The organism is Nostoc sp., assembly GCF_036917555.1.
Lineage (GTDB): Bacteria > Cyanobacteriota > Cyanobacteriia > Cyanobacteriales > Nostocaceae > Nostoc.
On record NZ_JBALDD010000064.1, the window covers coordinates 57672 to 110826 of the forward strand.

The window sequence follows — 53155 nt, forward strand, 5'->3', positions numbered from 1 at the left end:
AGCTAGAAGAAAATTATCGTTCTTGTGAAAACATTCTGCAAGCAGCTAATGAATTAATTGAAAATAACACCCAACGGATAGATAAAGTCCTGAAAGCGACGCGGGGGACGGGTGAACAGATTACTTGTCACAAAGCCGATGAAGAACTTGCAGAAGCGGCATTTGTAATTAATCAAATTAGCACTTTAAAAAACCAAAATCCAGAGTTGAACTGGGGTTGTTTTGCCATACTTTATCGAACGAATGCTCAATCTCGACCATTTGAAGAATTGTTGGTGAAATATCAAATTCCTTACACAGTTGTGGGAGGAATGAGATTTTACGATCGCAAAGAAATTAAAGATGTTGTTGCTTATTTAAGAGCGATAAATAATCCAGCTGATACAGTCAGTTTATTAAGAGTTATCAATACTCCCCGCCGGGGAGTTGGCAAAACTACTATTGATGCTTTGGTGAACGCCTCCCAGCAATTAGGGACAACTTTGTGGGAAATACTCAGCGATGAAACATCAGTTAATACATTAGCTGGACGGGCGACAAAAGCTGTAAATAACTTTGCCGCAATGATTAGCCGTTGGCAAGGACAAGTTGCTACGCTTCCGGTAACTGAGGTTTTACAAGGAATATTAGAAGACTCTGGTTACGTTCAAGACTTGATGAATCAAGGCACAGATGAAGCTACAGATCGGGTACAAAACGTCCAAGAACTTTACAACGCTGCACTGCAATTTCAAGAAGAAAACGAAGAGATTTCCCTGCGAGACTTTTTGAGTAGTGCCGCCCTTAGTTCCGATTTGGATAACTTAAAAGAAGGACAAACAGCCGTTTCTTTGATGACTTTGCACGCTTCTAAAGGGCTAGAATTTCCCGTAGTATTTTTGGTGGGATTAGAACAAGGGCTATTTCCTGGCTACCGCTCACTGAGCGATCCGGCATCTTTGGAAGAAGAACGCCGCTTGTGTTATGTGGGAATTACTCGCGCCCAAGAGCGGTTATATTTATCACACGCGCGTGAACGCCGTTTGTATGGTTCTCGTGAACCTGCTGTGCGATCGCAATTTCTCGACGAATTGCCAGAAGAATTATTAACTACTCAACGCCTAAGTCGTCAAAGTTATATTAAAAGTGCCTATACTCCGAATGGAAAACAAGATACGAAGCAGAATTGGCAAGTAGGCGATAGAGTATTACATAAAACTTTTGGGCTTGGTGAAATTACTCATGTTTTCGGAACGGGTAGTAAGATGTCTGTGGCAATTAAATTTTCTAGCTTGGGACAAAAAATTGTTGATCCAAGAGTAGCGCAGTTGCAACGAGTAGAGTGAGTATAATCGCAGAACCCCGTTTTATTTGATAAATCGGGGTTCTTGTTTTTTATATTTCAATTTCTTTAAAGTGTTCAACAATGGGAAAAGGCTCATAAAAATGATGCAGAAGTTCTTTCCACTCTTGAAACTCAGCAGAATTTCTAAATCCTACAGTATGAGATTCTAAAGTTTCCCATCTGACAAGTAATAAGTATTTACCTTTGACTTCTATACATTTATGCAATTCATGGGATAAATATCCGTCCATTGAGGAAATAATTTTAGAAGCTTTTGTGAAAGTAGCTTCAAAATCGGATTCCAAACTAGGTTTGACATGAAGCATAACTGCTTCAAGAATCATAAACGTTTTGCGATGAGTATTAATGTAATGTTATTTAGTATAAAGTAAATGCGATATCTACGACGGGCTACGCCTACGCACACACTTTACTAAATCAAAAATAATTTTTGAGTAAATAGTTAATTGCGGTACAAAACGGAGTATGTTGTCCATCAACATCCAGTTTTTCATAACCTTCAGCAAGCAGTTTTATTTCTATTTCAGTCAAACCTTCAGTAGCCAGCAATGCAGCATCAATTGCTACTCTACGCATCTTTTGCAGTTTGTCAATATCAAGTGCTAGCTTTTTAATTGTTGTTTCAGCAACAGCTTTTTTACCTGGATTATCTGTCGGTTGAATTTCACCAGAAGCAGGATATTTAAAAAAATCAGCACAGTTTATTTCCAAGGGTGAAACCATCAAATTTTCATCGTACCAATACTTTTTCTTATGTCCGCAATGCACCGGAACAGTAGGAGGTTCTTCACTTTCTCCTTGACATGAAGCGATAAGATTTGTGTACTCCAGCGCCAGATTTGGATAAGCACTACGAGGCTTGAGGTGTTCTATATGGCTAGTTTCTCTGGTGATACGCATTCCACAATAGCAACAGATATATCCCTGTTCCTTTAGTAAAGCATCATGTACAATAGGTTTTTCTGGTGTTTGAAAATTATCATCCCAGCTAGGTTTCCACTCATCATTTTCCAAAGCCTTCCATTTGGTAAATTTTTCTGGTTCCTGACTCTTTTTGATGTGCTTCATCGATTGAGAATTTCCTTCCGCCGAATGAGTACATCCGCTTTAACAAACTCTGGCTCATCTGCTCCAATTTCAATAGCCAATTGTTGACGTAATTGCCTAGCACCTTCAATATTTCCAGCATCAATTAGTCGAAAAAGCTCTAAAAGACTTTCCTTAATTTCCTGGGGACGTTCTGGAACACCCATGAGGTCTTCTAAAATGCGATTGCTGTCTCTCCCAAAGGAACTTTCTGGTCTTTTTGCAACAACACCTTCGTCTGTTTTTTCTAAAATGTAAATTCCTTCTGGTTTGACTTGGCTAATTACTTGAGGTGAATGGGTAGTGACAATAAATTGACAATTAGGGAATGTTCTTGTCAAAGCTGGAATAATTTCTCGTTGCCATTTGGGATGTAGATGGAGTTCAATTTCATCAATTAAAACAACACCTTCACCTTCGAGCGGATCTGATAAACCTGGGTTGGCGATCGCTAATCGTCTTGCTAAGTCTCCCACCATTGCCAGCAAGCATTTCTCACCATCAGATAGCTGATTAATTGTGAACTCCTGATCTTGTTTTTCTACAGTCATTCGCAGAGGAGAACGCCGCACACGTAAATTTGAAAAATAAGGGATTAATGAAGAAATAGCTTGTCTTACTGCTTCTAGTTGGTGGCTTCTATAACTTGAAGTGTCTCGCCTTTTTTCATTTTCTAAATCTTCTAACGTTCTAAACCATTGAAAGAAGGTACTGAAGCTGATTTGTATACCATTTAATGCCTGTTCATAAGCATCTGTCTGTTCAAATGAATAATCTTTTGAAATATCGAGAGATATATCAATAACTGCACGATTTACTCGATAATAAACTGCTAGAGGCAAACTAGTTTCAGGATTTTTTTGCCATTGATGATGAATTTCTTCAACAACTGTTTTTAATTCGTCCTGATAGTTATTTAAATTTTTACTGTTTCCTTTAAAATCATTTTTTAGAAACCAATTTACTGATAAAGAGTCGAGTAAAACTTGAATTTCGTTGTATGTTTCATCGCATCCATTCGTAATATCTTGTTCGCTGAAATTACGAATTTTACTGTTTTGCTCTCCGAATAACTTTGATTGACTACTATTATCAGAGTATAAATTAAGGCTCCCGTAAATATGCCCTTGAATATTTATTTGACTGCCCAAAACATTTATACTCTGGTTGGCAGATGTAAACATGTCCTCATTCGATGCAATCCTACCTATAAACTGTGACAGAAGAATAGCCAGACAATCAAGAATACTTGATTTACCAACGCCATTGATACCAATAAGTACTGTTGGTTCAGCCTCATGAAAATCAAGCGTCAAATCGCCGATTCCACGGAATGATTGCATTTTCAAGCGCTTGACTTTCATAATAATTACGCTGATTTTAGTTTAATAATACCTTTATCAAAAACGCGATTATTAGTAGCGATCGCACTTATTTCTATTCTATCTTTATACACTTCATAAGAGGCAAAACTTAAGTCGCTGGTAGAATACCCTGTCCACTCAGAACGCCCTACAGGACGATTACCAGCACCTGCACCACAAATTAAGTAAGTTGTACCATCAATAGCACGAGTGCGTTCATAATTATGTTCATGACCATTGATGTAAAGTTGAACACCGTATTTTTGAAATAGAGGAGTGAAAGTTTTAATAAAATCTGGATTATTCCCATATTGACCCGATGAATAAATCGGATGATGACCAAACACCACTTTCCAAGGAGCATTACTAAGACTTAATTCTTTTTCTAACCAACTTAGCTGGTTTTTCCAATCAGCATTACTGTTAGTATCTAAAGCGAAAAATTGCACAGTTCCCCGGCGAAATGTATAGTAACGTCCCTTCATGTTAAAGCCAGCATACTTGACTTGTGGATTGCCATTGTCAGTACGAATATCGTGATTACCTAAACAAGCCTGAAATTTCACACCAAGCTTTAGCAAACCTTGATAGGGACGCTCAAAAACTGCATTAATTTTTTCAATTTCGCCGTTATTGTAGATGTTGTCTCCAGCTAAAACGACTAAATCATAAGGATTTTTCTGATGATACGCATTCATCGCTCTAGCCACAGCATACTGTCCTTTAGCCCCAGTTCCCGTATCTGCTACAGACACAAAACGTAATAACAAGTCTTTTTTGGCTGGGTTAGCGGCTACAGCTGTTGTTGAATCACTAATATCAGTACTTTGATGATTTTGATGAGCAAACATCCAGCTTAAAAATCCTGTACTAATGGCGCTGAGGCTACTTAAAAATAAAAATTGACGGCGTTTCAGTTTCATAAGTCACCAAATTTAATAAATAGTCAGTTTAGCGAAAACAATGAGCAATGAAGTGATACATTAATGCAAAAGAAGGCAGCACCAGTAATAATGTACGTTGTTTGTCTTTGATTCGCTGCTTTTGGTGAAAGTTCCATGTCACAAGACAATCAGTCAAAACCGACGGATGAGCAGATAACTCAACCTCCCCAAAAACCTTACCAGAGAGTTCAGCCATTTTGGAAGGCTAAAATTATCCAACTTCTCCAAGGGACGATTGGGGTTTTAGAAGTAACGGTAGAAAAACTAGAGACAGCACCCCCACCTGGTACTGAGGACAAACCCAGTTTTTTCCAGCAGCTTCAGTTGTGGTGGGGTGGATTGTTAAGGACAATCCGCTTGTTTTTACCATCAAATTTGTCAACAAAGTTATCAGATACAGCTTTGACAGGAATTGTTACTGGAATTGCTGTAATTCTTGTTTGGACAACTACGACTATCTTTACTGGTAAACCTACGGAAGTAGCAACTGTTCCCCCGGTTGAAAAGGTTCTGATACCAACACCAACGGTAACTACTCCACTGGAGTCAGTCGCACCAGAACCACAGCCACCAGAGGAAATTACGCCGCCAGAAGTACAAACCACCCCACCAACGCCGGAACCAGAACCAATTCCTACACCAACACCAACGCCGACACCAATCATAGAATTGACACCTGAACAAGCCTTGATTGCGGCTATTGAAAATCAGGTAGCCGAAATTAGCGATCGCATTGCCTCTGGTTTGATAAAGTCAATTCAAGCTAACTTCCGTACAAGTAACTTGACTGTCAAAATTAGTGATGATTGGTACACTCTCAAAGAATCTCAGCAGGACAAGCTAGCTGCAAAGATATTACAACGCTCTCAAGAACTTGATTTTACTCATTTAGAAATTATCGACTCCCAAAATAGACTCATAGCTCGTAACCCGGTTGTTGGGACTGAGATAGTAATTTTTAAACGGCAAACAGCAAGTTAAAATAATTCGTAATTCCTAATTCCTAATTCGTAATTTAGACGTTTAACTTTAAGTATTTATGTTAGACAACGTTTCGCTATTGCTCAAAGCTTGTGAAAGCTTAAACATCAGCTATGAAATTTTTCATCCATCTGAAAATTTAATCAAAATAAAATTGAATAGTAAACAACATTATTTTTGTAACTATAGCACTCCGTTACTTAATCAAGCAGTAGCACATCTTATCAAAGACAAAGAATACACTTATCATGTTTTAAATAAAAAAGTTAAACTTCCTCGGACAGTAGGTTTTCTTTCGCCTTTTTGTGACAGCCGATATAAGATTTACTTAAAAATCCCAACTATTGAAGATATCGTATTGGAAATAAAAGAAAATTTTGAAACACCAGTGATTATTAAAAGAAATTCTGGTGCGAGCGGACATAATGTCTTTTTATGTGAGAATATAAATGAAATTGAAACTGCTTTAAAAGAAATTTTTAATATTAATAATAAGTATGATTACGTCGCTCTTGCCCAAGAATTTATTCACATAAAATCTGAATATAGAGCCGTTTTCTTAAATAAAGAGTTGGTTCTACTCTATGAAAAAGATATAACTGATGCCAAATTTGTCGGTAATCTCAGTCCTCTACACTGGGATGGTGCGAAAGCCAAGTATATCAACGATCCACAAATACTGTCAGAAATTGCTAATTTTGCTCAACCAGTTTTTCAAGAGTTAGACCTTGATTATGGTGGTTTTGATATCGTGTTAGATCGAGATAATCAATATTGGTTAATTGAAATCAACTCTCATCCAAATTTTAGCCTTTTTATTAGAGACAATGGAGAGGAGTATGTGTTGAAAATTTTTGAAAAAATGCTAATTAGCCTAGCCTCAAATTAAAGAAAGAGACAAGGGGAGAATTTTTGATTTTGGATTGAAGAAAGAAGCGTTCGACTGAGCGCTCACACCAAAGTCTAAAATCTCAAATCGAATAACTTCTAACTCACCAGTCTCACTGCCTAAGTTGGTATCCATACAGTAAAAATCGAGCCAATACTTACAGTTGATTCTACTTCAATTCGACCTCGATGGAGTTCTACAAGTTGTTTAGTTAAAGCCAGTCCCAGCCCAGTGCCTTCGTAGCGGCGGCGATAAGGTGTATCGAGTTGTTGAAATTTCTCAAACAGTAATGGTAATTGTTCTTCGGGAATGCCAATCCCGGTATCTTCCACTTGAAAAATAGCAGTATTATCTTCCACCCAAAGACGTAAAGTAACGTTACCACTTTCTGGGGTGAATTTAATCGCATTATTTAATAGATTCAAAAGGATTTGTTCTACTCGTTCGGCATCGGTGATAAAGCGATCGATTAATTTGTTCGCTCGTTGCTTTTTTTTGCAGTGACTTCATAGCATTTTCGGCAACATTCACCAAAGAAAATTCCGAAATATTTAAAGCTGTCTTACCAGCCTCGATTTGCGATAAATCGAGAATGTCATTAATCATTTCTAATAAATGTTCTCCACTGTCGTGGATGGTTTGCAGATAACCGCGTTGTCGTTGACTCAATTCACCCAAAGACCAGCGTAATAACGTCGAAGACATCCCAATCACATAAGTTAAAGGCGTGAGCAATTCATGACTGATGGTAGCGAGAAATTCACTTCTGATCCGGCTAGCAGCTTCGGCGGCGAGGAGAGCATCACGCAGAGCCATTGTGCGTTCAATAACTCGTTGTTCAAGAGTTTGTTTTTCTTGGGTGAGCGTTTGCATTAACTCAGCTTGGTGAATTGCGATCGCTAATTGTTTTGCGATCGCAACCAGCAAGTTTTTTTCGCTATCACTCCACTGGTACGGTTCATTGCACTGATGAGCAATCAGCAATCCCCACAGTTTTTCCTCAAACATAATCGGTGCAGCCAACTTAGCCCTAACTTGGCATTCCCTTAAAAAATTCAACAAACACTCTTCCAGAGCATAAGTTTTTTCGACATCATCCACAGCTAAAGTAAAGCCTTGGCGATACTTCTCCCAACACTGAGAGGTTCGGACAAAGCATTTTTTTCCGTGTAATTTAACACCGATGTAATAGCACCTGTAGCACGAGCTTCATAGACAATATAACCTCCATACTGTTGGTAGTCTTCTAATAGGATTTGATTATTAACTGATACAAAAGGCGAGTGTTCACCCTTGTTCTCATGTATAGAAAAATAGATTTCGGCAGGTTCCCTAACTGATAGTTCCATACCTGTTGTCAGTGCCGTTTCATTGAGGGGAATACTATCAGACTGGTATGGTTGAGTATTGACTTGGGAACCTGCAAATTTATAAATTACTAGTCTGTCTAATTCCAGAAACTCACGCACCTGTGTAATCGCTGTTGCCATAATGACAGGCAAATCTAAGCTTTTGCGGATCTGCGTTGTTACCTGATTTAATAGCCGCTCTTGGGAAATCTGTTTTTTTAAAGCATCTTCCACTGGCTGACAGATATAAACTGCTGGCCCAATTGGGCTTGGAGGTGCTATTATTTCTTGGTTTGGCTGAGTTAGGAGATATTCTAATAACAACAGCGTGAATTGACTTTGGAGTGTGGCATCATTGGGTCTAATAATTTGCTGATAGCGTTCAAGATTTTGGTGAGTATAAGAATCGCACTCAAACAAGTCTCTCAATTTGTAGACAAAAGAAGCGATCGCCTCAAAATTAAACGTCAACTGAGCATTGAGTACCGAGTAAATTCCTTGCTCCCCTGCTCCCCTACTCCCCTGGTTACTGAGCGCAGTCGTTGGCGCAGCCTCTTGTAGAGAAGTATGCTCCCCTGCTCCCCTATTCCCCTGGTTACTGAGCGCAGTCGAAGTATGCTCCTCTTCAAAGTTTCCTACCAAGAGCGCACTAAACTGCTCAGAAACCACTAGCATAAACCTTTGCCTTTGCCACTCCACAGGTATACCAATTCGTACTAACACAGCTTCTATCAACACCAGAGTGGCACTTCCTACCGTTTGAGCCATCTGTTCTAACAATTCCCCAAGCTGATTAAATACAACAATAGGCAAGGTTCGAGAAAAGCTCAAATCAGGAGAACTAAGCATTTTCAGTCGTTTTGGTAAGAGGGGGCTGAATCCAGGGAAAAAAGTTTGTTTTAATTATCTACTAACCAACAACTTAAAACGGTAATACAGGATTATGCATCGTATAAGTAGCACATCGGGTGGATGGAATCAGTCAGAGGGTTTAATTTTTTTAGAACAAACTCCCGCGCCTTTCGTGTTGATTACGGCTGCTGATACCGATATTCAAACTTTGGCAGCTGCGGTGACAAAATTACCTGGGAGCTTTCCTGCATTGAGAGTCGCTAATCTGTTGCAGTTGCAGCAACAATTAAGCATAGATAATTATGGAGAGCAAGTTTTAGAACATGCTCAAGTAATTATTTTGCGCCTGTTAGGAGGACGTTCTTACTGGGGTTATGGCTTAGAAGTAGTGCAGGAAATTGTGCAACGTAATGGTAGAACCCTGATTGTAATGCCAGGGGATGACGCTTTTGATCCCGATTTAATTTCCCAGTCTACCGTGCCCTTGGGTGTTGTTAACCAAGTATGGCAGTATTTTAGCGAAGGCGGCGTGGAAAATTTTGTTAATGCTCTGCAATTTATCTCCGATAGTTGCTTATTAACTGCATATAATCCGCCGTTACCCCGGCCAATTCCGCGTGTGGGATTGTATGAGTGGGGAGTGGGGGAGCATACTTCGACTGTGCTCAGTAACCGGGGGAGCAGAAGAGAGTTAGAACTCCGTTCATCCACCTCAGAACTGCGTTCATCCACCTTTGAACTGGATGAATCCACCTCAGAACTGCGTTCATCCACCTTTGAACTGGATGAATCCACCTCAGAACTGCGTTCATCCACCTTTGAACTGGATGAATCCACCTCAGAACTGCGTTCATCCACCTTTGAACCGGATGAATCCACCTCAGATACTCGTTCATCCACCTTTGAACCGGATGAATCCACCTCAGAACTCCGTTCATCCACCTTTGAAGCTCAAGGGTTGCAATACCCAATGCCCACTTGCCCTGAGCGAAGCCGTTCGCGTAGCGTCTCGCAGAGAAGGGATGCCCCATGCCTCATGCCCAAAATCGGCATCCTTTTCTACCGCGCTCATTATTTAGCAGGAAACACTAAAGTAATTGATGCTTTATGCGAAGCTTTGGTACAGAAAAATTTACAACCAGTGCCAGTATTTGTTTCTTCATTGCGTGAACCTGATGTGCAAGTTGAGTTGAGTGAATTTTTCCAACCCAAAGAAGCTGAATCAATCGCTGTGCTGCTAAATACCACCAGTTTTTCTCTAGCACGCTTGGAAAGCGAAACACCCCAAACCGACCTGTGGCAAAAATTAGATGTGCCTGTGTTGCAGGTAATCCTCAGTGGCGGGTCAATTGAGCAGTGGGAATCGCAGTTTCAAGGGCTTTCTCCCCGCGATATTGGGATGAATGTGGCGCTACCAGAAGTAGATGGGCGGATTATTACTCGTGCTGTGTCTTTTAAAGCATTGCAAACTCGTAATCCCCATTTAGAAACAGATGTGGTAATTTATGAACCAGTGAGCGATCGCATCGAGTTCGTTGCTAAACTAGCAGCAAATTGGGCGCGTCTACGTTCTAAACCACCCCAAGAACGTCGAATTGCCTTAATTCTGGCAAACTACCCCAACCGCAATGGCCGCCTCGCCAATGGTGTGGGACTCGACACCCCAGCAAGTTGTGTAGAAATCCTGCAAGCTCTACATCTGGCTGGTTATGAAGTAGAAAATCCACCTGCTCAAGGAGATGAGTTGATTCAACGGCTGACAGCTGGCGTAACTAACGATCCGGAAGGTCAAGAATGGCTTCCGGTACACCAAAGTGTTTCTTGGGAAGAATATCAAGAATATTTCGCTTCATTACCGCCAGCAGTGCAGCAGGGTATTAGTGAAAGGTGGGGTAATTTTGAGCAGGGGAGCAATCAAGAATTCTTCCCCTCTGCCTCTTTCCCCGTTCCCGGAATTCAACTCGGCAACATTTTCGTGGGAATTCAGCCAGCCAGGGGTTATGATAATGACCCCAGTTTGAATTATCATGCACCGGATTTAGAACCAACTCATGCTTATTTAGCTTTCTACTATTGGGTCAGAGAAACTTTTGGTGCTGATGCTGTAGTTCATGTAGGGAAACACGGAAATCTAGAATGGCTACCCGGTAAAAGTGTGGCTTTATCGAGTAATTGTTATCCAGAAGTGGCTTTTGGCGCACTTCCCCATCTGTACCCGTTTATTGTCAATGACCCTGGTGAAGGTTCCCAAGCCAAACGTCGCGCTCAAGCGGTGATTATAGATCACCTCACGCCGCCGATGACTCGTGCGGAACTCTACGGTTCTTTGCAACAATTAGAAAATTTAATTGATGAGTATTATGAGGCGGACAGTTTAGATCCTTCGCGTTTGCCAGTGATTCGCGATCGCATCCACGAACTGGTAATCAAAGAAAATCTCCATCTAGATTTAGGAATCCAAAATGAAACAGAAATTTTTAATTCTGTTAGCGCAGCGTTAGCGAGTCCGCGAGCGTCATCTTTAATTTTGAATTCTATCGGTGGCTATCTTTGTGAATTGAAAGAAGCCCAAATCCGCGATGGGTTGCACATTTTTGGGCAATGTCCTCAAGGACGGCAACTCCGAGACTTAATAGTAGCGATCGCTCGCATCCCCAATCGCCATTCTTCAGGTATTACCCGTGCCATAGCTCAAGATTGGGGTTTAGACTTCGATCCCCTCACAGCCGATTTGTCAATGCCTAGTGGTGAATACTCAATAGTCAATGGCACAGAATGCCGTACCCTCGGTGATATCGTCGAAGTCCTAGAAGAATACGCCGCCCTTCTAGTAGAACAACTAATAAATCAGGATTCAGAATTCAGAATTCAGAATTCAGAATTTAGAAATCAGGAATCTTGTACAGACGCGATGAATCGCGTCTGTACCTGGATACGCGATCGCCTCCTTCCCGCCTTACAAAAAACCGATCAAGAAATCACCCATTTATTACACGGACTCAATGGCGGATATGTCCCCAGCGCTGCATCTGGCGCACCTACGCGCGGCCGTCCAGAAGTTCTACCAACAGGGAAAAACTTTTATTCTGTCGATATTCGCGCCATTCCCACAGAGACAGCTTGGGATATCGGCAGAAAAGCTGCTGAAACCCTCGTAGAATATTACACGCAAGAGCATGGCGAGTATCCCAAAACACTAGGCTTATCAATGTGGGGAACAGCCACCATGAGAACAGGCGGTGATGATATAGCTGAAGCCTTGGCTTTACTCGGAGTTCAACCTGTGTGGGATGGTGCAGCACGGCGAGTAGTAGATTTTGAAATTTTGCCCTTAGCGATTTTGGGGCGTCCTCGTGTAGATGTCACCTTGCGAATTTCTGGATTCTTCCGGGATGCTTTTCCCAACTTAATTGACTTATTCGATCAAGCAGTATCAGCAGTGGCAGACTTGGATGAACCGCCAGAACAAAATCCCCTAGCCGATGCAGTTCGCCAAGAAACTGATTTGTGGACAAGCCAAGGATTAACTTTAGAAGCAGCCGTGGTGCGATCGCGCTATCGCATCTTTGGTTCTCGTCCAGGTGCTTACGGCGCCGGACTCCAAGGTTTAATCGAATCGCAAAACTGGACAGATGACGAAGATTTAGCCCGCGCCTACATTAACTGGAGTTCTTACGCCTACTCATCGGGAAACTTGGCAGGGGAGCAGACTTCGACTCCCTTCTCTACGAGAGGCTGCGCCAACGACTACGCTCAGGGCAAGTCGCTCAGTAACCAGGGGAGCAGGGGAGCAGAAATTCTTCCTAACTCCCAGTCCCCAATCCCCACTCCTAACTCCTCACTCCTAACTCCTAACTCCCCACTCCCCTCCCCCGAAGCCTTCGAGCAACGCTTGTCTCAAATGCAAATTGTCCTGCACAATCAAGACAACCGCGAACACGATCTACTCGATTCTGATGATTATTACCAATTTCAGGGTGGCTTAACAGCGGCGGTGCGTTCTCTACAGGGAAAAAATCCCCAAACTTATTTTGGAGATAATTCTATACCCGCCCAACCACGTGTTCGTCAACTGAAAGCAGAAATTGCACGAGTGTATCGTTCTCGCGTAGTTAATCCCAAGTGGATTGCAGGAGTTATGCGCCACGGTTACAAAGGAGCCTTTGAAATGGCGGCGACGGTAGATTACCTATTCGCCTACGATGCAACAGCTAAATGTGTCGAAGATTATATGTATCAAGGCATAGTAGATGCTTATTTACTCGATCCAGTTGTGTCAGAATTTATTCAGGAAAAGAACCCTTATGCACTGCGTGATATTGCTGAAAAATTATTAGAAGCACACAAGCGCAATTTGTGGGAGGATGTAAATATAGGAACATTAGAAGCTTTGAGGAACCTAGTACATCAAGCTGAAGCAGTTATCGAAGAAAAATCAATGGTGTAGGAAACAAATATGGAGAATCTTGCGTATTTGCACCTAGCTTTCGCCTACGAAGACAGCACACCCAGTGAATTGGTCTCCCTCAGTTCTTTGTTTAACAAAGCAGCTGCGCCAGACTGGAAAAGGCTTTCTGGTAGGGCTTGGAAGTATATGTTGCCCCTTGCTCTGTCTTTATCTATTCTTGGCGCCGTCAGTAGCGTCATGGCACTGGAAAAAGGCGATCAAGGCCCTTCTGTCAGGAATTTACAACAAAAGTTGAGAACAGCAGGTTTTTACCAATCTTCTGTTACCCAAGTATATGACGCATCCACACAAGAAGCTGTGCGGCGCTTCCAAAAGGCCGCTGGTTTACCAGTGGACGGCATTGTGGGAGCAAGCACCCTGCAAAAATTAGAAAGTTGGCAGGCCAAAAAGCCTACAACTACGGCTACACAAGTTAAAAGAAGCACTGCTGTAAGCGCACAAGCCAAAAAGCCCAGCACTACTAGTTCAGCCACCAGCAAGCGCCGCAATCCCAACTACCTTGCTAAGGGAGATGAAGGTGAAGATGTCAGAGCTTTGCAAGAACAGTTAAGAGTCGCAGGCTTTTATTACGGAAACGCTACAGGCATATTTGGTCCAATTACTGAAGAATCTGTCAAGCGGTTCCAAGATTCTTACAAATTAAGCGTTGATGGAATTGCAGGCCCAGCAACATTGAGTAAATTGCCGGGAGTTGGCATCGGTGATGGAGAAGAGGCTCCCAAAAAGGTAGTCAATCGAGACAAACTTCGTGTAGGCGATCGCGGTGAGCCAGTTAGAATTGTTCAAGAACAATTGATCCAGGCAGGATATTTAGAGGGAGAGCCAAATGGCTACTATGGCCCCTATACTGCTGATGCTGTACGCCGATTTCAGGCAGCTAATTTTTTGACAGCAAGTGGTGTTGCTGGTCCAACTACACGGGCTAAGTTATATAGCTCAGTTAATACTGTTAGCAAAAGCGAATTTAATACCTTAGAAATTCAAACCCGACTACGGGAGCGGGGTTTTTATAAAGGCAAGCTGAATGGTGTGATGGCAGATGACACCAAAAAAGCGATTAAACAAGCCCAAGAATTCTACGGCATTAGTCTCAAGGATCTTAAAAGCGGACGCTTTTAACATCCGCTTTGGTGTCGTTAGTATCAGTTCCCAACTGGTTGCTTGCCTCCAGTAACAGCAAATTACAAACTGCTCAGATTCCATTTATTTGGTTAATTTGAGTAGTTTCGTCTTATTTATCCACCCAAGTGCTAAAGCGGCATCAGCGCCCGTTGGCACTTGGGACACACTGCATGAATGGTCATTTGACAGTCCAGTAAGTGAAAACCTTCTTTTTGAGCGGTTTTTGACCCAATTTTTAAAATTGAATCATTTTTAAACTCAATAGTTGAGTTGCATCGAACACAAATTAAGTGATGGTGATGGTGGGGATAGGGCTGGTTGATCTCATAATGCTTATGTCCCTCGCCCAATTCTAGTTCCCGTAAAATTCCCATCCTTGCCATCAACTTCAAAGTCCGATAAATAGTTGACAGACTGATCCCTTCACCATCAGTTTCGAGCCGATGATAAAGATCCTCCGCACTCAGATGTTCACCTTGCGGAAGTTCTTGAAAAATGTGTAAAATTGTTTCGCGTTGGGGAGTTAAACGCCAGCCTCGGTCGTTCAATTCTGCCTTAAGTGAAGTAGTTGTGTAGACAGTCATACTAATATTTCTCAACAAATATCGTTAATTGAGAATATAACAAATCTTTTGAGCAATTTGCAACAATCATTGCTTATTGACAATATTTACTAAATACTTAAGAATAATTTATAAAATCTTGCTCAAAATCCAAGTAATAAGCTGTAGTGCATTTAATTTGCATACAGCTAATAGTTAGGATGTTTGTAACGATTACATCCCTTGACTTTGAATTTTGAATGAGTGAATTTTGAATTGCTGAGTTTATCCCCACCTTTAAGATATCTGAGCAAAGGTTTAGGGAAACTCTTGTACAATTAAATACAAATTATTTGCTACAAGCTTCTAAGAGGCTTTTGACCTGGGAATAAAATCAGCCTTTTGTCCTAGTCATTTGTCAAGTGTAGTTTTCTAATGACAAATGACTAATGACAAATGACTAACTTAGAGACTCCAAATAGTCGCGGATGAGGTTGCGGCGCTTGGGTTGACGCAGCTTTTGCAAAGCCTTGGATTCAATTTGGCGGACTCGTTCGCGCGATAAGTCAAGAGCGCGGCCAATTTCTGCTAAAGAATAAGGATGACCATCTGCCAAACCAAACCGCATCAAAATTACATCGCGCTCTCGACTAGTCAAATCTGACAGAAGATGATGCAAATCTCTTTGTAAAGATTCTCGCATTAACATCTCTTCTGGAGTTACACTGTCAGTTTCGAGTAATTCGCCTAACTCAGTGTCTTTATCTTTTCCTACTTTGGTTTCCAAAGAAACGGAGCGAGGAACCCGCAACAAAACTTCTCGGACTTGGGTCGGTGTCATCTCTAACTCAGTTGCTAAATCTTCTAGAGTTGGGGTGCGACCTTTTTCTTGAGCAATTTTGCGTTGAGCCTTTTTGATTTTGTTTAACTTTTCGGTAATATGAACCGGTAGGCGAATCGTGCGACTAGAAGTAGCGATCGCCCGTGTAATACCCTGACGAATCCACCAGTAAGCATAAGTACTGAAGCGATAACCCTTAGTTGGGTCAAATTTTTCTACAGCCCGCTCCAAACCTAATGTACCTTCTTGGACTAAATCCAACAATTCCAAACCACGATTTTGATACTTCTTAGCAACAGACACAACTAAGCGAAGATTCGCCTTAATCATGTGTTCTTTTGCTTGGAGTCCTTGGGACTGAACTTGCTCCAACTCTTCTACAGTCAACTTGGCGATTTCAGCCCAGCGACGTTTGCCATCTGCCAAAGTCGGCCTAAGATCGGATAAAACTATATCAGCAGTGGCAGCCCATCTTTCCAAAGACGGCCGATGTCCCAGTTCTGAGGTAAGACGTTCTTGAACTTCAATTAACCGAAGATAGGGCGTAATCACTTCATCCCCTTGTTTGGCGGCGTTAGCAAGTACTATCCGCATCCGCAAGTAGCGTTGGACTTTTTGAGCTTCTGAAACCTCTTCATCACGCCCCAACAAGCGAACCCGACCAATTTCTTGAAGATATAGACGTACTAGGTCTGTACTCCGACGGTTGGTGCTAGCAGCAAAGTTAGCATTGTCAACAGAAGCTATCTCTAGCTCCTGTAGGTCATCTACCGATAACTCACTGTCATCAACCGTGAGATCCGAGTCCAAAGCCTGGTTAGACTTTTTGGTGTTGTAGGGGGCGTCTGCATAAAAAGATGTTGCTGGCATAAAGATAGTCTCAATGGCTCCAGGTAACAATAGATTTCGGTCAGCTTAGATTACGGTCAGCTATTCAACTGTTGCTATTGTTCCCGCGATTAACGATGAACTAACATGGTTGAACGTTCCCTTACAATTTTTTTAGAAATTAACTGTAAGGGTTTTATTGGATACAGGATTACTGAACTTAATCGGCTGCTAAACTTTTGATTCAACCAATAGCTATTTAAATCCACAGCTAGGTTTTCAATATTTCAACTACTTAGTTAATATTTCAACCTTGATGGTTTTTTGATAGTAACTTTTGTAACACAGTATAAACATCCTTCAGTGAATGTCATCTTTATAATTGGCATAGTCACATTTACATGGCGACAAAAGTAATATCCTGACGATTTACCAATTTTTTCTCAGGATTATTCAGGTATAAGTAGAACTAATAGATATCAGAGAAGTGATTAGCATTAACGGCAAAAATTCTCTTGACACGGAGATAGAAGATGCGGATAAATTATCAAATCCTCTCTCCGTGTCCCCGCATCCTCTTGTATGTCAGCTTTAACCTGCCAATTTCAATTTGACAGACTACTAGTAGTCCATCAAGCTACCGAAAGCCTGGTATGTAGTAAGCACTTCAGTGCTTAAGAAAAGGACTAAAGTCTTTACTACAAACTTATTTACGCAGCATAGTTGACTTGACAGACTACTAACTAGTAGTTGTACTCTGGCTTGATATCTCGCAACATCAGTTCATCAAGTGCTTGTCCGGGTGTGATTTCGCCTTGAAGTAACCGATAAACTTGCTCAGTAATTGGGACCGCAATGTTTTGTTGCTTGGCTCGTTGCATCAAAACCCGGCAAGTATTCACTCCTTCAGCAGTTCCTTGTAAATTTGCGAGAGTTTCTGTAAGTGACTTACCACCAGCTAGCTGGTAGCCAACTTGGTAATTGCGACTTAAGGGACTGTTGCACGTTGCTAACAAATCTCCTAGACCCGATAAACCATAAAATGTTTCTGTCTTTGCGCCCCAGTTGTTGCCGATGCGAACCATTTCTGTAAGTCCACGGGTGACTAAAGCAGCTTTGGCATTGGTTCCCAGTTGTAAACCATCGCACACACCAGCTGCGATCGCAATCACATTTTTCAGTGTTCCCCCCAGTTCCACGCCCAAGGGGTCGGGATTGGTATATACCCGGAAACGATGAGAAGAAAATACTAACTGCACTACTTCCGCAGCCGTGGGAATATTACTAGCTACCACCGTGGCTGCTGGTAATTCCATTTGAATTTCTTTTGATAAATTAGGCCCAGACAAAACAACCACTGCATGGTTAGGGAATATTGTTTGCCAAATTTGTGAAGGCGTGCAGGTGGTTTGGGGATCTAAGCCTTTTGTCGCCGTCACAAAAATTGTCTTTGGAGAAAGGGGAAAAGACTCAACTTGGGAAGCAACATCTCTCACACCAATCATTGAGATAGCAGACAGGACTATTTGGACATCTTTTAAAACTGCTTGGATTTGGGAACCTTGACGCGACCACACGCGCACCTGATGACCATTTGCAGCGGCGAGATTTGCCAGAGATGCACCCCAAGCACCTGCACCAAGAATTGCAACAGAAAGTTTTGTGTTGGAGTACATCTGCTCACTCATAGTTCCTAATTCCTAACTCCTAACTTTTGAGCGTGGGTAACGTTCCATCAATTCCCTGACTTGTTCCGCATGATATGAGCTTCTGGTCAATGGTGAAGAAACAACTTGTAAAAATCCAATTTCTTCACCGAATGCCTTCCAGTCAGCAAATTGTTCTGGATTGACAAATTTGTTTACCTGCAAGTGTTTTTGACTGGGTTGGAGATATTGCCCAATGGTCAAAATGTCGCAATCCACTGTTCGCAAGTCTTGGATGACTTGACGAATTTCTGCGTCAGTTTCACCGAGTCCAACCATGATGCCGGATTTAGTGTATGTGCTAGGAGAAACTTGGCGAGTGCGTTGCAATAATTCTAATGTGCGATCGTAGTTTCCTTGGGGACGTACCCGGCGATATAGTCGTGGAACAGTTTCGGTATTGTGGTTTAATACCTCTGGCGCAGCTTGTAGAATCGACTCTAGAGCATTCCAATTACCGCATAAGTCAGGAATTAGCACCTCAATTGTGGTGTTGGGTGAAACAGTGCGAACCGCATCAATACACGCCATAAACTGAGATGCACCACCATCAAGCAAGTCATCTCGGTTTACAGAAGTGATGACTACATGATTAAGATTCATGCGGCGAACAGCTTGGGCCAGTCGTGTAGGTTCCGTGGGGTCTAGTGGTTTGGGTTTTTTCTCAAAATCAATATCGCAGTAGGGACAAGCGCGTGTACAAGCGGGCCCCATAATCAAAAACGTGGCAGTCCCAGCGTTGAAGCATTCACCAATATTCGGACAGGACGCTTCCTCGCAAACTGTATTGAGGGCTAAATCCCGCAAAATTTCTTTAACGTTACCGATGCGCTCACGCCCAGGTGCTTTCACCCGCAACCAGTCTGGTTTTACAGTCACAATCCGCTTTTACCACTAGAGTTATACAAATTTAATCCTAGCAAGCAAAGTCTTTGATGAAGCGATCGTATATATATAGATGTAGATGTAATTCTGCTATTTTGCACAGGTTATGATATTCTTAATTTACAATGCCATTTTTATGGCGGGATGTGGCGCAGCTTGGTAGCGCACTTCGTTCGGGACGAAGGGGCCGCTGGTTCGAATCCAGTCATCCCGATTGTCGTTCTACAACAGTATCAACAACTGCTGCAACAAACAGATTCAAATTCGCAATTTGAGCGAATAGTTTTAGACGAAATTTATCAACGCGGATATAAACTACCCGATGCTGTACAGGAATTGATTCCAGAGGCGAACTGTAAGCCAGATTTTCTTTATAAGGAAGATGGTATTGCTGTTTTCTGCGACGGTTCAGTTCATGACAGCCCTGAAAAACGCAAGCAAGACCAAATTGATCGAGATAATCTCAAGCACAGCACCAGTTACCATATTATTGTCCTACGGCATGATGAAGATTGGCGAAGAGAGTTGACAAAACTAGCGAGTTTGTGAGTGACTTTAGAGTGCGATCGCAAGAAATAAGCTCTAATAAGCCGATGTTCCCTACAAATACAATTGCCTGTATTGCCATCAGTCCTGATAATCAAATTTTGGGTTTGGAATTTATAAACAGGAGAATTGCTTCGCACCATTGATGCACATTCTGATTGGGTTTTATCTGTCGCTATTAATCGAGATGGCAATACCCTTGTAAGTAGTAGCGACAAATACAACAATTAAAGTATGGGATCTAAGCAAAGGCTCATTAGCTCAAAACGGAGAGCGCACAATATCGATTGATGAAATGACACTTAAAATTTTTCCTTAGCAGCTAACATCTGTAAAATCTTTTCTACATGATCCAACTCTCCGACGATTCGCCGAATTGGGTGAGGCCAAACTTTGACAAGGGTAGGAGTTGCAGAAACCTGATTTAGTTCTGCCTGTTCTGGATGACTTAAAACATCAATCACCTTCAGAGTATAAGGGTGTTTGAGCGATCGCTCTAACAATTCATGTAAATTTTGCAGAATGCGTTCAGTAGAACTGCTATGTCCTGCAACAAACAAGCGGAGAACATAGCCTTGGGTAATGGCTTCTTTTTTTTGTACTATTACTGGTTGGTGATATTTTGGCACAGGTTCAGAAAGGTCTAGACGGACAATTAAATCGTGATCCTCCCAAAGCTGCCCAAATGACGAACGATAGGTTGTTAACACCATGCGATCGCATAATCCCTCTTGCCAAGGAGCTGCTTGCCATACTAGTTCCCCTGTGCCAAAAATAGCATTAAGCAAAGTTTGGTGTCTAATTACAGCCGGATAAGCTTCAGCAAAAGTTCGCACTTGTTGAGTGCGCGGATCTAACCAATTGTCAATAGTTGCAGTATAACAAGGCACTAAAAAGTGTGGTGGCTCTGGTAAATCTAGAATTTCTTGCAAAGCCGAGCACAAATGCAAATGCCATCGACCTTGCTTGCTAGGGTCGATGCAGTAAATTAAATCTCCTCCAGGTGTAAATAGCGCAATGCCTTTAAACAGCTGGGGTGTAGATAGTTTATTTGTCGTCAAGTTATTCATAGAGGTTAGGGAACTAAAAGTAAAAATTCTCTCTTTTACCTTTTACCTTAGCTATAACCTCAACCAGGATCGCAAAGATATTTGGGATTGGGTATTGGAAGATGAGGGAGCAGAGGGGGCAGAGGAGCAGGGAAAAAATAACTAATCCCCAATGCCCAATGCTCAATCGTTAAACTCGACCTCGGAGAAATTGTGCCATTTCGTTAGGAGTTGGTGACATTTCCAAAGCAGTTTCTTCAGTGATTCGTCCGTCTTGATAGAGATTCAGCAATGACTGATTCATCGTAATCATGCCGTCAAAGCCAGCTTGTTTCATCAGCTCGCCAATTTCATCATACTTTCCGTCTTTGATCCATTCCTTAATCGCCTCAGTATTGATCAGCACATCGTGGAAAGCAGCCCGTTTACCGTCAGTTGTGCGACACAAACCTTGAGCAATTACTGCCACTAAAGACTCAGAAATCGCCACCCGCATTGCATCCTGTTCATCACCAGAATAGAGGTTGAGAATCCGTTCAATGGTTTTGACCGCACTATTGGTATGCAAGGTTCCCATGACTAAGTGACCAGTCTGAGCAGCTTTTAGGGCGGTGTTAACGGTTTCCTTGTCCCGCATTTCCCCAACCAGAATCAAATCTGGGTCTTCCCGCAAAGCTGCTTTCAAAGCGTTGTCAAATTTCCGGGTATGCATTCCCACTTCCCGCTGTTTGACTAAAGACTTGCGGCTTTGATGGACAAATTCTATCGGGTCTTCAATGGTGATGATATGTTTGGCCATCTCCTTATTGATGTAGTCAATCATCGCTGCCATTGTGGTGGACTTACCAGAACCAGTGGGCCCCGTCACCAAAATTAAACCTTTATGGTGATGACAAATATCCCGAAAAATTGGAGGTAATTTCAACTGTTCCATAGTTAAGATTTTTAGCGGAATCAACCGCAACACCATTGCAGGCCCTTTAAGGGAGCCAAAAACATTAATCCGCACACGAGCAAATTCGTATTGAGTTGCTCCGTCAAATTCTAAGGATTCTTCAAAGCGCTGAATTTCTCCCTCACTCATCACCTCCCGCAACCAACTCATAAAAGTTTCTTTATCCGTTTCTGGATAATCCCCTGATTGAATTTCTCCCCGGCTGCGGAAGCGGGGTGGTTCACCCACACCCAAGTGCAAGTCAGAATATCCTTGATCGTAAGCTTCTCTAATTAACTTCTCTAAAGTGAGTTCTGATCTGCTGTTTTGAGGCCGAACTGAATTAGGTATTGGCGGTGGACTACCTGGACGATGACCTGCAACAGGCAAATTAGTACCCCTATCGATTGACATATCGAGTGTTTGTGTCATCTGCCGCTGCGTACTAAAGGTTGGGATTGGCGGTGGTGGCGGCGGCATTGATGGTAGATTACGTCCGCCAGCAGAGTTAGAATTTAAGGGAGACTGTGATTCTGTCATATATCTTCACATTTGGCAGTTAAAAAGTTGGATTAACGAGAAGTAAAGTCACTTGCTTTGATGACTTTTGGAGAATGCTTGTCTGCAAGCCTTAGCGATGATAGAAGGCGATTGAAACTCTAGAACCACGATCAATCTATTTCATCCATCTCAATTGGTATCTTTTATTTCCTAATATTTCACTACTCAGAATATTTAGATAGATTATTTAACCTATCTAAACTGGTTTAACACACGTAAGGACTAAAAAGACCTCAGTAAATACGCACAGATAAATAAGTATTTTTTAATGCTTTTATTTCTAAAGTAAATATTCTCATGACTTAGATGAGAAATTTATCCCAGACATAGACACGAATTGCCAGCAATTAACAGCACAAATACTAGCAGATCATTTATCCAGCCTGTCTAGGAATTATGAGAAAGACTACTAATTTTTATAAGAAATGTTAAGTTGAATAGGAGCGATATCGTGGGGATCAAGGTTAAAAGCCCATACCTTTTAGGTTATATACCTAAAGGTAGATGCAGTGAATAGGTTTTTTTAATAGATAGAAAGTTGACTTTATATCCATAATTACAAAAAATTAACTGTAAAGTTTAGTAAACAAATGCTCATTTTTCCAATTAGTTTTTATATACTGAATTTCACTGAAACAATTCAGTTTACTCGCAAAAAGTGAGATATGACTGAAATTAAAATTTGTTGTGTATTTTAGGAGGAAAAGTCATGGTTTCTGCTCAAAGCTCTAATCAAGGAAAGACCTACTCCTTGTTGATGATTAAAAGCTTTTTAATATGGACTTTTACATTAGCAGTATGTTTGTTGGTTGTGGGTTTTCCACTAGTTGTCTTGATGGCTACGGTCGGATGTCTGTTGTCGATTATCTTGCAATCTGTGATGCCTGTTAGTGCGGTTTTGCTTGTAGCGGGCGCTCTAATAATGTTTAATGTCATGGCAGTTGTATTGGCTGCGGGTGTGCTAACTGTTAAGGGAGTTCATCCTAGTGAAGTTAAATGGTTAAGCTGGCTACATGGAGAGGCAGACCAAATGCAGGCTACTGTTTACGCTGCTTGCCCTCTAACTTGTGAGATTAAATAGTTATTACAGGTTAATTAGACAAACAGTGCGTCTGCCCGGTTAAGCCGGGTTTTTTCATGGTTTTTATAATTTGAACTTTTAAATAGTCATTACAGATTAATTAGACAAACAATGCATTTGCTCGGTTAAGCCGGGTTTTTTTATATCTTGTGTGATTTGTCCATTAATATTTATGGTTTATATGAGGATTGACCGCTGACTATTGACCATAGACCATTGACTATAGACCATTAACTATAGATGGCAAATTACAGATGACTAATGACTAATCAAAAACGCGTTTGCATTATCTTAGGTACTCGCCCAGAAGCGATTAAACTTGCTCCAGTAATTCAGGTTTTCCAAAAGTCTTCAAAATTTAAGTTGCAAGTAATTCTAACTGGACAGCATCGGGAGATGGTTGAGCAAGTTATGCAACTGTTTAATATCAAGTCGGATTATAACTTGGAAATTATGCAGGTTCAGCAATCTCTAAATGATATTACTTGCCGTAGTTTACAAGGGTTAGAAGCATTATTTAAAGCGGAAAAGCCAGATTTCGTAATCGTGCAGGGAGATACTACCACTGCTTTTGCCGCAGCTTTAGCAGCTTTTTATCAAAAAATTCCTATTGGTCATGTAGAAGCAGGGTTAAGAACTGATGATATCTTCAATCCTTACCCAGAAGAAGCTAATCGCCGATTGATTTCTCAAATTACTCAATTGCACTTTGCGCCGACTCCTTGGGCTGTGGAGAATTTGCATCGTTCTGGTGTTTTGGGTGAAATTCACATGACGGGTAACACGGTAATTGATGCATTATTGAATGTTGCTGCAACCCAAGTAGTTTGTAATGTCCCAGGCTTAAACTGGGAATCATATCGGGTTATGTTAGCAACAGTTCATCGTCGGGAAAATTGGGGAGAACCTCTGTTAGCGATCGCTCAGGCGTTTTTGCAAATCTTAGACAAGTTTCCTGATACAGCAATGCTCTTACCATTACACCGCAATCCGACCGTGCGAGTCCCGTTGCAGGAACTTTTAGGGAATCATCCCCGAATTTTCTTGACAGATCCTCTAGATTATGGCGAATTGGTGGGAGCAATTGGGCGATCGCATCTTTTGCTCACTGACTCTGGTGGCTTACAAGAAGAAGCCCCCAGCTTGGGAAAACCAGTACTAGTTTTGAGAGACACCACCGAAAGACCAGAGGCTGTTGTAGCTGGTACAGCCAAACTTGTCGGCACTACGACTGAGAACATTTTTGCAGCCGCTGCTGAGTTACTCAGTGACTCAGATGCTTATGAAGCGATGGCAAACGCAATCAATCCCTTTGGGGATGGTCATGCAGCAGAGCGCATTTTGCAGATTGTACAAAATTACATTTATGGGTAAGAAAGTTCGTAGTAAGGACTAAAGTGCTTACTACAAACCCTCTTGCACTAGCTTAGACAAAGTACTAGCTTTTAGCGAACCACAAGATTTTCCAAGGGTGGCTTCTGGCTAAATACCCAGAGCTGCTCTAGTTTCGGGGCCTACAACACCATCTACAAGTAGACCTTTACTTGCCTGAAAGCTTCGGACTCGGCTAACAGTTTCTTGACCGTAAATTCCATCAACTCTGAGATTACCTAAAACTGTTTGCAGGTCTCTGACGAGCAGACCTTTTGAACCAGGGGTAAGAATCACCGAACCGCCAACACCACCTGGTCTAGTCACAGGACGATTGCTAGGTCTATCACCAATCCATCGGGCAAAAACGTATCTACCTGTAGAAAGTCTGGCAAAACCGTTTTCATATCTTTCAATTGCTGGAAGTGTTGCGCCATTTGGTACACAGTCTACATAAGAGTAGTTGGTGCTTGGGCCGGAACGGACACGTAAACAATTGCCGTTAGTCTTTACATAGGCAGCCGAACTCATTTGAATTTGGGTTACAGCAGCAAATAATACACCCACACCAGCCAACGCTAACCAAGCCGAAGATTTAAGCAGTTTTTTCCAATTGAATTGAGGTTGAGGAAGATGATACTTAGTGTTTCCAGATGCCTCTTCTTGAGCAATAAACATGTGAGAATATGCAAGATATTCCATAATGCACTCCTTGATATGAAAAAATAAGTACTTGCAGAGAATCACTTGGTTGTTCTCTGTATTTATTCTTAGTATATTTTATATCACTGTGTTTTCAAAGTTTTTTATTGATAGCGAAATTAATAAAAAATAAAATTAGTTAAAAGATTCCTGAAAAAATGCGATGTCTACGACGAGCTAACCCGTCGTAGACATCGCATTTTGAAAATAAATAAAATTTAGTTAAAGCTTTCTTACTTACTGGCTTGTCCCTTGTTGCATCCAAATATATCAAACGTATTGTTCGGTTCTAGTTAAAGTAGCAACCATAGAAGTTAACTCGTCTAAGTCTATCGGCTTGCATTGATATCATAACCTGCTAATAATGCACGTTTACGATCGCCCTCGAAAGTAGATGCCGTTAGAGCAATCGCTGGAATCTTTCTACCTCGCTTTGCTTCCAAATTTTTGATTTTCAAGAGTAGTGAGCAGCCATCTTCATCGGGTAAGCAAATGTCACTAATTAGGATATCTGGTTTAAAAGATGACATTATTTTTAGAGCCTCATCTGCTGAAGCCGCTGCAATCACCTCTGCTCCCTCTAATTCAAAGAGGAAGGTAAGTAATATTCTCGTATCAGTATCGTCATCAACAATGAGCAATCGCAGACCTTGAAAAGATATCAATTGATTAGACATTATTCTCACCACTATTTAGCTCAAAGACTTGAAGTAGTAATCACATTAAAAGGCACGTATTTGTAAATACTATTTGATGCATACTTTACTAAATCTTAAAGAAACTTATTAGCAAGTGTTTGTCCGGTTTCGGACATAGTAACTTAACAATGATTAAATAATTAATTTATTGGCGATGTCTACGACGGGCTACGCCTACGCACCTTAGCTAATTCCCCGGCAACCGAGTAAATTCGTTTTGGATGACTCGATAACACTCGCAGGAAGTTGCTGACAAATTCTCTCGGTTTCAGATATGAGTTTTATATTTATCAATGCTACTTGATCCATACTTTACTAAATCTTAAAGGAACTAACTGGCAAGTGTCTGTCCGGTTTCCGACATAGTAATTTCAAATGATTCATTGGCGATGTCTACGACGGGCTACGCCTACGCACCTTGGCTAATTCCCCAGCAACCGAGCAAATTCGTTTTGGATCACCCGATAACACTCACAGGAAGTTGCTAACAATTTCTCTCGGTCGAGGATGCTAATATGACCACGCTGGTAGCGAATTATTCCGGTTTTGCTCAAGTTATTAGCTGCCACTGTCACACCGGAGCGCCGTACACCTAGCATCTGGGCGATAAATTCTTGCGTGAGCAGAAAATCCTCTGATTGCAAGCGGTCAGAGACTGTCAGTAGCCAACGAGCCAGCCGCTGCTCTACGGTATGAAAACGGTTGCAAGCACATCCTTGCGCCAATTCAGTGTATACAGCTTGTACATAGCGCAGCAGCAGGTTTTGAATAGCTCCACCCTGATTGAACTCGGTTTTTAGTACATCTACATCCATCTGCATAGCAGCACCCGAAACCTGTACAAACGCTTTTGTGGTTGTTGTGTTGCCTCCTAAAATTATTGGGATACCGATCATGCCTTCATTGCTCACTATCCCAACTTCCATCATCGAGCCATCATCCATACTAGCGACTAAAGAAACTACTCCATTTAGGGGAAAATAGACGTGTGCGATCGGTTCTTTTGGTTCGTAAATGACTTGCCGAGTCGGAAGCGAAATCAACTTCAGGTGCGGAACAAGACGCTGATAATCACTAGTTGGCAAAGCCGCAACTAACCTATTTACTTGCGGCTTAAGAGTCTTTTCCCTCACTGAACATTAAAAAATAAATTTGCTCAAAATACTTTAAATCAAGTTACTTTTGCAAGTCTGTTCGGTTTCGCACACATAACTCAAAAATTTTGTATGACTCGATAACACTCGCAGGAAGTTGCTGACAAATCTTCTCTGTTGAGGATGCTAATATGACCACGTTTGTAACTGATCATTCCGGCTTGGCTGAGGCTGCTAGCCGCTACTGTTACGCCGGAACGACGTACACCTAGCATCTGGGAGATAAATTCTTGCGTGAGGTCAAAATCTTCTGATTCCACACGATCAGAGACTGTCAGTAACCAGCGAGCCAGCCGTTCGTCCAGTGTATGCAGACGGTTGCAGGCAGCTGCTTGCGTCAATTCAGAGTATATAGCTTGTATGTAGGACAGCAGCAGGCTTTGAAGCGCTTCGCCCCGATTGAACTCGGCTCTAAGTACATCTGCATTCATCTGCATAGCAGCGCCCGAAATCTTCACAAATGATGTTGTGGTTGTGATCCTGTTTCCTAAAATTACCGGGATACCAGTCATGCCTTCACTGCTTACTATCCCAACTTCCGCCGTTGAGCCATCTTCCATAGTCGTAACTACAGAAATCATTGACTTGTCAGGAAAATATACTTGTGTGATTGGTTCGCCTGCTTCGTGAAGGATTTGCGGAACTTCGAGTGAAACTAGCTTTAGATGCGGGACAAGACGCTGATACTCACTAGCTGGCAAAGCTGCGAGCAGCTTATTTGATGGTTGCTGAAAAATATTTTCATCTAATGACATTAAAAGCCACTCTCCTTAAGGTAGGTGACTTTAGAAAAGCCAACTCAGGGCACAAGGAAAAAATTTAAGGATCAAATCCTAATGTCAAAAGGTGTATTCGCTAAAGAAACATAGGAACAATCTACAAAAGCTTAAATGAACACATCTGTTTAAGTCTGTGCGCTTGCGTACACAGAAGCTTAAAAAAAATTATTTTCGCCGTTTATTGAGCTTATTGGCCAATAAACGAACAAATTCATCTTCTAGAATCTGATAACATTCACAGGAGGTTTTTTCTAAAGCCTCTCGATTTAGGATCTTAATCTGACCACAGTGGTAGGCGATGATTCCAGCTTGGCTCAGGGTGCTAGCTGTTTCACTGACACCAGCGCTATCTACACTCAGCATCTGTGAGATAAATTCTTAGGTAAGCGGAAATTCCTTTGATTCCAGACGGTCAGAAACTGTCAGCAGCCAACGAGCCAGCCGCTCCTCTAGCTGATGAAAACGGTTGCAGGCAGATTCTTGCACTATTTGAGTGTATACACCTTGGACATAGTGCAGCATAACGCTTTTAAGCGATGTACCCCGCTTAAACTCGCTATTGAGTATATCTGCATCTATTTGCATGGCAGTGTCTGGAATTTGCACAACAGCATTTGTGATTGTGGTGGTGTCTCCTAAAATTACGGGCATACCCACCATACCTTTATTGCTCACTAAACCAACTTCCACTGTCGAGCCATCTTCCATAGTGGTAACTATAGAAACCACTGCCTTATTAGGAAAATAGACCTGTGTAATCGGTTCGTCTGTATGGTAAAGGACTTGCCGATTTAATAGCGGAACCAGCTTCAGGTGGGGAACAAGACGCTGATAATCACTGGCTGGCAGAGCTGCAAACAACTTATTTATTGGTTGCTCAAGAGCATTTTTGTCTAATGACATTAGAATTATCCTGAATGTAGCCATCTCTAGAAAAGGCAACTCCAGGCATAAGGAGAAAAATCAAGAATCTAATCCTAATATCAAAAGGTGTAATCCCTAAAAAAGTTGTAATAAGAGTTTTTTATACTCCTATTTATAAATATAACATAACTAAATCATTTAATGCAAAATAAAGGGCATTGCTGATTAAGAATACGAATTTGTCTCACGCTGAGGCGCACAAACACAGAGAATAAGAGTTGAAAATACCTGATTTTTGCATTTCATATCTAAATTCAGCAACGCCGGATAAATTATTAATATGTCGCTTTGTAACTGCAATTGAATGCATCAAAAATGTCATAATCATCTCAGCAAATATTTTAAATTCTCAGTATAATTATATTTACTTGTTACTGAAATCAGATTGCTGTAGATATGAGTATCATTGTCAGCGATCGCAGCAAAAATTCCTGGTTATGCAAATTTTTAAAACCCTAAGTCTTTGTTATTGCTACTAGCTATTGTAAACTTTCCTAACTAAAAGTAGTATTTTTTAATACTATAAACACCAGCTACTTAGGAATAAATCGCTCAATATGAACATTTGTTAAGATTTAATTATAGAAAAATCTTAAGAGGTTTTGATATACTACGGTAAATCTACTGCTAAAACGTAGTATAAACTCCGGCTAAAACAGTCCATGTCACAAAAACTCAATAAAAGCAAGTATTTTCTACTACAATTTAAGATTTTTTCTTACTCCCAACTAACTTACTTATCTGGTTCATCTATGCAATAATAAACAACCATATCCATTTAATACGTTTTATCTATCGGTTTTTAGTAGTATATGCGTAATATTAATTTTGTGAAAAAATTATATTGGTTTATTGCCAACTTAAATATTGTTTGGAGCTAATGTACTTAAAAATAGCGTCCTGAGAAAAAGGCAAAATATCCAACAAAAATATCACTTTTAAATCAACTGAGCAGCAATACAAAAATTATGAAGTATAACCAACTTGGCAAGAGTGACTTAAAAGTTTCTGAAATTTGTCTGGGCACCATGACCTATGGACAGCAAAATACCATCGAAGAAGCCCATGAACAGCTAGATTATTCTATAGCCCAAGGAGTCAACTTTATTGATGCGGCTGAGATGTACCCTGTGCCAACAAGTGGCGAAACTTATGGATTAACTGAAACTTATATTGGGGAATGGTTAAAGCGTCAACAAAGAGATCAACTTATTATAGCTACTAAGATTGCGGGTCCTGGTCGAGGCTTTAAATGGGTACGTGGTGGAGCCAAAGCAATTGACCGTGATAATATCAAACAAGCTGTAGATGATAGTCTGAAAAGATTACAGACAGACTATATTGATCTGTACCAAATCCACTGGCCCGATCGCTACGTGCCACGGTTTGGGCAAACGGTATTCGATCCGACTCAGGTGGAAAAAACGGTTCCCATCGCTGAACAGCTAGCAGTTTTTGCCGATGTAATTAAGGCAGGGAAAATTCGCTATATCGGTTTGAGTAACGAAACACCTTGGGGAGTCGCCCAGTTTAGTAACGCTGCTAAACAGTTAGGATTGCCCAAAGTTGTTTCGATTCAAAATGCTTACAACTTGCTGAATCGAGTATTTGACGGAGCCTTAGCAGAAGCAGTTTATCACGAAGAAATTGGGTTACTAGCTTATAGTCCTTTGGCATTTGGCTTCTTGACTGGCAAATACCTAAACGGCAAACCAGAGAAAGCAAGAGTCACTTTATTTGAAAATTTTGGTCAGCGCTATTTGAAACCAAAAGTAAGTCAAGCAGTAGCAGCTTATGTGGAAATTGCCAAGCGCTATCAACTCACTCCAGCACATCTAGCTTTGGCATTTGTGCGGAGTCGTTGGTTTGTGCCTAGCACAATTATTGGTGCTACCACACTGAAACAACTCAAAGAGAATTTGGAAAGCGTTGATGTATTTCTCGACAAAGACATTTTGGAAGAGTTGGATATAGTTCATGCTCAGTCGCCAAACCCAGCACCATAAACAATTAAAAATTCAAAACTTGTACTGAGCTTGTCGAAGTATTCAAAATTCACGCATTAAAGACAGTTCGCCTCGTTACCAGGCTCCAGCCTGGTAACGCCTCCCTAGAGCCTCTGGCTCTCATTATTAGATAGAAGTAGAGATGCACGATGCACTCTCTCCCAGTTCTTAGATTAAAAACTAGATATTTAGTAGGTAAATATGACTTTTACAGTAACATCAGTTGACCAAAATACTATTCGTCGTCGGGGTACTGGTTTAAAGGCTTACAATCCCGAAAAAGTATTCAAAGGATATACACTTTTTACACCCCTGACAGGTCAAGGTGAAGTCTACCTTCTGAACTTGGAAGGAGAAGTAGTACACCAATGGAATCTGCCTTATCCACCAGGGTTATACGGTTATCTCTTGCCCAATGGCAACCTTTTTTATAATGGAAAGACTCCACCAGAAGAACCACTACGTTTTGCTTTATGGGCTGCATTCAAAAGTGGCGTTGTTTTAGAAGCAGATCCCAAGGGAAATATTATCTGGGAATATAAGCATCCAGATCATCATCATGATGGACGCAGATTAGCTAATGGCAACACAATTCTACTCGCCATTGAAAAGATACCTCAGTCTTTGGTTCCTCGAATCAAAGGTGGTGTAGCAGGTACAGAACCAGATGGTGATATCTATGCGGATGTGCTTTATGAAGTGACTCCAGCAGGTGAAATCGTTTGGACTTGGCACGCCCACGAACACCTCGATCCAGATATATTTACGATTACACCCCAGGATCATCGACATGAATGGACTCATGGGAATACTGTGGGTGAACTCGCTGATGGCAACATTATAGTGAGCTTTCGTAATATCTCCACAGTTGTCATTGTTGATCGCAAAACTGGAGAAATCATCTGGACGCTGGGTGATGACGTGCTAGCACAGCAGCACTTCCCGAACGAATTAGCTAACGGTAATATCTTGATTTTTGACAATGGCGCACATCGTCGTAACATTGCTCTCAATTTTTCCCGTGTGATTGAGGTGAACCGTCAAACCAAAGAGATAGTCTGGGAATACACCGACAATCCGCCCCAAAATTTCTTCAGTTCTTATATATCAGGAGCGCAACGTTTGGCCAATGGCAATACCTTAATTACAGAAGGTGCTTATGGTCGAATATTCGAGGTGACAGCTACAGGGGAAATTGTTTGGGAATACATCAATCCCCACTTTGCATCTCGGAATATTCCAGGTGAGAAGTCGCCGGTAACTCGTGGAGAGCAAAATACAGTCTTCCGCGCCTTCCGTTATGCACCTGAAGAAATACCCTGGCTTTAGTAGTCTGTCAAGTTTAAATTGATGAGTAAGCAAGTTTGTAGTCAGGACTTTAGTCCTTATTTTCTAAGCATTTTAGTACTTACTACGAACTTCTGATTATTAAAAGTTTGGTTAGTGTCAAGAATTTTTCACGCTACATTCGCTTCAAAAAAATTTTGTGACACTAACAATTTAAGATTTGGGATTTTGGATGAAAATTCAATTCCCAATGCCGATTAACAAGTCCTATTTACCAAGGAACTTAAACATGGCTGAAATTAAAGTATACAGTGCAGTTGTTTGTCCTTATGCTCACCGTACCCGCTTGGTACTCCAAGAGAAAGGCATCGACTTCGATTTGATTGAGATTGATTTGCAAAATAAGCCGGAAGGGTTTACCAAAGTTTCCCCCTATGGGAAAGTACCTGCACTAACTCATGGCGATAACCGAGTTTGGGAGTCAGCGGTAATTAACGAATATCTTGATGAGGTATTTCCCAATCCACCACTGTTACCTAGCAACCCCATTGATAGGGCACAGGCTCGCATCTGGATCGATTTTGCTAACACTAGGTTTGTTCCTGCTTTTTCTACCCTGCTGCGGAGTTCAGATCCCGAAAAACAAGAAGAAGCTAAACAGGAACTATATAAACACCTAGAATTCATTGAAAATGAAGGTTTAGCAAAGCTATCTGGAGAAGGCCCTTACTGGTTTGGTGAATCTATCAGTTTGGTTGATTTCACTTACTTCCCTTGGTTTGAGCGCTGGGCTGCACTCAAGCAGTATCGCGGTTTTGGAATACCAGAGCAATTTACCCGTCTACGCCAATGGAAACATGCTTTGAAAGAGCGTGAATCTGTGAAAGCGATCGCTCACTCTAAAGAATTCTACATCGAGCGATATGCTAAATTCGCTGCGCCTACTCTCGCTGCTGTTTAAACGTAATTCATAAGTATGTTTCAAGTGGGGTTTAAACCTCACTTGAAACATAAAATTAAACTCTTTAAAATTACGAATTACGAATTACGACTTTACCAAAGTGAGCCGCACTTTTAAGGTAATGATAAGCCTCCCGCGCTTCAGTAAAGGGAAAAACTCGATCAATAATTGGTTTGATTTGATGCTGTTGCATCGCCTGATTCATCGCCTCAAACATTTCTCTACTGCCAACATAAATTCCCTGAACTGTTAAACTCTTAAAAAGTATTGGCATGGGGTCAATTTCATCTCCTCTGCCAGATAATACGCCAATCAAATTAATACGTCCTCCAATGCGGACTGCTTGTAGCGATTTTGGCAGAGTCCCTGCACCCCCTACCTCAATTAGATGATCTACACCCGTGTGATTGGTTAATTGATAAACTTGCTTTTCCCAATCTGGTGTTGTTTTGTAGTTGATTGTTTCGTCAGCACCAAGCTGTTTGGCTCGTGCCAATTTCTCATCACTGCTAGAAGTAATAATCGCTCTCGCACCATGTATCTTGGCAAACTGGAGAGCAAAAATTGAAACTCCTCCAGTACCGAGTAATAAAACACTATCACCTGCACCAATATTGCCTTTTGTTACAAGTCCGTGCCAAGCTGTGACTGCTGCACAGGGTAAAGTTGCGCCTTCAATGTAGGATAGGTAATCAGGTAATATCACTAAACCATCTTGGTGTAATAAGACATACTTAGCTAGCATTCCATCGATACCGCCTCCGAGATCGGATTTCATTTTCTCTTTGGTTAAAGAGGCATAAATCCAGTCTTGGAAGAAAATACCAGCGACGCGATCGCCTATTTTTACCCGTGTCACACCTTCCCCCACTGCCACAACTTCTCCCGCACCGTCAGACATGGGAATTAACGGATATTTCTGTCCAGCACCGTAAGCTCCTTCAATAACCAGCAGATCCCGATAATTTAAGGATGTTGCCTTGACTTGAATCAGAACTTGTCCAGGTGCGGGTTTTGGTTCAGGGCGATCGACTAATGCCAGGGCATCAATCCCGGCGTTGCTTTGAATTTCGTAAGCTTTCATAGATGTCCTTGTTCTAGCTACAACTTTGGTATTGTAGCTAGGGTAAAAAAGAATCTAGAGACGTAGCACTTGCTACGTCTCTACAAAGCTTCTGGATAACGCATATTTAATTTCACTAGTAGGGTTGCCCTCATCCCCTAACCCCTTCTCCCATATTGGGAGAAGGGGAACTGGACGCTACAGAGAATCTATGAACTGATGTACTTTTTCTAAAAGTGGCTGATATTCAATTTGCTCTGCTAACTCTTGGGCATTTTGGTAGCACGATCGCGCCATTTTTTTGCGTTTCGTGGTGGCGTAAACGCTTCCCATATTTAACAAAGTTGAAATTTCTCCGAGATTATCGCCCAGTTCTTGATAAATCACAATGGCTTGCTTGTAGAACTTCATTGCTTGGCGATGCTCTGCCAGGGTGCTGTAGGTAAAACCAATGTTGTGAAGGGTTGTTGCTTCACCAGAGCGATCGCTAATTGCTCGACGTGTCAAAAGAACTTGATTGTAGAGCAATAGTGCTTGTTTGGATTTTCCTAAATCATGATAGACAGAAGCAATATTATTCAAAGTGGTTGCTTCAGCAAGCAAATTCTTCACAGCTCGTTGAATTGGCAGTGCTGCTTGAAAAAATTCTAGCGCTTGCTCAAACTTGCCTAAGACATTGTAGGCAAATCCAATGCCATTGAGCGTTGTTGCTTCACCAGAAAAGTCACCTAACAATCGCCGCATCCTCAAAATTTGGTGTTGTAGCAACAGTGCCCGTTTTGGTTCTCCTAAGCGGGTATAAATTAGGGCTACATCATTGAGAGTAGAAACTTCACTTTGAGTATCTTGCGATCGCCTAAAGATTGGCAGTGTTTTGTCAAAATATTTCAACGCTTGCGAAAAGCGTCCAAGATGGCTGTAGGTAGAACCCAGATTGCTAAGTGCAGTTGCCTCTGCTGGCGTGTTGCCAATTTCAATAGCAACCGAAAGCGCCTGATGAAAGCGCTCTAATGCTTTTTGAGGTTGCCAGCAACTGAGGTGAGCTAAACCGAGGTCGTTTAATGTATAACCTTCTCTAGCTCGGTCTGGAATTGCTCTAGCCAAGTGTAAATTTTTGGTTGCAAGATCGAGAGATTCTTGAAATTTCCCCTGTTGGTAGTAGCGGTTTGCTTCGTCACGACGTTGTTCCCATTCTTTGACTTGATTTAAAGGTTGCGTCATCTGACCTCAGTTGCATTCTGCGATAAGTAGGTAGGACATCTCTTGGGAATGAACCCCTCTTAGGTTTCCCAAATTTTAACCTTGATCTTCTATCTTTAGATATAAGACGTAAACAAATAAGTATGCTGTTTTCCATACTTAATAGGAATATTTATGAAGCAATTAATACAAATACTGTAGGGGCGCATAGCAGTGCGCCCTCAGATTCCCAACTTTTGAAATAAATCGGGAATCTTGTTGTTACATCGCTATTTTCAACTCAACCGTTGCCGCAACCACAAGCCCAGTAAAGGCAATGCCATTTGATAACCTTGCTCGGCATTATAAATCAAACCCTTGTGCTGTAACCCAGTCAGCGCACCCTGAAGGCTTCCACCCCTTGAAAATCCTTATGTTTAGCAGTTGGTTCGCCAATGATTCTGTGGCCTGCGGTTGTGAATCGTTTTGATCCGCCAAATTAAATTAAACAATGGCAACATTTCTGGGTAGAGGACTAATAGTTTTAAGATTGCAAAATGTGAAGGGAATCATCCAAATCTTGAGGAATATCGGGTCTTAGTAGTAGTCTTGCAGTTTCTATCTCAGGCATGGTATCAGAGTAGGAAGATAAACGCTACTTTAAACAAGCGTGTTTTTTTCCAAACATTAATATAATGCTCTTACTATGAGCATCTACCAATCTCTCAAAAAATCTTATACACCAGATCGTCGGCGTGAAAATGACTGGCGGTTATTTTTGCGTTTGGTGCCTTATGCCCGTCGTAACGGACGGCTACTGGCGCTGTCGATGTGCCTACTCGTACCGATCGCACTAGCTAATGCCGTACAACCTTTCTTGATTGGCCAGGTAATTTCCCTGATTCGTAACGAACCAAGCACTTACGAATTTTTCAGGAATCGTCCCTTCTCGCAAGGGCTGAATATCCTAGAGGGATTACTGGTAATTGCGATCGCAATCCAATTGATGTTGACAGGTTTCCAAGGTTATATAGTCCAAAAGCTAGGGCAACAAATCACCGCAGCAATTCGCCAAGACTTATTTCAGCATGTAACATCTCTAGCAGTGCGCTTTTTTGACCGCACACCCGTAGGTAAATTAATTACCAGAATCACCAGCGATGTGGAAGTGCTAGGCGATGTCTTTTCTACTGGGGCAGTTGGCATTATATCCGATTTGTTTTTAATGCTGGTGACTTTGAGTTTAATGTTTTCTATCCAGTGGCAACTTTCTTGCTTGCTGGTATTGATGCTGTTACCAACTAGCTGGGTAATTATTTTCATTCAAAGACAGTACCGCAAAGCCAATTACAAAGGGCGAGAAGAACTTTCGATCCTGAATTCACAGCTACAAGAAAATGTGCTTGGTATTAACGTCGTGCAGTTGTTCCGTAGAGAAAAATTTAATGCCGAATTATTTCGTGCTACGAACAGCAACTACACTCAGCAAATGGATAAAACCATCTTTTATGATTCATTTGTTTCAGCAACCTTAGAATGGATTGGACTGATTGCGATCGCAGCTGTTTTGTGCGTCGGTGGTTGGTTACTGTTGGAAAAAAACTTGACTTTCGGGACTTTATCTACATTTGTATTGTATGCCCAGCGATTATTTGACCCTTTAAGGGCTTTTGCAGAAAAATTTACAGTAATTCAAGCTGGTTTCACTGCCATTGAACGCGTAGGCGATATATTAGATGAACCGATAGAAATTCGCGATCGCGCCAATGTCCGCTTCTCAATATTTGATGCAAAATTTGGCTACATCGACGAAATCCTGGCAAATCTAGAATCCCCAGACCTCACTTCTCCCCCAGAACTGGGAGAGATTCGTTTTGATCACGTCTGGTTTGCTTACAAAAACGATGATTACGTAATTAAAGACTTAGATTTCACCATTCATCCTGGTGAAAAAATTGCATTAGTTGGCCCCACTGGTGCAGGTAAAACTTCGATTATCCGTCTTTTGTGCCGCCTCTACGAACCCACTCAAGGACGCATTCTCATAGATGGCGTAGACATTCGGGAAGTACCACAAGCAGAACTGCGGCGTTACATGGCAGTAATTTTACAAGAAGGCTTTTTGTTTGCTGGCGATGTTAAAAGCAACATTTCTTTAGGAGATGGCTACACCATTGAACAGATTCAACAAGCAGCAGAAGAAACCAACATTGCCCAGTTTATAGAAGAATTACCCCAAGGTTATGATACTCAACTTCGAGAACGGGGCACAAATATTTCTAGTGGTCAAAAGCAACTTTTAGCCTTTGCACGGGCTGCCATTCGCAATCCACAAATTTTGGTACTAGATGAGGCTACCGCTAGTTTGGATGTTGGTACAGAAGCTTCAGTTCAAGAGGCATTAAACCAGCTTTTGCTCAGACGTACCGCTATTATTATTGCTCACCGCTTGTCTACAATTCGCAATGTAGACCGGATTTTTGTTCTCAAGCGTGGCGAATTAATCGAACAGGGAAGTCATGAACAACTACTGCAACAAGGAGGGCTTTATGCCACTTTACATAACTTGCAGATGTTGGGAAGTTAGAGGATAGATAGTCAAAAACTCATATTTTATCCAAAAATAACTTAATTTTGCGGAATATGTAACAGAGTTTGTGTTGACAATAAAGAAAAGCTTTGTTGTGACGTAGTTAATGAAACTGGATTTACAGAAGTTTTATCAGGCTTGCAACCCTAGCAAGACTTTGGCTGTAGAAAATGCCGAGGATCGAAAGTACTATATTGATTTTTCCTCAGTGCGCGGTGGCAGGATTATTGAGGAGTTGAGGGAGAATATTACATTTTTCTCACCTGAAGGCCCTACCTGCGAATTATTTACAGGCCACATCGGCTGCGGCAAATCTACAGAATTGCTCAGGCTGAAAGCAGAATTAGAGCAATCAGACTTTCATGTAGTATATTTTGAATCCAGTCAAGACATGGAAATGGGTGATGTTGATATCAGTGATATTTTATTAAGCGTAGCTCGCCGAGTTAGTGAAAGTCTTGATAGCTTAGAAAAACTGGAAATTCCTGAACCCCAAGGTCTGAAGAGAATACTTCAAGGAGCCGCTAAACTGTTGATGACAGAAGTTGAAGTTTCTGCCGAAGCATCAATTCCTGGCATTGGTAAAGTTTCTGCGAGTACTGAGGGTAAGTTTGCCGCCGAAGCGAAAATTCCAGGTATTGGAGAGCTGAAAGCCAATGAGAAAGAAGGAGTATCAGTGGTGGCGCTAGGCATTGGCAAAATTACAGCCAAAGCCAAAAATAGCCCTGAACTTCGCAACAAGTTAAGAGAATATTTAGGGCCGCGCACAAAAGGCATTATAGATGTAATTAATGACGAACTACTCGAACCTGCCATAGTTAAACTGAAGCAACACGGCAAAAAAGGACTAGTGGTAATTGTCGATAATCTTGATCGCGTTGAGACTGCTAACAAGTCTTGGGGACGACCACAGCCGGAATATCTATTTGTAGATCGGGGAGAACAATTAACTCAACTCAAGTGCCACGTAGTTTACACCATGCCTTTAGAGTTGATGTTTTCCAACGATTTGAGCAGGTTAACACAGCGATTTATGGTTTATCCAAAAGTATTACCTATGGTACCAGTGCAATTACGCGATGGCAGTGAATGCGCTGAAGGTCTGGCACTATTGGCACAAATGATACTAGCAAGAGCTTATCCTGATAATCAGCCAGAGGAGCGCCTCGGCTGGATTACAGAGATTTTTGATACTCCAGAAACACTAGAAAGACTCTGCCGCATTAGTGGCGGTCATGTCCGCGAATTACTCAGACTGCTTAACGATTGGATCAAAAAGGAAAGAAAACTACCTTTATCGCGTGCGGGGTTAGAAACTGTAATTAGAGCCTACTGCAATCAAATGACCTTAGCAATCACAGATGATGAGTGGAATTTGTTGCGCCAAGTACAACAGCGGAAATGGGTAAGCGGCGATGATGGATACCGAGTTTTGGTACACAGTCGGTTCGTCTATGAGTACCGAGACACTCAGGGGTCTTGGTTTGAAATTAATCCGATTTTGGCAGAAGCACCAGGGTTGCAGCTTTAAGTTAAGAGTTAGAAGTAGAGACGCGATTAATCGCGTCTGTACAAGAGTTATTATTCTCCCCCTGCTCCCAATACGCTTGGGTTAAGCTTTTTTCTCTCTCCTGTTTCCCCTGACTGCTCTAACAGATAAATTTCCTTAACCCAAGCTGCCCCTGCTCCCACTCTCCCCATCTATAAGCGAGGTCTAGTCATGAGCGATCCACAGCCACTCGCAATCAACAACGAAAATTCTTTACAAGAATTAGCATGGGCGATCGCTACTTCTCAAGAAGAATTTTCCCTGATTTTGGCACTTTGTAATGGAGCTAGTTTGCGAAGGCGTTTGGTGCAAAGTCTGCAAGCATCGAGCGATTTGAAAATTCGGGAGATAGTTTTGGATAAGTCGATTAAAACATTTTTCCAAACTATCCAAAATTTACTCGGTTCTGAGCATCCCCAGGCGCTGGTAGTATCTGGTTTAGAATCGGTCAGCAAGCTAGAACAAGTGCTGAGTGGTGCGAATCAGGTCAGGGAGGAGTTTAGAAAAAACTTTCACTTCCCGTTGGTGTTGTGGGTAACGGATGACGTGCTGCACAAACTCATGCGATTAGCACCAGATTTACACAGTTGGAGTACTATCGTTGAATTTGCGATCGCCACTAATGATTTAATTGATTTTATCCAGCAAACTGCTGATGAAGTCTTTGAAAAAGTTTTAGCGGCTGGTGCAGGCAGATATCTCGATAGTACGGCGCTGAATTTACAAGTTGGCTCTCCACGCCGAGTTGAGTTGGAGTCAGCATGGCATGATTTACAAAATCGTCGTTTGAGTTTGAATCCAGAACTGGAAGCGAGTTTAGAATTTATGCTAGGTCGGGCGAATTCTAGTTCACTGGAATTGTCAGGGCAATATTACGAGCGTAGTTTAGCACTTTTTGTCAACGATTCTCCATCACCCCGCTTCCTAGAACGACGCGCCTGTTTACTCTACTCTCTAGGACTTTGGTGGCGTACCTATGCAGTGTTACATCACCCCAAACGCGATCGTGCTATTGGTTTTGCTAAAAATTATTTTCAGGAATGTATTGAGGTATTTGAGCAAGCTAATCGCCAAGATTTGGTAGCTAAATTTATCAACGCTTTGGGTTCTGTACTGCAAGATTTGCAACAGTGGGAAGAGTTGGAGGTTGTTGCTAACAAAGCAATTGTGTTGCATCAAACCTATCCTAATCAGTTTAAACTAGCCAGAGCTTATAGCTTTCTGGCTGAGGTGCTAATTGCTAAATCCGCTTGGAATGAGGCAAAGCAAACAGCCGAACAAGCGCTTTCTCTGCTGGATAGCGTGCAAATAGATACATCTGCGCCAGTCTCAGAGGAGATGAAAGCAGATTTAGATTGGGAAAGGTCGTATCATCAGGGTTGGTATTTGTTTGCGTTAGCGCGATCGCAATCTGCACTCAATCAACCAGAAGCAGCACTGCAAACTTTAGAAACTGCCAAAGCAGAAACCAAAGCTCAATACGATCCAGAACTTTATATTCAGATTTTGGCAGAGTTACGAGCAAACTACTTTCAAAAAGGTGAATATCGAACTGCATTTCATCTTAAACAAGAACAGCGATCGCTTGAACAGCAATATGGTTTCCGTGCTTTCATTGGTGCAGGTAGGTTACAAGCACAACAAACAGTAAATAACCCGGCTTTAGCATCCGTTGAACAACAAGAAACAGTAGCCACAGAAATCGCTGCTTCTGGAAGACAGCAAGATATTAATCGTCTCATTGAGCGCATGGGTCAACATGACCGCAAACTAACAATTATTCATGGGCAATCAGGTGTTGGTAAAAGTTCAATTTTACAGGCTGGATTAATCCCGGCATTGAAACAGAGATCCATTGGTGTTCGTGATGTTTTGCCTGTTTTACAGCAAGTTTATCCAGATTGGATTATAGAATTAGGCAACCGTTTACGAGATGCTATTTCTGATTTACCGCGCATTCCTTATGAAGGCAGAAGCTATGAATACTCTCCTCCCTTAAGAGAAGACACAGCAGGGGAAAAGTCTATCCTCAATCAATTAGAAAAACATGACGATTATAACCTACTGACAGTTTTAATCTTTGATCAATTTGAAGAATTTTTCTTCATTTATAATGATCCAAGCAATAGACGAAAATTTTACGAATTTTTACGTGACTGTCTAGATATACCTTATATAAAGGTTATCTTGTCTTTACGCGAAGATTATCTACATTATTTATTAGAATGCAATAATCGGCTGGCAAACTTTGATGTTATTAGTAACAATATTTTAGATAAAGATATTCTCTACCATTTGGATAACTTTTCATTAGAAGACGCTAAATTAATTATTCAAAACTTAACTCAAAAAAGCCAGTCAGTTTTAGAAGCACCATTAATTGATGAATTGGTGAAGGATTTAGCTAGAGACTTAGGCGAAGTACGCCCCATTGAATTGCAAGTAGTAGGAGCGCAATTACAAACAGAAAAAATAACAAAGCTAGAACAGTATCAGCAACATGGTCCTAAAGAAAGCTTTGTTGGGCGATTTTTAGAAGAAATTGTCCAAGACTGCGGTTCTGATAATGAACAGATAGCCAAACTAGTTTTATATTTACTCACAGATGAAAAGAATACCCGCCCTTTAAAAACTCGTGCTGATTTGGAATTAGAGTTAGATGTAAAAACTGAAAAACTCGACTTAGTTTTAGAAATATTAGTGAAATCAGGGTTAGTGCTAAGGGTACCAGCATCACCTGCTGACCGCTATCAACTAGTACATGACTATTTAGTGCCATTTGTGCGCCAGCAACAATCAGCTAGATTAATTGCTGAGTTGGAAAACGAGAGAAAGCAACGAAAGCTAACAGAAGAAAAGCTGAATGAAGTTCTTAAGCAGCAACTACTAGAAACACGTCGCGGATTGCTTTGGAAAGTATCACTAGGAACAATCGCTGGAGCATTAACAATATTCTTACCTGTGGTGTTGATAAGTCAAAATAATAGCCAACTCATATCTACAAGTACAGAAGCAAAAGGGCTACTAAAATCGAATCAAGATTTAGAGGCGCTGGTCAAAAGTATAAAAGCAGGTAAACGACTGCAACAGTGGTGGTCAGTTGGAGTAAAACCCGAAACTGAAATGCAGGTAAAGACTGCATTACAAGATGCAGTTTATACCATAAATGAGCGTAACAGTTTAGAAGGACATAGTGATACTGTCACGAGCGTTAGTTTTAGTCCTGACGGTAAGATGGTAGCTTCTGGCAGTGCAGATGGCATGGTGATAATTTGGAATCGCAATGGTAGAAAAATCAAAGATTTTAAAGCCCACGAAAAGAAGATTACTAGGCTTTGCTTCAGTCCCAACAGTCAAAACATACTTACTGCAAGTGAAGATAAAACTTTTAAATTGTGGAGGTTAGAAAATAAAGAAATTACCACTTTCAAAGGGCATGAAGACGAGATTACTAGTTTTAGCTTCAGCCCTGATGGTCAGAAAGTGATTTCTGGAAGTAAGGACAAAACTTTAAGACTTTGGAATTTGGATGGACAAGAAATAAAAATTTTCACAGGACATAAGCAGAGCATTAGCAGTGTCAGTTTCAGCCCTGATGAAAAGATAATTGCTTCTGCTAGCGAAGAAGATAAGATGATTAAATTATGGAGTATGGATGGTAAAGCATTCAAAACATTGAATCGTGCAGGTGATAGAGTCAATTTTAGCCCCGATGGTCAAACTATTGTTATACAAAATAACGGTGATATTATACTAAGGCGTCTTGACGGCTTTTTTCTTAAGTCGTTTGTTTTTCCGTTGGCTGTTAATAGCGAGAGTCTAGTTTTTAGCCGTAATGGTCAGACTATTTACAAGGCTGATTTATCCCAAGAAACCCTAAGCGCATCAATTTTAAAGATTGACACTAAAAACACAGTTAACTTTAATTTTACAGGACATAGAAATACAGTCACTAGTGTTAGCTTCAGCCCTGATATTAAGATGCTTGCTTCTGGAAGCGAGGACAAAACTGTAAAACTCTGGAGTCTGGAAAGCAGAAATTTCCAAACTTTTAATAGAACTGATTCGGGTAAGGAAGTGAATGAAGTCAGTTTCAGTCCTAATGGTCAGATAGTTGCCTCTATTAATAATAAAGAAGTAAAACTGTGGCAACGTGATGGCATTCTAAAGACAACCTTGCCAGAAAGTAATTCAAAAATAATTTTTAGTATCGATACCCATAAATTAGTTTCTGCCAGTCAGGTTAACACATTGCAACTTTGGCAGCAGAATGATACTTTTATCAAAAGTTACCAGGGTCAATTTATTAATGGCAGTTTCAGCCCCGATAAACGAACAATTGCTTTAGTAAGGAATGATAATACTGTAGAACTATCCTCAACTGATGGCAAGCTAATTAAAATTCTCCAAGGTCACAAAGATAAGGTATACCAGATTAGCTTCAGTCCAAATGGAGAAACTCTTGCCACAGCTAGTAAAGATAAAACTATCAAACTCTGGCGTCCCAATGGAAAACTTATTAATACTCTTAATAGACTGAATAAAGTATCTCAGATTAACTTCAGCCCAGATGGAGAAACTCTTGTCACCGCTAGTGAACATAAAACTATTAAACTCTGGCGTCGCAATGGAACACTTATTACCACCCTTAATGGTGATATCCAAAATATCGGTTTCAGTCGTAATAGCAAAACGTTGGCTATTTTGGACAACGATAACACTGTAAAATTTCTGACGAGGGACGGGAAATTAATTAAGAGTTTGAAATCTAATCAGAAAATATCAGTAAAATTTAGCTCTGATGGAGAGATAATAGCTATTAATAATCTAGTACAAAATGAGACGGAGAATATATCAGAATTATGGCGTATGGATGGTAATTTCCTCGCAAAGCTTCAGAATAAGGACAAAAACCGATATATTGAAGCCTTAGATTTTACGCCTGATAGTCAGATAATTCTTGGTTCCAATGATAATAACAAAATATATTTTTGGAAGCGTGATGGATCTCTTTTCTCAACTTTTGAAAAAAATGTAAGTATTTTTAGTCCTGATTACCAAACTTTGGTTACTCTTGAAGACAAGGACAAGGTAAAGCTTTGGAAGCGTGATGGCACACCAATTAGAACTATTCAAGTAAAAAGTCAAAAGGCAAATTTAGGCAATAGATATTCATCAAATTTCAAGTTCAGCCCAGACGGTCAAATTTTAGTGATCTCAACAAATTTTGGAAGTGTAGAACTGTGGCGGATTGACGGTACTTTCCTCAAAAGTTTCGATTGTCTTCCAAATAAAAATATTGAGCAGTTTGATGATGATAATTTCTGCAACGAGCAACCGCCGCTGAGTTTTAGTTCAGATAGTAAAACCTTAGCTATCCGCACTAATAAGAATGAAGTGCAATTCTGGGGAATTAATGGCAACGCTAAGACAAAAGTAAAACTGTTAAAAACTATCAAGGGACAAAGTAATCGCGTTGAAAGGATAGAGTCTATCCCTAATAGCAATAAAATAGCAATTTTTGGGAGTGATGACGTAGTAAAACTCTGGCAGCTTCCTGAACAATCAGGCAAGGAAGCTCAACTATTAAAGACTTTGCCAGGACATAAAAGTTGGATAAAGAGTTTGAGTATCAGCCCCAAGAGTGGGATGATTGCTTCAGCAAGTGACGATAATACTGTGAAACTTTGGCGGCGTGATGGTACTCTGGTCTACACTTTCACTGGACATAAAAACAAGGTCAATAGTGTCAGTTTTAGCCCAGATAGTGAGCTAATTGCCTCAGCGAGTGATGACAAAACCGTTAAAGTCTGGCAACCAGATGGCAAAGTAATTAAATCTTTTGAAGAGCATGGTAACAAGGTAACAAGTGTGAGTTTCAGCCCCGATGGTAAAATCATTGCTTCTGCCAGTCAAGACAACACCATAAAACTTTGGAGTCTAGATAGCAAAAATAGTAAAAGTTCAGCCACTTTAAATTGTGATGAGCCTGTTACCAAAGTCAGTTTCAGCCCAGATGGCAAGATAATTGCCTCAGCTGGTGTGACAAAAGTGAAACTCTGGAGTATTGATGGTACTTTACTGACAACTTATGAGCGCTTTGGTAGCAGTGATGTCAGTTTTAGCCCAGATGGTAAGAGTATTGCATCTGGTGATTATGATGGTGTTTTGGTTTGGGATTTTGACTTAAATAAACTTCTCAAACGCGGTTGTGATGAGGCGCATGATTATCTGAAGAATAACCCAAAAGCAGAGAGCGATCGCTATCTCTGTGACGACATCTATAAACAAAAGTGAAAGCTCAAGGTGTTTTATTTTGAGTCAAATAAAACACCTTTAATTTAATCTAAAATTGATTGAGCTATCACTTTTGGCGCATTAACCTGCAAACTCATCTGCTCACAACGCACAGTTAACCAAGGTTGACCCAAACCTATGCCAGAAAAAGGACTTTCGGTGGGGATTTCTAACTTAGAACCAATCAAACCCAACACAGACTCCAATTCAGCAGGGAATATCAGCAAATCTGCACCCTTTGTGCTGAAACTAGAGGCACTTAACCGCTGTCTCCATGCCAAGCTTTGTTGATTATATTTAAGACTGCACAATTTCCGGTTTTCCTGATACACGGTAACATGGTTTCCTTGTTCCCAGGTAAACTTAGCTAGTTCCTTTGGTAATCCCCAAATTTCTCGACCACCAGCCACCGAATCAGCATTATCTACATAAATGTGAGAAATCCAAGCGCCGATTTTCCTCTGGTAATTAATCAAAGCTGGGACAACAACTAACTCACTATACTCCAGTACTGAGCCTGACCCGTAATTAGAGAGATACACGCTACCAAGGGTTTTACCAGGCCATACAGAAATAATTTCTAACTCTAAGGGAATCAAGGGGCGCACTTGGTCAATATTTACCAAATGCAGAGTTTGGATAGCATAACCTTGAAGTATCCAAGGTGCTTGTGGATATGGCATAAGAGATTAACCGGACTTTATAAAACTCCTAACTCTTTAAAAAAATCCCCACTCAGGCATTTGCCTGAGTGGGTAATATGACATCGAACAAAACAATCTTCCCAAAAGAACTAGAGAAATTATTTGCTCTCTGTAAAATCAGCGTCAATCACATCGTCGCCGTTACTAGAACTAGAGGAACTGCTACTATCTTGAGGTTCACCACCAGATGTAGCACCGGCACCAGCACCAGCACTGGCACTAGCACCAGCTTGTTGATAGATGTTGCTACCAACAGCGAATAACGCTTGTTGCAATTCTGGGGTGAGCTTCTTGATTTGCTCATCGTCTTCTTTAGCAACTGCTTCCCGCACTTCTTTCACTAAACCTTCGACTTTAGTCTTGTCAGCATCGGGAACTTTATCGCCCAATTCTTGTAACTGCTTTTCAGCTTGGTATGCCAAAGAATCGGCTTGGTTCTTGCGTTCAATCTTCTCACGCCGCTCTTTGTCAGATGAAGCGTTCTGTTCAGCTTCTTTCACCATCCGGTCAACGTCATTTTTATCCAGGGTAGAAGCGCCGGTTATGCTGATGGACTGTTCTTTACCAGTACCTTTGTCCTTAGCGGTGACGTTAAGGATACCATTAGCGTCAATGTCGAAGACCACTTCAATTTGAGGGACGCCACGTGGTGCAGGAGGAATACCATCGAGGCGGAAGGTTCCCAAGCTCTTGTTATCGTTAGAGAATTCGCGTTCACCTTGGAGGACGTGAATTTCTACGTTGGTTTGTCCATCCACAGCGGTGGAGAAGACTTCCGATTTCTTGGTGGGAATTGTGGTGTTGCGGGGGATAATTTTAGTCATCACGCCGCCCAATGTTTCCACACCCAAAGATAGGGGTGTCACGTCTAACAGCAAGATGCCAGTTACATCACCAGCCAGTACTCCGGCTTGAATGGCTGCACCAACTGCTACAACTTCATCAGGGTTAACGCTTTGGTTGGGGTCCTTACCCAATACCTGCTTCACAATCTGGTGAACTGCAGGAATCCGCGTAGAACCACCAACTAACACCACTTCATCAATATCGCCTTTGTTTAACTTGGCATCTCGGAGGGCGTTTTCCACAGGAATACGACAACGGTCGATTAAGTCAGAACAAAGTTCTTCAAACTGAGCGCGAGTTAGCGTTGTATCCAGGTGTTTGGGTCCATCCTGGGTAGCGGTGATAAATGGTAGGTTGATTTCTGCTTGGGTGACGCTAGAAAGCTCAATTTTGGCTTTTTCTGCGGCTTCCGTCAGACGTTGTAAAGCTTGTTTGTCTTTCCGCAGGTCAATACCTTCGGCTTTCTTGAACTTCTCAGCTAAGAAGTCAACTATTTTTTTATCGAAGTCGTCACCACCAAGGTGGGTATCACCAGATGTGGCTAGTACTTCAAAGACTCCATCTCCTACTTCCAGCACGGATACGTCGAAGGTACCACCACCAAGGTCAAATACTAAGATGGTTTCGTTACTCTTCTTGTCAAATCCATAAGCCAGAGAAGCAGCAGTAGGCTCGTTGATAATCCGCAGAACTTCAATCCCGGCAATTTTACCAGCGTCTTTTGTCGCTTGCCGTTGGGAGTCGTTGAAGTATGCAGGAACGGTGATTACAGCTTGGGTTACGGTTTCACCCAGGTATTTGCTGGCATCTTCAACTAGTTTGCGAAGAACTTTTGCAGAAATTTCTTCAGGAGCAAACGGTTTACCAGCTATTGGACAATCTAATTTGACATTGCCGTTGCTGCTGAGAACTTTGTAAGAAACTTCCGTAGCTTCGTTACCCACTTCATCGTAGCGGCGACCGATAAAGCGTTTGACCGAGTAAAACGTATTTTCGGGGTTCATCACCGCTTGGCGTTTAGCGATTTGCCCAACCAAGTTGTCGCCATTTTTCGCAAATGCGACTACTGATGGCGTTGTCCGAAAACCTTCAGCATTAGCAATTACTGTGGGTTTACCACCTTCCATCACTGCCACGCAGGAGTTCGTTGTTCCTAAGTCAATTCCAACTACTTTTGCCATTTTAGGTGCTGGCTCCGTATAACTACAAATGAATGAATGAGAATATAAAGCACTAAATTTTGAACTAACAGGGTCAAGAAATCAGCCAGTTCAGCATGAATACCTTTGATTTGGCTTTCCTGGGGTTAAAACTCCAGACTATGCTGATATATATACTGAAGCTTAGTGGTAGCCAGTCCATGAAGGGTGGTTTCCCGAACCTTGCTTGGGACGGTTAAACTAACTAAATTGTGTTTTTAGTTGGTTCATGGATTAATTTGTCTTCACTCTGTCTAATGTAAAAGAATTAATACTTTCAGTAATTAGGGTGAACCGTAACGTCCGAGTGGTGTTTGCCGTCTTTTGAGGCAATAAACTACAGAAGCGCTGAGAATAGAAGGAGGTTAAAAGGCGCGTAGGCGAGCATTTACCGCAGGCATCGCTTCCGTAATTCCGTATAATCGCCAATATTTAGTAGTTTTCATGGCTGTGATTTTGCTGCCATTGTCTCATCTACACCGTGGATGAGACAATGGTTGTGGCAATTACTTAGTGCCTTAGTAACCTAATTGATGATTAAAAGTAGGACTTCCTTATTGACAAATTAGACAAAAAATAAGTCAGTATAAATAGGAAAATAATATTTTTTATAAAAAATAATCAGCAGTCAACAAAACTGCTGATTTACTTATCAACTTCCGAACTTGTGATAAGCGTTTGTAACCCAGTTATAACTTATGATTCTGCGGTTGAATTTTGCTGTAGCAAAGTACGCGTTAACGCGCGTCGAAGAAGCATCATCCTATTCTTTAAAAGTAGGTGTGTTATGAATTCATTAGAAGGATCATACTTCATCTTGAGAACCTTCTTTTTGAATCCAGATAAATACTAAAGCAAACACTGGAAAAGGCAAGATATAGAATACTAAGGGAATCATTATCCAGGGTAGCCATGAAGCGGCATAATCACCTGTTAATTGTGTTATATCTACCATCATGTATTCTCCTCATGAATTCAAAGTTGAAAAATTTATGTAAGCCACCCTCTAGGTGTTTTCAAAATTCCAAAGACAAGCTTGATTAACTAGCATTAACCGCACCTCGCAAGATGGCATCTAAAGAATCAAAATTTTCTAGTAAAAAGTAGGCAAATATCGCGCCACCCATTGCACCAAAAAAAATTCCACCATTCAATTGACTCCATTCTTCACGAGTTCTTAGTGGTCTAAGCTGGTCTTTAGAATATGAATTATAAGCTCCTCTAGGGTTTCCTTGGAAAGTAGTGATTGCAAAAATTGAAATACTTAAACAAGCTGATACCGCTATATATATAGAGGTAATTAATCCACTGAGATTGGTTCCATGTGCCGATTCTCGCAGAGGGCCAACCACAACCTCTGGTTCAACTAGTAAATAACTATGAGACATGCCAATTTATAATCCTCGCATGAAAGGTGTTAACCTTTGACGGTAGGCTGGCAGATTATTAATGAAAGCCCTAACTAAGGGAGAATCATTGATAGGAGTGGATAGATTACCAATGGTGATCGCCATATCCGTCAACCACAAAGAGGAAGTCTGCGGATTGAAACCACCTAAAAAGGTGAGAATTGCTGTTCCTGCCCCTTGAGAACTATTAAATATATGGGCTGGCGTATCGGGATTTTGCGCGTATGCCCCCCAGTTCCCAGTAAAGAACGGTAGCAAGCCACTTGGGTGCGGTGGGGTAGACAAGAAATTATCCCAACCTACATGAATACCACGGGATTCTGGAATAGCAACGTGTATTAAGTGACCAGCCCAAGCCAAGGAACTCATACCAAACAAACCCGCTAAGTGGTAATTGAGGCGAGGTTCTGCACTCTTGAACCAAGCCAGGACGGAATCTGGGCTTTAAATGCAACGCGCCTGCAAACAAAAATACAGCTGCCAGCAAAACTAGGAAAATAGCCCCAGTATAAAGTTCATTATTCGTCCGCAACCCGATGGTGTACCACCAGTGATAAACACCGGAGTAGCAAATATCTACTGGGTTATGCGCTTCTGCTTGGGTGTAAGCTTCAATTGCCCTTGGTCCAAATTGGGCATCCCAAATCGCATGGGCGATGGGACAGATATGTATGGGGTCTTTAATCCATATTTCAAAGTTACCTTGCTAAGCAACGTGGAACAAAATTCCCGACGCCCACAGAAAGATAATTGCCAGATGACCAAAGTGAGAGGAAAAAATCCTTTGATAAAGATTTTCTTCCGTCATACCATCTTGACTTTCAAAATCGTGAGCTGTGGCGATCGCATACCAAACGCGTCGTGTCGTTGGATCTTGTGCAAGGCCTTGGCTAAATTTGGGGAATTTAGTCGCCATAGTTTTAATGGCATAGTACCCGATCCAGCACGTTGTTTAGATTTTTTTCTGGGTCGTAGTCCCGCACCATAAAAATCGCTGCGTGGGCTGCTGCGCCAACAATCAGGAAGCCTCCAATCCAGACATGGTGAGTGAATAGAGATACCTGTGTAGCATAATCAGTTGCCTGATAGGGATAGGGCGGCATCAAGTACATATGATGAGCAATGATAATGCTCAGAGAACCCAACATTGCCAGATTGATTGATAGTTGAGCGTGCCAGGAAGTTCTCAGAACTTCAAACAGACCTTTGTGACCAACAGACCCAATAAAGCTCAAGAATGGCAGCATGTTTGGAGTTCTGGCATCATCCAGCATTTCTTTAATACTGTGACCGATACCCCAATTAGTGCGGTACATGTGACCAGCAAAGATGAATAGCACTGCGATCGCTAAATGATGGTGTGCTACATCTGTTAACCACAAGCCGCCTGTCACAGGATTCAGACCGCCCTTGAAGGTGAGAAAATCAGCAAAATGTCCCCACACATTCTTCTTCAACTGTTGTTGATTATTGGTTCCAGCCCAGCACTGCTGAAACTTGGCTAGCTAAAGTTATTAAATCGAAAGGTTTAGCGATCGCAGTTCTTACCCCCAATTTGGTAAATTGTTCCTTAGACAATACTCTAGTCGTTAACAAAATTACAGGTATATCCTGGGTGACGGGGTTGTTCTGTAGTTGGTGCAAAATTGTCGATAAGTCTCTACCGGAGGCAAAAGTATCCAGATCGACAAGGATAACATCAACTTTTTGCGTCTTTGTTTTAACGATCACTTCATGTCCCGATTCAACTGTCAGTACCTCCCAGCCTTCTACTGTTTCCAAGCAAAGCTGAGTCACTTCCCGAATAGCATTTTTCTTCTCAATCAGTAAGATGCGTCGGGTTTTCACTATTAATATTTACCTTCTAGCTTGCGATTGCCAGCTTCTTCTCATAGGGTAGGCAAAAAATATGAAAAACTAATGAAGAATGATAAAGAAAAAGAAAAATAGTTACACATTCATGAGAGACAAGATCCCCGACAACTTTTACGAAGTCGGGGATCTTGAGGTTGCAATTCTCACAAATCAAATAGGATAGGACTTACGCACTATACAAATGCATCGTGATGTGAATTAACGATGCATAGGTTATTTCAAGCTTTTCTTAATTATCCTGCGATCGTAAATAGACCATGTTGTAGGGGCACAGGAATGCTCATAGGTGTCAACTTAAGCCTTGGCAAATGGAATTCGCGGCTATACAGGCTTTCGTCCACCTGCGCGGACTAACGTAAAATCAAGGTTTTGAAACCCAGGTCAGTGGGTTTTGTTTGTGTAGACGCGGTTTCTAACCGCCCGTTTCGCGTTAAGTTGACTATAGGATTGCTATATTAACGCCTGCACCACTTGTTCAGACAGAGTAAAGGGGGTCGTAAGGCTTAGTAATTACTGCCACCACTTTTAATTGAGTAAACTGACGCTGTTCAGCAGCCTATGCTTTTGCTGTTAATAAAATCACGGGAATATTCTGGGTTTCCGGATTTGCTTGCAGATTCTCCAACGTCGTCAAGCCATCCATATCTGGCATCATGACATCTAAGAGAATCACATCTGGATGTTCACAAGCAGCTTTGAGCAAACCTTCTCTACCAGAACCAGCTGTCAGCACTTCCCATTCATTAGTTATCTCTAAACATATCTAAGTGGTTTCTCGGATATCTTCTTCATCATCAATAATCAAGATGCGCTTGTTCATTTGTTATCCTATTTTGGATTTTAAATTTTAGATTTTGGTGAAGCAGCGCGGTTTTCTCCCTTGACGCTAGCCTCTTCCTATGGGAGAAGGGAAGACCATACTGCGCATAGCGCAAGCTGAGTCTTCTCCCAAGGGAGACCATGCCGCGCAACGAGCGTCTGGGGGTTTCCCTATGAGGCGTAACGCACTGTGGCCTTCAATCATGGTGCGTTACGGCTGATGCCTAACACACTCTACTGGCGTGGCAAGACTAAAATATTGCATTAGAATCACTTGTTTGATCGGGTTCAAAAATTGGATAAAGATGTTTAAGTTTGACACGAGCGTCTTCAGTAGTAAAACGCCAAATTACTTTACTAGCGGTACAGT

At 41.4% G+C, this 53155-nt stretch carries 38 protein-coding genes, 1 tRNA gene and 5 pseudogenes (1 of these 44 running past the window's edge); 16 read left to right on the forward strand and 28 right to left on the reverse strand.

The genetic code is table 11. From position 1 onward, the window contains the following. Positions 1-1325 carry the 3' portion of a DNA helicase PcrA gene (gene pcrA, locus V7K60_RS25415; protein ID WP_334929521.1) on the forward strand. 1000 nt of this gene lie to the left of the window's left edge, so 1325 of the gene's 2325 nt are visible here — the last part of the coding sequence; its start codon lies beyond the left edge, outside the window; the stop codon is at positions 1323-1325. 49 nt (positions 1326-1374) lie between these two features. Here the strand turns inward: pcrA and V7K60_RS25420 are convergent, their stop codons facing one another. The 4 genes from V7K60_RS25420 to V7K60_RS25435 form a co-directional block, all read right to left on the reverse strand. Next, positions 1375-1668, reverse strand: coding sequence for an antibiotic biosynthesis monooxygenase family protein (locus V7K60_RS25420; protein WP_334929523.1), 294 nt, complete (start codon positions 1666-1668; stop codon positions 1375-1377). Positions 1669-1762: 94 nt separating this feature from the next. Then, positions 1763-2413 (reverse strand): retron system putative HNH endonuclease, encoded by a 651-nt coding sequence (locus V7K60_RS25425; protein ID WP_334929525.1) that lies wholly within the window; start codon positions 2411-2413, stop codon positions 1763-1765. Then, entirely contained in the window at positions 2410-3795 is a 1386-nt protein-coding gene (locus V7K60_RS25430; RefSeq protein ID WP_334929527.1) for an AAA family ATPase, read from the reverse strand. Before V7K60_RS25430 ends, V7K60_RS25425 begins: the two co-directional genes overlap by 4 nt. Before the next feature lie 5 nt (positions 3796-3800). Continuing rightward, the gene (locus V7K60_RS25435) at positions 3801-4718 is read right to left on the reverse strand and encodes a metallophosphoesterase family protein (RefSeq protein WP_334929529.1); all 918 of its coding nucleotides are present in this window, start codon (positions 4716-4718) and stop codon (positions 3801-3803) included. Between the two features lie 135 nt (positions 4719-4853). Here V7K60_RS25435 and V7K60_RS25440 point away from each other — a divergent pair, with 135 nt between their 5' ends. Together V7K60_RS25440 and V7K60_RS25445 are read left to right on the forward strand one after the other, a co-directional pair. Then, entirely contained in the window at positions 4854-5720 is an 867-nt protein-coding gene (locus V7K60_RS25440; protein ID WP_334929530.1) for a hypothetical protein, read from the forward strand. Positions 5721-5778: 58 nt separating this feature from the next. After that, the gene (locus V7K60_RS25445; protein ID WP_334929532.1) at positions 5779-6609 is read left to right on the forward strand and encodes an ATP-grasp domain-containing protein; all 831 of its coding nucleotides are present in this window, start codon (positions 5779-5781) and stop codon (positions 6607-6609) included. Between the two features lie 119 nt (positions 6610-6728). On the opposite strand, the pseudogene V7K60_RS25450 reads toward V7K60_RS25445, so the two are convergent. Beyond that, positions 6729-8807, reverse strand: a pseudogene (locus tag V7K60_RS25450) (GAF domain-containing sensor histidine kinase). A 94-nt stretch (positions 8808-8901) separates the two neighbouring features. Between V7K60_RS25450 and cobN the strand changes: the two are divergent. Next, a complete protein-coding gene (gene cobN, locus V7K60_RS25455; RefSeq protein ID WP_334929534.1) occupies positions 8902-13257 on the forward strand; it encodes a cobaltochelatase subunit CobN in 4356 nt (1451 codons plus the stop codon). 9 nt (positions 13258-13266) lie between these two features. Beyond that, positions 13267-14397: a peptidoglycan-binding domain-containing protein gene (locus V7K60_RS25460; RefSeq protein ID WP_334929536.1), complete on the forward strand. Its 1131-nt coding sequence runs from the start codon at positions 13267-13269 to the stop codon at positions 14395-14397. Between the two features lie 131 nt (positions 14398-14528). Here the strand turns inward: V7K60_RS25460 and V7K60_RS25465 are convergent, their stop codons facing one another. The 4 genes from V7K60_RS25465 to lipA form a co-directional block, all read right to left on the reverse strand. Continuing rightward, positions 14529-14984, reverse strand: coding sequence for a Fur family transcriptional regulator (locus V7K60_RS25465; RefSeq protein WP_292844215.1), 456 nt, complete (start codon positions 14982-14984; stop codon positions 14529-14531). A 418-nt stretch (positions 14985-15402) separates the two neighbouring features. Continuing rightward, positions 15403-16653 (reverse strand): RNA polymerase sigma factor SigC, encoded by a 1251-nt coding sequence (gene sigC, locus V7K60_RS25470; RefSeq protein ID WP_334929538.1) that lies wholly within the window; start codon positions 16651-16653, stop codon positions 15403-15405. 701 nt (positions 16654-17354) lie between these two features. Then, positions 17355-18287 (reverse strand): NAD(P)H-dependent glycerol-3-phosphate dehydrogenase, encoded by a 933-nt coding sequence (locus V7K60_RS25475; protein WP_334929586.1) that lies wholly within the window; start codon positions 18285-18287, stop codon positions 17355-17357. Positions 18288-18311: 24 nt separating this feature from the next. Further along, the gene (lipA, locus tag V7K60_RS25480) at positions 18312-19196 is read right to left on the reverse strand and encodes a lipoyl synthase (protein WP_334929540.1); all 885 of its coding nucleotides are present in this window, start codon (positions 19194-19196) and stop codon (positions 18312-18314) included. A 146-nt stretch (positions 19197-19342) separates the two neighbouring features. On the opposite strand from lipA, the gene V7K60_RS25485 reads away from it, so the two are divergent. The 3 genes from V7K60_RS25485 (at position 19343) to V7K60_RS25495 (ending at position 19979) form a co-directional block, all read left to right on the forward strand. After that, a tRNA-Pro gene (locus tag V7K60_RS25485) sits at positions 19343-19416 on the forward strand. A 122-nt stretch (positions 19417-19538) separates the two neighbouring features. Continuing rightward, on the forward strand, positions 19539-19751 hold the full coding sequence (locus V7K60_RS25490) for a hypothetical protein (RefSeq protein WP_334929542.1): 213 nt from the start codon (positions 19539-19541) through the stop codon (positions 19749-19751). Between the two features lie 126 nt (positions 19752-19877). After that, positions 19878-19979: a WD40 repeat domain-containing protein gene (locus V7K60_RS25495; RefSeq protein WP_334929544.1), complete on the forward strand. Its 102-nt coding sequence runs from the start codon at positions 19878-19880 to the stop codon at positions 19977-19979. 71 nt (positions 19980-20050) lie between these two features. Here the strand turns inward: V7K60_RS25495 and V7K60_RS25500 are convergent, their stop codons facing one another. Together V7K60_RS25500 and V7K60_RS25505 are read right to left on the reverse strand one after the other, a co-directional pair. Next, entirely contained in the window at positions 20051-20818 is a 768-nt protein-coding gene (locus tag V7K60_RS25500; RefSeq protein ID WP_334929546.1) for a circadian clock KaiB family protein, read from the reverse strand. 169 nt (positions 20819-20987) lie between these two features. Beyond that, positions 20988-22271, reverse strand: a complete 1284-nt coding sequence (locus V7K60_RS25505; RefSeq protein ID WP_334929548.1) for a type IV pilus twitching motility protein PilT — start codon at positions 22269-22271, stop codon at positions 20988-20990. Between the two features lie 730 nt (positions 22272-23001). Between V7K60_RS25505 and V7K60_RS25510 the strand changes: the two genes are divergently transcribed. Further along, complete coding sequence (locus V7K60_RS25510) at positions 23002-23373, forward strand: hypothetical protein (RefSeq protein ID WP_094349008.1); 372 nt, start codon at positions 23002-23004, stop codon at positions 23371-23373. Positions 23374-23634: 261 nt separating this feature from the next. After that, positions 23635-24747, forward strand: a complete 1113-nt coding sequence (gene wecB, locus V7K60_RS25515) for a non-hydrolyzing UDP-N-acetylglucosamine 2-epimerase (protein WP_334929550.1) — start codon at positions 23635-23637, stop codon at positions 24745-24747. Between the two features lie 108 nt (positions 24748-24855). Here the strand turns inward: wecB and V7K60_RS25520 are convergent, their stop codons facing one another. The 6 genes from V7K60_RS25520 to V7K60_RS25545 form a co-directional block, all read right to left on the reverse strand. Then, on the reverse strand, positions 24856-25446 hold the full coding sequence (locus V7K60_RS25520) for a peptidoglycan-binding protein (protein ID WP_334929552.1): 591 nt from the start codon (positions 25444-25446) through the stop codon (positions 24856-24858). A 329-nt stretch (positions 25447-25775) separates the two neighbouring features. Next, the gene (locus tag V7K60_RS25525) at positions 25776-26123 is read right to left on the reverse strand and encodes a response regulator (RefSeq protein ID WP_334929554.1); all 348 of its coding nucleotides are present in this window, start codon (positions 26121-26123) and stop codon (positions 25776-25778) included. Positions 26124-26566: 443 nt separating this feature from the next. Beyond that, positions 26567-27277 (reverse strand): Crp/Fnr family transcriptional regulator, encoded by a 711-nt coding sequence (locus V7K60_RS25530; RefSeq protein ID WP_334929556.1) that lies wholly within the window; start codon positions 27275-27277, stop codon positions 26567-26569. Between the two features lie 80 nt (positions 27278-27357). Beyond that, positions 27358-28053: a Crp/Fnr family transcriptional regulator gene (locus V7K60_RS25535; RefSeq protein WP_334929558.1), complete on the reverse strand. Its 696-nt coding sequence runs from the start codon at positions 28051-28053 to the stop codon at positions 27358-27360. A gap of 189 nt (positions 28054-28242) precedes the next feature. Further along, entirely contained in the window at positions 28243-28440 is a 198-nt protein-coding gene (locus V7K60_RS25540; protein ID WP_334929560.1) for a hypothetical protein, read from the reverse strand. 15 nt (positions 28441-28455) lie between these two features. Then, entirely contained in the window at positions 28456-28980 is a 525-nt protein-coding gene (locus V7K60_RS25545; protein WP_334929562.1) for a Crp/Fnr family transcriptional regulator, read from the reverse strand. A 989-nt stretch (positions 28981-29969) separates the two neighbouring features. On the opposite strand from V7K60_RS25545, the gene V7K60_RS25550 reads away from it, so the two are divergent. From V7K60_RS25550 to V7K60_RS25560, 3 genes are all read left to right on the forward strand, one after another. Continuing rightward, positions 29970-31007 carry an NADP(H)-dependent aldo-keto reductase gene (locus V7K60_RS25550; RefSeq protein ID WP_334929564.1) on the forward strand — a complete coding sequence of 346 codons (1038 nt, stop codon included), beginning with the start codon at positions 29970-29972 and terminating at the stop codon, positions 31005-31007. Positions 31008-31208: 201 nt separating this feature from the next. Further along, positions 31209-32336 (forward strand): aryl-sulfate sulfotransferase, encoded by a 1128-nt coding sequence (locus V7K60_RS25555; RefSeq protein WP_334929566.1) that lies wholly within the window; start codon positions 31209-31211, stop codon positions 32334-32336. Between the two features lie 247 nt (positions 32337-32583). Then, positions 32584-33255 carry a glutathione S-transferase family protein gene (locus V7K60_RS25560; RefSeq protein WP_334716295.1) on the forward strand — a complete coding sequence of 224 codons (672 nt, stop codon included), beginning with the start codon at positions 32584-32586 and terminating at the stop codon, positions 33253-33255. A gap of 70 nt (positions 33256-33325) precedes the next feature. Here V7K60_RS25560 and V7K60_RS25565 read toward each other — a convergent pair whose 3' ends face one another. From V7K60_RS25565 to V7K60_RS25575, 3 genes and pseudogenes are all read right to left on the reverse strand, one after another. Beyond that, positions 33326-34339, reverse strand: coding sequence for a zinc-dependent alcohol dehydrogenase family protein (locus V7K60_RS25565; protein ID WP_334929569.1), 1014 nt, complete (start codon positions 34337-34339; stop codon positions 33326-33328). 177 nt (positions 34340-34516) lie between these two features. Further along, positions 34517-35539 carry a tetratricopeptide repeat protein gene (locus V7K60_RS25570; protein ID WP_334929570.1) on the reverse strand — a complete coding sequence of 341 codons (1023 nt, stop codon included), beginning with the start codon at positions 35537-35539 and terminating at the stop codon, positions 34517-34519. Between the two features lie 254 nt (positions 35540-35793). Further along, positions 35794-35928, reverse strand: a pseudogene (locus tag V7K60_RS25575) (ATP-binding protein); the annotation flags it as partial. 275 nt (positions 35929-36203) lie between these two features. On the opposite strand from V7K60_RS25575, the gene V7K60_RS25580 reads away from it, so the two are divergent. From V7K60_RS25580 to V7K60_RS25590, 3 genes are all read left to right on the forward strand, one after another. Beyond that, positions 36204-38084 (forward strand): ABC transporter ATP-binding protein, encoded by a 1881-nt coding sequence (locus V7K60_RS25580; RefSeq protein ID WP_334929571.1) that lies wholly within the window; start codon positions 36204-36206, stop codon positions 38082-38084. Between the two features lie 109 nt (positions 38085-38193). Continuing rightward, positions 38194-39618: an ATP-binding protein gene (locus V7K60_RS25585; RefSeq protein ID WP_334929572.1), complete on the forward strand. Its 1425-nt coding sequence runs from the start codon at positions 38194-38196 to the stop codon at positions 39616-39618. Positions 39619-39807: 189 nt separating this feature from the next. Further along, on the forward strand, positions 39808-45933 hold the full coding sequence (locus V7K60_RS25590) for an nSTAND1 domain-containing NTPase (RefSeq protein ID WP_334929574.1): 6126 nt from the start codon (positions 39808-39810) through the stop codon (positions 45931-45933). A 44-nt stretch (positions 45934-45977) separates the two neighbouring features. Here the strand turns inward: V7K60_RS25590 and V7K60_RS25595 are convergent, their stop codons facing one another. The 8 genes and pseudogenes from V7K60_RS25595 to V7K60_RS25630 form a co-directional block, all read right to left on the reverse strand. Then, a complete protein-coding gene (locus tag V7K60_RS25595; RefSeq protein WP_334929576.1) occupies positions 45978-46616 on the reverse strand; it encodes an acetoacetate decarboxylase family protein in 639 nt (212 codons plus the stop codon). Between the two features lie 119 nt (positions 46617-46735). Beyond that, a complete protein-coding gene (dnaK, locus tag V7K60_RS25600) occupies positions 46736-48664 on the reverse strand; it encodes a molecular chaperone DnaK (RefSeq protein WP_334929578.1) in 1929 nt (642 codons plus the stop codon). An 823-nt stretch (positions 48665-49487) separates the two neighbouring features. Then, positions 49488-49640 carry a hypothetical protein gene (locus tag V7K60_RS25605; protein WP_334929580.1) on the reverse strand — a complete coding sequence of 51 codons (153 nt, stop codon included), beginning with the start codon at positions 49638-49640 and terminating at the stop codon, positions 49488-49490. An 82-nt stretch (positions 49641-49722) separates the two neighbouring features. Beyond that, positions 49723-50196, reverse strand: a pseudogene (locus V7K60_RS25610) (photosystem I reaction center subunit XI). Next, positions 50191-51007 (reverse strand): annotated as a pseudogene (gene psaB / locus V7K60_RS25615) (photosystem I core protein PsaB); the annotation flags it as partial. The pseudogenes V7K60_RS25610 and psaB, both read right to left, overlap by 6 nt. A 7-nt stretch (positions 51008-51014) precedes the next feature. Next, positions 51015-51533: pseudogene (psaA, locus tag V7K60_RS25620) on the reverse strand (photosystem I core protein PsaA); the annotation flags it as partial. 25 nt (positions 51534-51558) lie between these two features. Next, on the reverse strand, positions 51559-51939 hold the full coding sequence (locus V7K60_RS25625; RefSeq protein ID WP_334929582.1) for a response regulator: 381 nt from the start codon (positions 51937-51939) through the stop codon (positions 51559-51561). Between the two features lie 583 nt (positions 51940-52522). After that, positions 52523-52699, reverse strand: coding sequence for a response regulator (locus V7K60_RS25630; protein WP_334929584.1), 177 nt, complete (start codon positions 52697-52699; stop codon positions 52523-52525). Positions 52700-53155 lie beyond the last annotated feature (456 nt).

Excerpts from the sequence above, each read along its gene's own strand:
- V7K60_RS25445 (WP_334929532.1), top strand. The coding sequence starts at position 5,779 with ATGTTAGACAACGTTTCGCTATTGCTCAAAGCTTGTGAAAGCTTAAAC.
- V7K60_RS25555 (WP_334929566.1), top strand. The coding sequence starts at position 31,209 with ATGACTTTTACAGTAACATCAGTTGACCAAAATACTATTCGTCGTCGG.
- V7K60_RS25510 (WP_094349008.1), top strand. The coding sequence starts at position 23,002 with ATGGTTTCTGCTCAAAGCTCTAATCAAGGAAAGACCTACTCCTTGTTG.
- V7K60_RS25535 (WP_334929558.1), bottom strand. The coding sequence starts at position 28,053 with ATGTCATTAGATGAAAATATTTTTCAGCAACCATCAAATAAGCTGCTC.
- V7K60_RS25595 (WP_334929576.1), bottom strand. The coding sequence starts at position 46,616 with ATGCCATATCCACAAGCACCTTGGATACTTCAAGGTTATGCTATCCAA.
- V7K60_RS25475 (WP_334929586.1), bottom strand. The coding sequence starts at position 18,287 with ATGTACTCCAACACAAAACTTTCTGTTGCAATTCTTGGTGCAGGTGCT.
- V7K60_RS25525 (WP_334929554.1), bottom strand. The coding sequence starts at position 26,123 with ATGTCTAATCAATTGATATCTTTTCAAGGTCTGCGATTGCTCATTGTT.
- V7K60_RS25460 (WP_334929536.1), top strand. The coding sequence starts at position 13,267 with ATGGAGAATCTTGCGTATTTGCACCTAGCTTTCGCCTACGAAGACAGC.
- wecB (WP_334929550.1), top strand. The coding sequence starts at position 23,635 with ATGACTAATCAAAAACGCGTTTGCATTATCTTAGGTACTCGCCCAGAA.
- V7K60_RS25545 (WP_334929562.1), bottom strand. The coding sequence starts at position 28,980 with ATGTCATTAGACAAAAATGCTCTTGAGCAACCAATAAATAAGTTGTTT.
- V7K60_RS25500 (WP_334929546.1), bottom strand. The coding sequence starts at position 20,818 with ATGAATAACTTGACGACAAATAAACTATCTACACCCCAGCTGTTTAAA.
- V7K60_RS25440 (WP_334929530.1), top strand. The coding sequence starts at position 4,854 with ATGTCACAAGACAATCAGTCAAAACCGACGGATGAGCAGATAACTCAA.
- sigC (WP_334929538.1), bottom strand. The coding sequence starts at position 16,653 with ATGCCAGCAACATCTTTTTATGCAGACGCCCCCTACAACACCAAAAAG.
- V7K60_RS25560 (WP_334716295.1), top strand. The coding sequence starts at position 32,584 with ATGGCTGAAATTAAAGTATACAGTGCAGTTGTTTGTCCTTATGCTCAC.
- V7K60_RS25570 (WP_334929570.1), bottom strand. The coding sequence starts at position 35,539 with ATGACGCAACCTTTAAATCAAGTCAAAGAATGGGAACAACGTCGTGAC.
- V7K60_RS25585 (WP_334929572.1), top strand. The coding sequence starts at position 38,194 with ATGAAACTGGATTTACAGAAGTTTTATCAGGCTTGCAACCCTAGCAAG.
- V7K60_RS25590 (WP_334929574.1), top strand. The coding sequence starts at position 39,808 with ATGAGCGATCCACAGCCACTCGCAATCAACAACGAAAATTCTTTACAA.
- V7K60_RS25550 (WP_334929564.1), top strand. The coding sequence starts at position 29,970 with ATGAAGTATAACCAACTTGGCAAGAGTGACTTAAAAGTTTCTGAAATT.
- V7K60_RS25465 (WP_292844215.1), bottom strand. The coding sequence starts at position 14,984 with ATGACTGTCTACACAACTACTTCACTTAAGGCAGAATTGAACGACCGA.
- V7K60_RS25565 (WP_334929569.1), bottom strand. The coding sequence starts at position 34,339 with ATGAAAGCTTACGAAATTCAAAGCAACGCCGGGATTGATGCCCTGGCA.
- V7K60_RS25435 (WP_334929529.1), bottom strand. The coding sequence starts at position 4,718 with ATGAAACTGAAACGCCGTCAATTTTTATTTTTAAGTAGCCTCAGCGCC.
- cobN (WP_334929534.1), top strand. The coding sequence starts at position 8,902 with ATGCATCGTATAAGTAGCACATCGGGTGGATGGAATCAGTCAGAGGGT.
- V7K60_RS25430 (WP_334929527.1), bottom strand. The coding sequence starts at position 3,795 with ATGAAAGTCAAGCGCTTGAAAATGCAATCATTCCGTGGAATCGGCGAT.
- V7K60_RS25425 (WP_334929525.1), bottom strand. The coding sequence starts at position 2,413 with ATGAAGCACATCAAAAAGAGTCAGGAACCAGAAAAATTTACCAAATGG.
- V7K60_RS25605 (WP_334929580.1), bottom strand. The coding sequence starts at position 49,640 with ATGATGGTAGATATAACACAATTAACAGGTGATTATGCCGCTTCATGG.
- V7K60_RS25420 (WP_334929523.1), bottom strand. The coding sequence starts at position 1,668 with ATGATTCTTGAAGCAGTTATGCTTCATGTCAAACCTAGTTTGGAATCC.
- V7K60_RS25540 (WP_334929560.1), bottom strand. The coding sequence starts at position 28,440 with ATGCTGAGTGTAGATAGCGCTGGTGTCAGTGAAACAGCTAGCACCCTG.
- dnaK (WP_334929578.1), bottom strand. The coding sequence starts at position 48,664 with ATGGCAAAAGTAGTTGGAATTGACTTAGGAACAACGAACTCCTGCGTG.
- V7K60_RS25505 (WP_334929548.1), bottom strand. The coding sequence starts at position 22,271 with ATGACAGAATCACAGTCTCCCTTAAATTCTAACTCTGCTGGCGGACGT.
- V7K60_RS25580 (WP_334929571.1), top strand. The coding sequence starts at position 36,204 with ATGAGCATCTACCAATCTCTCAAAAAATCTTATACACCAGATCGTCGG.
- V7K60_RS25520 (WP_334929552.1), bottom strand. The coding sequence starts at position 25,446 with ATGGAATATCTTGCATATTCTCACATGTTTATTGCTCAAGAAGAGGCA.